Below are 57671 nucleotides of genomic sequence, written 5' to 3'. Positions count from 1 at the left end.
AGCGGTTGCGCATCAGAATTCAATGCTGTATATAAGTATGGCGACACTGATGTTAAGTACGAATTCGCCAAAGAGTGTTTCGCCCGCGGCAAGTATCAGCAGGCTGTTACTCTGTTGGAGGAACTCGTCACCATCAAGAAGGGAAGCGACGAAGCTCAAGAGTGTCTCTATATGCTTGCTATGGCTCAGTATTGCAACTTTGACTACGAGGCTGCATCGGAAACGTTTAAGAAATCCTGTTCAAGCTATCCGCGTGGGGTCTATGCTGAGCCTGCTGCTTTCTATGTTGGCCAGTCACTCTATCAGAGTGCCCCAGAGCCACGTCTCGACCAGTCGCCCACCAATGGCGCTATCACGGCCTATCAGCAGTTTATCGACCTGTATCCCGACTCGAAGCTCAGGCCGCAGGCTCAGGATAGACTTTATGAACTGCACGACAAACTCATTCAGAAAGAATTACTCTCTGCAGAGCTCTATTATAATCTCGGTGGTTACTTCGGTAATATCAATTCCAACGAGGAAAGCAACTATACCGCTTGTATTGTTACAGCTCAGAATGCCCTTAAGAACTATCCCTATTGCACTGAGCGCGAGCAGTTTATGCTACTCATTATGAAGAGTAAGTTCCAATTGGCCGAGAACAGCTCAGAGGAGAAGCGTCTGGATCGTTATCGCGACGCTGAAGATGAGTGCTATGGATTCATCAATGAGTTCCCTGAGTCGAAGAATGTAGAGACAGCCGAGAAATATATCGTTAAATGCAAGAAAGTTATTAAAGATTAGAATATGGATTACAAGAAGTCAAAAGCACCGGTAAACACCGTTACACGTAACATCATGGATCTCTGTGACGATACAGACAATATCTATGAGAGCGTAGCCATTATTTCGAAGCGCGCTAACCAGATTAGTTTACAGATTAAGGAAGATCTGTCTAAGAAGTTGGCAGAGTTTGCTTCATATAGCGATTCTCTTGAGGAGGTATTTGAGAACCGTGAGCAGATAGAGATCTCACGTTACTACGAGAAGTTGCCAAAGCCAACACTCCTCGCTACTCAGGAATTTGTAGAGGACAAGGTCTACTGGCGTGATCCTGCCCGTGAGAATCAGGAGAACTAAACCGTTATGATTCAGCGTAAGCAAACCCTATATCTCTTGGCGGCCATTGTGATGACCGTCATTTGTCTTTGTATGCAGATTGGCTCTTTCAAGGCCGCAGGTCTTGAGGTGGCTCGTGTATATAATCTGTGGTTCACCGATCCCTTTGGCAAGTATCATTTCGATACGTGGCCTCTCTTGGCTGTCCTGTTGCCAACGGCAGTATTGGGAACCTATGCCATCTTCCTCTATCGTAATCGCAAGATACAGGCTGTGTTCTGCTTGTTCAATGCCTTACTTATCGCTGGATGGTATGTCTGCTATTTCGTGGTTGGTCAGACTGTTGGGGATAAGTCGTGGGGTATGGTGTCTTTCCGTCCCACATGGCCGGCTGTTCTCCCAGCCATTGCTCTCATCCTCTACATGATGGCTCATCGCGCCATCAAGGCCGATGAGAAGCTCGTCCGCTCAATGGATCGCATCAGATAGGATCATATAATATCCAAGCAATTCAACACCCCCACCCACAGCTAATGTGGGCGGGGGTGTCTTTTTAACTGGTCCTGGTCGTTGGCACCAGTAGTGCAGATCGTTTGCACTCCGAGGTTCAAACGTTGGCATTCGGAGTATACATAGGTGGTACCCGGAGTACCAGACATTGGAACAAAAACTGGAAATGTTTATTCAGCGCAGGATAGGTTGGATGAAAAAGAAGTGTGGGGAAAAAATAACTCCCCGCTAATTTGACGGGGAGTTAATTGATTTATTTATTTCTGAGTGCTGCGATGCTTTCTTTCAGAGCAGCAATCTTTTCTTCAGAGTCGCTCTGCTTTTTTCGTTCGAGAGCTACCACTTGTTCTGGGGCGTTGGCTACGAAACGCTCATTGCTGAGTTTCTTCTTCACCCCAGCCAGGAAACCTTCGAGGTGCTGGAGCTGAGCCTCCATCTTGGCAATCTCTGCCTCAACATCAATCATATCACCAACAGGAACAGCGAACTCGTCGGTGCCTACCATGAAGGCAGAAGCAGTGGCGTCCTTTTCGGTTACCACGTTGATGGCGTTCAGGTTGGCCATCTTGATGATGACGGCGTTGAAGGCCTCATAATCGTTCTTGCCAACAACCTGCAGATCGAGCTGCTCCTTAGGAGCAATGTTCTTCTGGTTACGAACCATACGAACACCAGATACAATCTGCTTTACATTCTCAATCTGGGCGGTCAGCTCGTCGTCGGCCTTGGTGGGCGTGTCGAGCTTCAGGCTTACTCGCATAATGCTCTCGCCTTCGTTGCGATCGTAGAGGTACTGCCACAGCTCCTCGGTGATGAATGGCATGAACGGGTGGAGCATTTTGAGCAGAATCTCGAAGAACTCGAGGGTCTTGTCGTAGGTCTGCTTGTCGATGGGCTGTGGTTCACCATTGATATAAGCGGGCTTCACCATCTCAAGGTACCAGCTTGAGAACTCGTCCCAGAAGAGCTTGTAGACAGCCATCAGGGCTTCAGAGATACGGTATTTCTTGAAGAGGTCGTTCACCTCGTCGTTGGTCTGACGGAGCTTGGCCTCAAACCATTTGGTTGCCACCTTGCCAGCCTCGGGCTGCTCGATGTCGGCCACCTTCCAACCCTTAACCAAACGGAAGGCGTTCCAAATCTTATTGTTGAAGTTACGTCCCTGTTCGCAGAGGGCCTCGTCGAAAAGAATATCGTTGCCTGCGGGGGCTGAGAGCATCATACCCATACGCACACCGTCGGCACCGAACTTCTCGATAAGCTCGATAGGATCGGGCGAGTTGCCAAGTGACTTTGACATCTTACGACCAAGCTTGTCACGAACGATACCAGTGAAGTATACATTCTTGAATGGCATATCACCGATATACTCATATCCAGCCATAATCATACGGGCAACCCAGAAGAAAATGATATCCGGACCTGTTACGAGATCTGAGGTGGGGTAGTAGTACTTAATCTCCTCGTTGCCGGGATTGTTTATACCGTCGAAGAGCGAGATAGGCCAAAGCCATGAAGAGAACCAAGTGTCGAGGGCGTCCTCGTCCTGACGCAGGTCGGTATCGGTCACCTTCGGATCTTTCTGCTGTGCCAGCTTCAGAGCCTCCTCACGAGTTTCGGCCACTACATAGTCGTCTTGACCGTTATAATAATAAGCGGGAATACGGTGCCCCCACCAGAGCTGACGTGAGATACACCAATCTTGGATGTTCTCGAGCCAGTTCTTATAGGTGTTCTTGTATTTGGCAGGATAGAACTTCAACTGATCGTTCATTACTGGTGGCAGAGCGATGTCGGCGAAGTGCTGCATAGAAAGGAACCACTGCATAGAGAGACGTGGCTCGATGGCGGTATCAGGATTGCGCTCTGAATAGCCCACCTTATTAGTATAGTCTTCGATGCGCTCCATCAGGCCAGCTTCCTGAAGGTCCTTGCTGATCTGCTTACGACAGTCGAAGCGATCCATGCCCACGTAGATGGGGCTCTGGTCTGAGATGGTACCATCGGCATTAAAGATATCGATGGTCTCCAGCTTGTGGCTCTTACCCAACATATAGTCGTTGGTGTCGTGGGCAGGTGTTACCTTCAAGCAACCTGTACCGAACTCGATGTCTACATAACGGTCTTCGATGACGGGGATGACACGGTTTACCAGAGGAACAATAACCTTGCGGCCCTTCAGCCACTGGTTCTTCGGATCCTTGGGGTTGATACACATAGCGGTGTCGCCCATGATGGTCTCAGGACGTGTGGTGGCTACGACTGCGTAGTAACCTTTCTCGTCTTTGTGGATGATGTTGCCTTCGGCCTTCAGGGCTTCCTCTTTGTCGAGGGCCTTCAAACCGTCTACATAATATTTAAGGTGGAACAGATGGCTCTGCTCCTCTTTATAGATGACTTCCTCGGTAGACAGAGCGGTGAGAGCCTTGGGGTCCCAGTTTACCATGCGCAGGCCACGATAGATGAGGCCTTTGTTGTAGAGGTCGACGAACACTTTGATGACACTCTCAGAACGCTTCTCGTCCATAGTGAAGGCTGTGCGGTCCCAGTCGCAGCTGGCACCTAGTCGGCGGAGCTGCTTCAGAATGATGCCACCATGCTCGTGGGTCCAATCCCAAGCATGCTCGAGGAACTGCTCGCGAGTGAGGTCGTGCTTCTTGATACCCTCGCCAGCCAGTTTCTTCACCACCTTGGCCTCGGTAGCGATAGAGGCATGATCGGTGCCTGGCACCCAACATGCATTTTTGCCCTCCATACGGGCACGGCGTACAAGAATATCCTGAATGGTGTTGTTGAGCATGTGGCCCATGTGGAGCACACCTGTTACGTTGGGGGGCGGAATCACGATAGTGTAGGGTTCGCGTCCGTCGGGTTTACTGGCAAACAGCTTGTGGTCAAGCCAGTATTGATACCACTTCGATTCGACCTCTTTTGGGTCGTATTTACTTGCTAATTCCATATATATGTTTAATAATTTCCAAAAATCGCTGCAAAATTAGTAAAATTCCATCGAAAAGTCGTATCTTTGCCCCAATAATTTGAGTTTTATGCATACAAAAGAGGAAAAAATGCAGGCTTTTGGCCGTTTTCTTGACGTATTGGATGCGTTGAGAGCAAATTGTCCATGGGATAAGAAGCAGACGAATGAGAGCCTGAGACCCAATACAATAGAAGAAACTTACGAACTCTGCGACGCTCTGATCAAGAATGATATCCCAGATATCTGTAAGGAATTGGGGGATGTGTTACTGCATATCTGTTTCTATGCCAAGATTGCAGAAGAGAAAAGCCAGTTTGACATGGCTGACGTGTGCAACGCATTGACAAGGAAGATGATTACCCGTCATCCGCATGTTTACCACCCGTCGCAGGTTGACGCTGAGGACCCTAAGCCTCTGCCATATGTGCCTGACGACTCTTCTGCGGATGCTCCTAAGGTGTCGACTGTGACACAGGTGCTTGAGAATTGGGAACAGATTAAACTGAAGGAGAAAGATGGTAATAAGTCGGTGCTCTCGGGTGTGCCCGATGCTCTGCCAAGTCTGATTAAGTCCTATCGTATTCAGGACAAGGCCCGCAATGTGGGTTTTGACTGGGAAGACAAACAGGATGTATGGAAGAAAGTGCGTGAGGAACTTGACGAACTGGAAGTGGAACTGCGGAAGGAAGATAAGGAGAACTCAACGAAAGAATTGGGTGACTTCCTCTTTTCGGTCATCAACGCAGCCCGTCTATACAAACTGAATCCTGACAATGCGTTGGAGATGACCAACCGTAAGTTTATAAACCGCTTTAACTATATTGAGGCGCATAGCATCAAGATCGGTAAGCCTTTGAAGGACATGACATTGTCTGAAATGGATGCCCTTTGGGAAGAAGCGAAGCGAATGGAAAAAGAGAACAACTAAACCCCAAAACCATATGAAGAAAATAATCTTTTTCGTATTAATAATAGCTGTGGTGTTTATGCTGGGTTATTGTGGAGGCGGAAACTCACAGCAGCAGACGATGATGGAAGAGGATTCGGCTTCTGTTGAGAACATACTTCCTGTTGACCGCACAATCTATGGCTTGTGTGGCTCAGGAACAGCTATGAATACCTTGGAACTGATAACAGACAATGGTGATACGCTGAACCTGTCGCTAGTGAATGCCCAGGAGAATGAACGTGTGCTTGGCGGCCTGCAGGCGGGTGACAGACTGGCAGTGATGACTGATTCGAAGAAAACGGAAGCTACAGAGGTGATAAACCTTAACACGCTGTTGGGCGACTGGGTGATGCCCGATCCGATTGACGGTAGTGCCGAGGTGGGTATCCGCATTAAAGAGGGCGGAATCGCAGAAAGTATTGAAATGACAAATATCCTCTATCGTACATGGAAAATCGTGAATGGAAAGCTAGAGATACTCTCCGTACGTGAAGGGGGCGGTGATCAGGAAGAGCTTAATCTGTATGAGATCCTGACGCTGGGACCCGACACCTTGTCGTATAAGACGATTGACAAGGCGAGCGATGAGGAGGAGACATTTGAATATACCCGTTATAAGGATAATAAAAAGACTGACCTGCGTGGTCTTCAGCTAGAAGATACACAAGACGAGTTTAATAAGATTTGATGGCAGAACCGTTTAAAGTACATATATTGGGGTGTGGCAGTGCGCTTCCAACCCTTCGTCACCATGCCTCTTCACAGGTTGTTGAGGTGCGTGAGAAAGTGTTGATGCTCGACTGCTCGGAAGGCACCCAGATGCAACTTCGCAAGTGTAGGGTACGTTTTACTAAACTGAGTCATGTGTTTATCACTCATCTTCATGGCGACCATTGTTTCGGCCTGATAGGTATGATATCAACCTTTGGACTTCTAGGGCGAACGGCTAAACTTCATGTCCATGGTCCGAAGGCTTTGGGGGCAGAGCTCGAACGTCAGATAAAGTTCTTCACCCATGACTTGGGGTTTGAAGTCGTGTTCTATCCTGTGGATACTACACAACGACAAGTGGTCTACGAGGATCGCAGTATTACGGTGGAGAGCATCCCGTTGGAGCACCGTGTGCCTACCTGTGGCTATCTGATCAGGGAGAAACAGTCGTTGCCCCATATTCGTAGAGACATGATGGACTGTTACCAGATTCCTGCCAGTCAGGTTGGTAATATTAAGAATGGCGCAGATTGGATAACGGCAGATGGTGAGGTTATTCCTAATGCCAGACTCGTGAAACCTGCTGATCCTGCCCGTTGCTATGCTTATATCTCAGACACCCGTTATATGCCCCAGTTGCATGAACAACTGAGAGGGGTGACAACACTCTATCATGAGAGTACGTATGGTGAGGATAATATGCAGAATGCAGAGAAATACCATCACTCAACAGCCCGCCAGGCCGCTTTGGTGGCACGTGACGCCGGGGTGGATAAACTGTTGCTGGGTCATTACAGTTCGCGATATGAGGATGAGACAGTGCTGCTTGAAGAAGCAAAAAGTGTGTTTGAAAACACCTTTTTAACGAACGAAATGGCTGTTTTTAATGTCTGAACGTTTATAAACCCGCCTTTTTTGCATAAAAATTTTGCTATTTCAAAAGATTGTTCTATCTTTGCACGGACGATAATAGAATTGCTTATGAGGAAAAGTGTACTCTCGCTATTGTTTTTTACCATGCTGTCGATGCCAGTTCTGTCGGTTCCTGTGATGATGGAATTGATGGCTGTGGATCAGATGGATGGCGAGGTGACAATTGCCGCAGAGGGACGTACTATTATCGTGAGCGGCGCCGAGGGGCAAAAACTTGAGGTGATATCCCTGACGGGCCGCAAGGTTGCCGAATATCAGATAAATAGTCCTGCCCAGCGTATTGAGTTGGATTTGAATAAGGGCTGTTATGTTATTAAGGTAGGCAAGGTCGTGCGTAAGGTTTCTTTACACTGATGTACGATGATTGAAGATCAGCAGATTTTTCAGTTGCTTTCTGATGCCTCTACTCAGCGTAGGGGCTTTGAATTGCTGGTCAGAAAATACAGCGAACAGCTTTATTGGCAGATACGTCGTATCGTCTTGACCCATGACGATGCGAACGATGTGCTTCAGAATACCTTTCTGAAAGCTTGGAACGGCTTGGAAAACTTTCAGGGCGATGCAAAAATAGTTACTTGGCTATCACGTATCGCTATCAACGAGAGTCTGGATCAGTTGCGTCGTAATAAACATATGGTCTCAGGTGCTGATGAGGATCTTTCGGTAGCGAATATGCTTATGGCCGATTCTTATTTCGATGGCTCTGAGGCTGAAGCCCTGCTTCAGGAAGCAATCGCATCTTTGCCTGATGTGCAGCGTACGGTTTTTCAGTTGCGCTACTTCGAGGATATGAAATATAGTGAGATGAGTCTAAGGCTTAATACCTCTGAGGGGGCCTTAAAAGCTTCGTATCACATAGCCGTCAAGAAAATCTCAGATTTTTTTAAGGCGCGTGATTAAACCTTTTGAATATAGATACGTCATATATACGATGAAAGAAGAAAAGTACATAGAAGACATGGTTGGGAAGCGAAATGCGTTTCGCGTTCCTGATGGTTATTTTGACAACTTTACAGCTCAGATGATGCAGCAGCTTCCAGAAAAGCCTGTTGCTGCAATGAAGGAGTTGAAGCCTCGCGCAAAGTCTATCTGGTTACGCCCAATATTCTATGCGGCAGCCAGTGTGTGCGCAATTGTTATCAGTGCTACGATTTGGTTTGCCATGCCATCGGAGCAGTCTGCTACTACTCAGGTTCAGGCGCAGAAGGTCTTGCAGCAGGATGAGGCAGATACCTATATTGATGAAGCTGCTGACTACATGATGCTTGATAATCATGATATTTATGCCTACTTATCAGAGAACTAAACGCTAGAATGAAATGAGAAGATTTTTTTTAAGTGTCGTCGTAGTGTTGCTGTCAATAGTGGCAGCTTTTGCGCATGATCCTCAGAAGTTCTCACCTGAGAAGTTCCAAGCCGATTTGGAACAGTTTATCACCAAGGAGGCTTCTCTGACTCCTGAAGAGGCAGCTAAGTTCTTCCCCTTGTACAGAGAGATGCAGCACAAACAACGGGTGGTATGGCAGAAAATGAAGGATTTGGGTAGAAACAAACCCGCAGAAGAAGCAGCATGTAAGTTAGCTGTACAGAAGCGTGACGAACTGGAGTTGGAACAGAAGGTAATCCTACAGACTTACCATAATAAGTTCTTTAAAGTTATTCCTGCCTCGAAGGTCTATGATGTAATTATCGCGGAGAATCGTTTCCACCGCTTTGCCATCAGGAACTGGGGACAGAAAGACAGGGCTCAGCCCAAGAAATAATCTTTTTGTGAAAAAAATCAGTAAAAAACAAGAAGTTTTTGGATAATAATGACTACCTTTGCAACTCAAAGGTCAATCCATGTTACGTTATCTGATTAAGAACTTATATCGAAAATATCGTAATCTCATTCTTTATGGGATTATTGGAAGTTGTTCTTCTGGACTGGACTTCCTTCTTTATACATTGTTCGTCAATGTATTTAATTGGCATTATCTGTTTTCAAATTGTGTAAGTGTGCTTGCAGGTATCACTACCAGTTTTACTTTAAACCGGACATACAATTTCAAGGTGAAAGATCAGACTATTAAACGAATGCTGATATTCTTCACAGTGGGTTTGTGTGGTATGTTGATGAGTAATCTGATTCTGTATGTCTGTATTGATTGTTTGGAGATGAATAAGATTGTTTCTAAGCTGCTGTCAATAGGATTGGTGGTTATCGCACAATTTGTTATTAATAAGTATATAACTTTTAGACCTACTTCGGCATGATTAATAATTTGTATATTGTGATGCCTGCGTATAATGAGGCGGAGAACATTGAAACGACTATTAAGGAATGGTATCCTGTGGTAGAGCGTTTGAATAGTAATGACTGCAAATGCCATCTTGTCATTGCGAATGATGGTAGCAAAGACAATACATATCATAAGATGTTGGGCCTACGGGAGTTGTATCCTATGCTGATACCCTTGGATAAACCAAACTCTGGACATGGTGCCACCGTGCTTTATCTATATCGTTATGCTATTGAACAGGGAGCCGATTTCGTTTTTCAAACCGATAGTGACGGACAGACCAATCCCAATGAGATATGGCAAATGATTGAACATGCGGAGGATTATGATTTCCAAATTGGAAATCGTAATAATCGTCAGGATGGAATGTCACGTGTGTTTGTGACTAAAGTGCTGAAGATGGTTGTATGGCTGATGTTCCATGTGTGGGTAACCGATGCTAATACGCCTTTCCGCCTGATGAACGTTGAGCGTCTGAAACGTATCATGGCTGTGATACCAGAGGACTACTTCCTTTGTAATGTGGCCATCTCTGCTATTGCGGTGAAATGGCATGAGCGATGCAAGTGGTATCCTATTACTTTCAAACCTCGTCAGGGAGGGGTGAACTCTATCAATATGAAGCGCATCGTAAAGATTGGTCGCAAGGCGCTGAACGACTTCTATACAATCAATAAGAATCTGAGACATGTTGACTAAGAGAATCCTAACGATGATGACCTTGATAGTCTGTGTGGCTGTCATTGCTGTGTTTTCATATAATGCTCTTCGTAATCCCTGGCTGTGGTTCGACGAGTCGGGACAGTTCTGGATATCGAAAGGACTGAATCATTATTCAGAGGTATATGCTGCATCTGGAGGTTTGAGCGATGTGATAGAGAATAATCGTCATTACAATCTCGATCCAGGAGGCTTTTCTGTACTTCTGTATTTTTGGTTACTGATTAATGATAGCAGTACGCTTTTCCTACGTTTGCTTCCTTATCTGTTTTTCCTTGGTTTTGCGAGTGTTGTGTTTCTCTATACCTATAAGTCGAGTAAGAACATTTTGGAAGCAGCTTTCCTGACAACACTCTTGTTTTTATGGGAAGTAACAGCTAATGAGATGGGCGAGGTACGTGGTTATACTATGGAGATGTGTGGCGTTGTGGGAGCCGTCTATCTGATAAGGTTTCATTCGGTTCTCTTGACAAAGCGTTTCCTGCTAGTTTTGGGGATTTGGTTGTCAGTATTCAGTCTCTCACGTTACGATTTCGTTGTTTTTGTCATTGGCGTATCTTTGTGGATCTTTTTGGGCTTGTTGCATGAGAGATTATCGTTTGGTAAGCTGGTAGCCAGATTGGCATATTATGCGGTTCCTTTGATAGTAGTCTTACTGGTTGTGCTGGTTGTGATGTTGATGCATCAGAACCCTGCAGGTTCTGCTGAATCTTATCTCTACTTAGGGTCAAGTGCTCATGCATGGTTAACACCATTGTTCTTATTTGGAGCACTGAATGCCTTATTGGTGATATATGATTATAAGAAAGGTGTGGTGGTGCTTCCCAGTCAATCACTCTTTTTAGTGGTATTTTTGGTATATTGTCTTCTTTCTCTGCTGAGGATATTCCCTTTGGACGTTCGCGGTTCTATGGCATTGACGGTGGTGCTGACTATCGCTCTCGTAGAGCGTTTCTTCCTAATTATTCCAGTCCATTCGTATATTAAAGTGTTTGTGCTGTTCTGTTTGATGCAGGTTTGCCGCACGACGCCGTTGTCAGAACTTGGTTCGACCAATATTGACACGAAGACTTTTCTGGAATTTACCGAATTGAAACAGAACAGTTCTTACGATAAGTTGTTCGTGGATTATTGGATGAATCCAGACTTCCGTTACCTGTATGAATATGGTGCATTAAGGAATGAGGCACAGAAAGACGGCTATCCCAATCGTTTTGTATTACAAATAGATGATGACGACCCATCGAAGGTTGTGATGCCTGGAGAGGTAGATTGTGATTATTATATTATCACCCGATTCTCGAAGTTCACGAAACAATACGACATGTCGCCCTTCCGTCCTCTTAATGATGAGTCACAGGACATCTATCAGAGAAATTGATTATCCTAATTTAGAGCCCTCAATGAGTTTAGGACAGATATCTTCAAGGCCACACTTTTCACAGTGTGGCTTTCTTGATGTACATACATATCGCCCATGGAGCAATAGCCAGTGATGGGCATCGGGGATATCCTTCTCAGGAATGTACTTGATAAGTTTCTGTTCAACCTTATAAGGGGTATTGTCGTATTTATCGACCAACCCTAAACGATGGGCTACACGATAGACATGTGTGTCGACAGCGAGTGCCGACTTTCCGAACGCCACGCTCTGAATCACGTTAGCGGTCTTTCTGCCTACGCCAGGCAGGTCGAGTAAAGCATTCATGTCAGAAGGAACTTCGCCATTGTGTTTCTCTACAAGAGTCCTGGCCATTTCCACCAAATGACTTGCTTTTGCGTTAGGATAGGACACGCTGCGGATATAATCTAAGATGTCTTCGGGCTCAGCCATAGCCATGCTTCTGGCATCGGGATAATGTCTGAATAACTCGGGTGTGACTTGATTAATGCGCTTGTCTGTACATTGCGCACTCAGTACAACTGCTACTAACAACTGGAAAATACTACCAAACTCCAGTTCGGTATTCACGTTTGGCATTTGTTCACGGAAGTATGCCAATATCCTATCGTATCTTTCTTCTTTTCTCATCTTATTGCAAAAGTACGTAAATAATTGCAGATTCCCAAATATTTTTTGTACTTTTGCATCCAAAACCAGCGCTATGGATAGTAAAAGAATCATTAGTTTTCTTCGTCAGCTGATGGCGAATAATAACCGACCTTGGTTTCAGGAGCATAAAGCAGAGTATGAATCGGTCAGGGCAGAGTTTGAACGGGGTATTAGTCAAGCGATAGAACGTATAGTGACTTTTGACCCTGAGATTGCGCACCTTACGGTGAAAGATTGTACATACAGATTCTATCGTGATACTCGTTTCTCTGCTGATAAATCACCCTATAAGAATCACTTAGGTGCCTATATTGATGCAAAGGGCAAGAAGGCATTGCGAGGCGGTTACTATATCCATCTGGAACCCGATCACTGTGTGTTGGCAGTAGGGAACTATTGGTTGCCTACTAATATTCTCACTTCGTGTAGGAATGAAATTATGGGTAATACCGAGGCTTGGCTGAAGTGTGTGGAAAACGAAGAGTTTAAAAGGTATTTCAATGATGAGGGACAGGATAATTCCATTGCTTACTGGGACCAGCCACAAGGTTTTGGTTTGGAAAAGCTGAAGACGTGCCCATCAGGTTTCCCCAAAGACTGGGAATATGTGAAATATCTGCGTTTAAAGAACTATTGTGCCTGGCATGCTGTGCCTGAAGATTTCTTCGAGGGCGATGGCTGGCTCGACGAGATGGAACATATCTTTCGTGTTGCCAAGCCAATGATGGATTTTATGAATGCCGTAATCGACGACTACGAATAATAATTAAAACAAAAAGAAAAATGAAAAAACTATTTCTATCAATGGCCTGTCTGGCTGCTTTGGCTGTAAATGCCCAGAAGTTACCCGTATGGCAGGATCCTAATGCAAATCAGCAGAATCGTGAAATGCGTCATGCTCATTTCTTTGCTTATGAGAGCATTGACAAGGCTAAAGGTGACAAAGCGCAGTCTAACCGTTTTCTCTCTATGGAGGGAACATGGAAATTCCATTTCGTTAAGAACCATCAGGATGCGCCGAAGAACTTCTTTAGTGTGAAGTACGATGATGCCAAGTGGGTAGATTTCCCAGTGCCTGGCCTCTTTGAATTGAATGGCTATGGCGACAAGACCTACAGAAACATGGGCTATGCGTGGAGTACGACTTTCAAGAGTAACCCGCCTTATATTGGTGAGACCAATAACTATACGGGTTCCTATCGCCGTACGTTCGAACTGCCTGTCAGCTGGAAAGGTCAGGAGGTGTTCTTCCATGTAGGATCTGCCACGAGTAACCTTTCTGTATGGGTAAATGGAAAATATGTGGGCTACTCTGAAGACTCCAAGGTTGCTGCAGAGTTTAATATCACGAAGTATCTGAAGCCTGGCAAGAATCTGATTGCCATGCAAGTGATGCGTTGGTGTGATGGCTCTTATCTCGAAGATCAGGATTTCTGGCGCTTCACAGGTATCGCCCGTGAAGTGTATCTCTATGCAACCCCAAAGGTTCATGTTCAGGATATCTTCGTGAAGCAGGATTATGTTGACGGAAAAGGACTCCTTGATGTTGACGTGAAGCTTGCTGGTGGCAAAGCCGACGTTGAAGCACAACTCTTTGACGCTGATGGAAAGTTGGTGGCCGAAGGTCTGAATACGACTGTTGCTGATGCTAAAGCCTGGACAGCCGAGACGCCTAACCTCTATACCTTATATATATCATTAAAGAAAGGTCAGGATGTCCAGGAAGTTATCAAACAGAAGATAGGCTTCCGTCATATCGAGATAAAAGGAGGGCAGTTGCTGGTTAACGGACAGCCTATCCTGATTAAGGGAGCAGACCGTCATGAGCTTGATCCTGATGGTGGCTATATCGTCTCTGTTGAGCGTATGATTCAGGATATTAAGATTATGAAACAGCTGAATATCAATGCTGTACGTACTTGTCACTATCCTGATGATCCCCGTTGGTATGACCTCTGCGACGAATACGGAATCTATCTTACGGCAGAGTCGAATCTCGAAAGTCACGGTATGGGTTATCGCGAGCAGACGCTCGCCAAGAACGAGGCGTTTGCCAAGGCGCATATTGAGCGTCAGGAGGGTAATGTCATGACTTATAAGAACCATCCGTCAATCATCGTCTGGTCTCTTGGTAATGAGGCTGGTTACGGTCCTAACTTCGAGAAAGCCTACGATTGGGTGAAAGCCTACGACAATTCACGTCCCTGCCAGTTCGAACAGGCTCGTCAAGACGGAAAGACAGATATCTTCTGTCCGATGTATCTGGGCTATGAAGACTGTGAGAAGTATGCCAAGGGTGATAATCCCCGTCCGCTCATCCAGTGCGAGTATGCTCATGCCATGGGTAACTCAATGGGTGGTTTTAAGGAGTATTGGGACCTCATCCGTAAGTATCCAAAGTATCAGGGTGGCTATATCTGGGATTTTGTTGACCAGGGATTGCGCGACAAGAGCCCTGTCACAGGAAAGGAGATCTTTACCTATGGCGGTGACTACGGACGCTATCCTGCTTCTGACTATAACTTCAACTGCAATGGTATCATTGCTCCCGATCGCCGTCTGAATCCCCATGCTCATGAGGTGGGCTATTACTATCAGAATGTATGGATTACCGATAAGGGACTGAAGGATGGTAAGTTAGAGGTGTATAACGAAAACTTCTTCAAGTCAATCGATGATTTAGAACTAGTGTGGAAGGTTAAGAAGCACAGTGGTACTATCGACGTCAGCGGTATTGCTCCACAACAGCGTAAGACCATTGTCGACGAAGGATTGGCAAAGATGCTGACGAAGGTGCTTGCTCACCATGCAGATGAGGAGATACTTGTTAACTTCGAGTTCCGTAGCCGTGAAGCTCAGCCGCTCATAGAGAAAGGTCAGGTACTGGCTCGTCAGCAGTTCATTGTCCAGCCCTACAAGTTCCCTGAGATCAAGGCAGAGACAGCTACGGTAGCGAAAGAGGAGACAGAAAGCTATGTGAAGTTTGATGTGGCTGGTACTTCTTTGACCATCGGTAAATGGAGCGGATGGATTGACTATCTTGATGTAGATGGTGAACCGATGTTGCTCGATCGCTGCTCTATCGTGCCTGAGTTCTGGCGTGCTCCAACTGATAATGACTATGGCGCACAACTTCAGAACAGACTAGGCGTTTGGAAGAATCCTCAGATGAAACTCGCTGATTGTCAGGTAAAAGGCAATTCTGTGGTAGCTGTTTTCGAGATGCCTGACGTGAAGGCTAAACTGACGATGACTTATACGTTGTCAGCTGAAGGTGAAGTGATTGTTCGCGAGCAGTTTGAACCATCGTCTTCTGACATCGTTCCTATGTTCCGTTATGGTATGACGCTTCAGATGCCGAAGCAGTATAATACTGTCAAGTACTATGGTCGTGGCCCTGTTGAGAACTATATCGATCGCAACTCATCAGAGTTCATTGGCGTATATGGCAATAAGGTGGCTGATGAATATTTCTCGTATGTCCGTCCACAGGAGTCTGGAAATCATACAGATATACGCTGGTTCCGTGTACTCAATGAACAGGGCAAGGGACTTGAGTTCTATTCAAATGCACCGATGGAGGCCAGTGCATTGAACTACCTGATTGAAGACCTTGACGACGGACCTGTGAAAGATAAGGTCTGGGGACATCACTCTGGCGACCTCGTAGAGCGCCCTCTCACGCAGGTTCACATCCAGCAGCGACAGATGGGACTCGGTTGTGTTAACTCATGGGGAGCATGGCCTCGAAAGGAGTATATGGTGCCCTGCAAGGCTTACGATTTCACCTTCGTTATCAAGCCTATCAATTAATTTGCACTCTGAATAGCTCATTCTGTGAGCAAAATGATACCACTTATGGCTTGACTTTTGTCAAAAAGTCGGCCATAAGTGGATATTTTATGAATTTTTTGCCAAAAAGAGTTGGTGTATACCTTATAAATTAGTACCTTTGCAGCGGAAAAAGAGATGATTTGAAATGAAAATGAAAAAGCAGATTACGATTTTGATGCTCGCTTTACTGGCGGGTGCTACTATGACTTATGCAGAGGAGACGAATGTCACCAACGATTGTGACACCACCTATATTAAGCTCGACGAGAATCTCGAGCCTATTAACTATGTGAATTGGTCAAAAGAGGACCTTGAGAATGAGGTGGGTGAGCTAGAGACTATTCTCGAGACTGACGCTTTCCAGCTTTATGCTGCTGGTGAATATACATACAAGATCGAGAACGGCTATGTTACTTCTATGGCTATTCAGATTGAGGACGAGAAGAACGATAAGGTTGTATACAACCAGATTCTCAACACATTGGCCAAGAGTAACTCTATTAAGGATACTCACAATACTGGTGGTAACTACTATCAGTATGAGAATTTCCAGGTTCAGTTCGACGACTTCGAGGGTTACGAGAAGCTTACATTCTCGGTCATTCCTTTCGATTTGGCACAGTAGTTGACCAGGGATAAAGGGAAGACTCCTTTGCAGGATTGTAAAGAATAGATACATAAAAAAGCGCCTTCTGATTTGCTCAATCTAGAGCAGCGGGAGGCGCTTTTAATGTTTATTACCGACAAGAAACGGGTTTGTCGTAAGCAAACTTAGGGTTTCATTACGGCAAACTATGGGTTTCCTTATGGCAAACTTAGGGTCTTTTCAGGTAAAACAATTTGTTTTACTTTTGTAGAGATAGCCTCCAAAGGTGAAAGAGATAGTCTTTTCGAGTACAAAACAACTTGTTTTGTTGTGAAAGAAACTATCTTAACGGGAATTGGAAATTGCCTTTTTCCGTAACAGGCACGTTATCAGCGACTTATAAAAACGCTCCAAAACTCGCGTATTTGCGGTCTGTGGATGGCTTGGTGACAAAGACGCGATTCTCACGAGGCGCTTTGTCAATAATAATCATGGGCTCTTGAAAAGGCTTGGAACGCAAGGACTCAGCGGAGCGACAGAAAGTAACCAAGGCGATAGAGTTTGAAGATAAGCAGAGACGGGTGGGGGCCACAGAGGTTTCGCCTTTCTATTCTGTGAAAGAGACGATGTCCCAATCGGATGATTGACAGGATGAGGGGGATATGGATGCCAGAGACCAGTGTCAGCAGTCGCGAGTAGCCTTTCAGCTCAGACTGGAAGGTGTATAGGGTGCGAAGGCCTTCTTCCGTCTTGCTCACGAAGTCGGCATTGGTCTCGAATGTGCAAAATCCCAACGGATTATCTATATGAGTGATTGGTATACGATGCTGTCGGAGAGCCTTTCCAAGCAGCACGTCCTCGTAGCCATAATGGCGGAACCGCTCATCGAAAGGATGCTGAAGCATCACTTCGCGGCGAATGAGCAGGTTGGCTGTGTGCAGATGCTGATAAGGAGAAGCCTGTCGCTGGCTCGCGATGTGCTTGTTCTCTTCGGCCTTCTCGTAGAGGTAGCGCAGGTTCTTGCCTTGCAAACGGCTGGAAACCGAACGGTCCTTCAGGCATTCTTCGTCGCCGTGAATGCTCACGCCCCCGCAGATAACGCCCAGGCAGGGACATTTCAGGTAGCGTGTGATGAACTGGTTGTTGAGCACCGTCATGTCGCTATCGATAAACAATAGGAAGCTATATTGGGCTTTCTGGGCCAGGAAGTTGCGGATGGCCGCACGCCCGACGTTCTGCTCACGCAGGATGTATTGGCAGTTGCTGAGCGAGGAGATGGGGAGGTTAGAGGCAATTGTCTCTTTGTTGTCGGAGCCGTCGTCGCCTACAAGGATCTCGTAGGGAATGAAAGTCGCCTGCAGAAGAGCCTGCAACTGCTGTACTAACGGCAGACAAACCGTGTTGTAGTTCGGAATCAGTATTGATAATTCTGTGATTTTGCTCATTTCGCTGGCAAAGATACTAAATATTTTCATAATTACTTGTTTATTTGTTATTTTATTCGTACCTTTGCACCCGCTTTTACGAGTTAAGAGCATGAAATTCAAATTTAACAATTAAAAAATTAAGCATTTATGGCAACAAAGATCAGATTGCAGCGCGGTGGTCGCAAAGGTTATGCTTTCTACAGCATCGTTATCGCCGACGCTCGTGCACCACGAGATGGTAGATTTACTGAGAAGATTGGTACTTACAATCCTAACACCAATCCTGCCACAGTAGACTTGAATTTCGACCGTGCGCTTTATTGGGTTGAGACTGGTGCCCAGCCCACAGACACAGTACGTAACATTCTGAGCCGTGAGGGCGTTTACCTGATGAAGCACCTGCGTGGTGGCGTGAAGAAGGGCGCTTTCGACGAGGCTGCCGCACAGAAGAAGTTCGATGCCTGGAAGGCTGACAAGCAGAAGGGTCTCGACAAGGTTCGTGAGGATGAGCTGAAGGCTAAGAAGGAAGCTGCTGCCAACGCACTGAAGGCAGAGAAGGCCGTTAACGAGGCTATTGCCAAGAAGGTAGCTGACAAGAAGGCTGCCGAGGCTGCTGCTAAGGCTGAGGAAGAGGCTGCAAAGGCTGCTGAGGCCGCTGCTGCTGAGGCTCCCGCTGAGGCTGCTGCTGAAGAGGCTGCTCCTGCTGAGGCATAAGCTGACGTTGAAAGAACAACAACTAAGAATTAAGATGAAGGCTGCATGTAAAAGTGCAGCCTTTATTTTTTGCTCCAAGTGTCAATATACTGCTGCGCTACTCTCTTGAAATCGTGATGACGGCAGACGTATTCCAGACTTTGGCGTTTCAGGTCGGGAATGCGCTCGGGATGCAGTATAAGTTTCTCTATTTCGTGATATACGCTCTCATAATTGGGCTGCACATTGATAACGGGGCGCAGCTCAGTCTCGCCGAGAATGTCGTAGCTTTCACTCTCGCCTCCGCCTATGCAGATGATTCCCTTCGACATGGCCAGCAGAGAATTCATAGAGGGGGTATAGCTGTAGAGTTGGTCGAGCAGGATGTCGGCCTCGTCCATCATTTTCTGATACTGGGCGAAGGGGACTGACTCTGCTTTAATGAGTTCGAACCGCTCAGGATAATTGTGGCTGATGTCAAGGGCGGCCTGCAACATGATGTCGGTACCTTTATATGCCGAACGTTCACGATTGATGCCAATGAAAGCCCTGATTCTATCGCTTGTGTCACTATTTACCGTGACGCCGCTCTGCTGCCTGATGGGGAAAGGAATATATGTCGTCTTTTGGGGGAAGTGGAAGCGGTAGCACACATCGTATTCATATAGTCCTGTAATAATGCCGTCGCAGTCCTCTGCAATATGACGGTTCAGACGCTCCTTGGTTGTGCCGAGCCACTCCTGCTGGTATTTTATAGCCTCATTGTCAGTACGTAGTTCCTCACCGATGTTGAAATCGCTGTAACGTAAAAGCTTCTTGTACGTACAGGTATAAACCCAATACCAATCCATACCGAAGCCGCCAAGAAACACCTTCTTGTTATGGCGGCGCAGATAATTATAAAACCAGAACAAACGCTCGGCTTTCAGTTCAAAGAACATTGGGTTGATGAGTTGCACGATATCGTAACCTCTTAGTTTCGGCAATAGTCCGTATAGCTTTGCCATCAGGCAGATACCTCCCCATTTGCCTGGCTTTCGAGCCACATCGATATCTCTGGGGTAGTTCTTCCAGAAATCACCGTTGGATACAACGGTCACCTCGTGTCCTAATGAGCGGAGCCCTTCGGCAAGCGTGGCGTGTACATTGCTATATTCGCCAACAAGTAATACTTTCATCGTTCTTTGCTGAGCAGTGGTATGAGATGTGTTAGGACAGAACGTCCTGCCTGAGTATTAATCAATCTGCGGAACCATACGTACTTCGACGTATAGTCCTGATTAGGAAGAGGGTAGAGCCCTGCCTGTCGTAGCTCCTCGATTTTGCGCTCGATATAATGGCTCGGACTTTTCAGCCGGATAATCTGGTAGAGATAGTCCATCGTGAGTTGGGCCACACGGCGTTGCAGAGCTGACCGATCGTCTATTGGAAGTCTGTCGGCTTGAACACTAAGACGCATAATGATGCTCTTCACGTCTTCCAAGCGTCCCAGCCGCTGACGTATATGATTTCCTGTGCTGATAGAGCCTTGGCGCTGCTGATACAGATAAGCCTGGGCATCGGTCCAGATAACTTTCTCTGCCCGTAATAATAGCAAGGGGGTAAATTCTTCGTCCTCGTGACAGATACCAGGGGTGAATCTCAGATTGCCCAAAATGGAACGGGCAAAGAGATAACCGCATGCCGTTCCGCGAATGTTCTGATGGCGCATGAGCCTGCTGCCTTTCTGCGGTTCGCTGTCTGTGTAGTTTGGGTTGTCCGATGGCTTGTGGGTAAAGTCGAACATCACCATCTCTGGTGCGTTGAAGCGAATCAAATCGATACAGTGTTCATAGGCAGGTCGTATCAGCTTATCGTCACTGTCTACAAATTGCAGATAGGTGCCTGTAGCCATCTGTATGCCTGTGTTTCTTGCTACACTTAGTCCTTTATGAGCCTGTCTGATGTAGATGATGTCCTCACCATATTTCGTGAGCTCGCCCATTGGAGCATTTGCCGAACCGTCGTCTATTACGATGATCTCTCTCTCGAATGCACGAAGCGATAGGGCAAGTATACTGTCGATACACTCGCAAAGCATCCTGGCAGGTAGTTCATAGTAGGCAATGATAAAGCTGATTAGTGGTTTCTCCATACGTTATGAAAGAGTCTGGTGAGTTTACATAATGATTTGATACCCAATATGTTTAATGCGATAGATTTGAGCTTTTGAATACCGTTGAAATATTTGGGATTCATATGTATATCGGGTAGTATTGGTACTTCGCCAGTCATTTCAAAAACATCTATCTGTATGTTGATTACTTGCATGTAATAGGCTTGAAAGTCCTTGTCACGTCGTTGTGTATCCATGATGATACTCACATGATGATGGAGTAGCATGCGCATGGCCGAATTGTCGGCAGTAGCCGTAATGCCTTTGGGATTATAGCAATAGTAGTAACATCCCGAGTTGATAGTTGCCACGATGCTGGCTTTCTTGAGAAGACAATATAGTGTATAGATGTCTTCGAAAACAACACCCGTAGGGAACCTGACCTCGTCAAAGAGTTCCTTCTTGTATATCTTGTTCCAAGCATAGGTATGCTGGTAAGCACGTCCTTGAAACCAGTATGCCTCCATATTGTTATATACCGTTTCTTCAGGAAAAGCCAGCTCATGATGGTTCGGCGAGCCGTAGAACAGTTGTGCGGGATATTCTAAGATGTCTACTTCTGGATTTCTGGCTATATAATCCATTACAGGTGCAAATGTGTGTTCGCCGATATAGTCGTCGGAATCGATGAAGGTTATGTATTTACCTCTGGCTACGTCAATACCTGCGTTGCGGGCGTCACTCAAACCACCGTTTTTCTTATGTATTACGGAAATCTTTTCGCTCTTAAGTGCCCATCTGTCGCATATCTGGGGACAACGGTCTGGTGATCCGTCGTCGACAAGAATCAGTTCATAGTTACTGAAATCCTGATTGACAACACTCTCTATACATTTATTGAGTGTGGCCTCTACGTTATAGACAGGGATGATTATACTTAGTTTCACGGGGCAAAGTTACGAATAAGTGAGCAAAATGCAAAAGAAAAATGTTTTTTTCTTTTCATTTGAAATAATTTGCGTACTTTTGCGTTTGGTTTATTATATGGCTAAAGAATCTAACGAAAGTTATCGGCATATACTGAAATATACGGGTATTTTCGGTGGCGTGCAAGGGCTGAGTATTGTTTTAGGACTTGTACGTACAAAACTTGTTGCATTAATACTCGGTCCATCGGGCATGGGCCTGGCCTCATTGTTTAATACCACAGTAGGTTTTGTTTCTCAGGCTACTAATCTTGGCATCTCTTTCAGTGCAGTGCGACATATTTCAGCCCTGTATGATGGAGGCCAGAAAGAAGAGTTGGAACATTTTGTGAAAGTAATCAGAGGATGGTGCCTGCTTACGGCTTTGATAGGTATGCTGGTATGTGTGGCTATAGGGCCGTTGCTGAGTCAGACTACCTTTGCCTGGGGTAATCACAGCCTTCACTTCATGTTACTTTCGCCTGCTGTCGGTATGCTGGCTATTACCGGTGGCGAGACAGCTATACTTAAAGGCATGCGCAGCCTTGGATCATTGGCCGTGATTCAGGTGTTGACGGTTGTTGCTGCTCTTGTCATCTCTGTTCCTATCTATTATGTCTTCGGTGAGTCTGGCATCGTACCTGTCATCGTGCTGATGGCTTTAGCAACCATGTTGCTCACGGTGCGTCAATCCTTCCGCCTGATGCCGCTGATGCTTTGTGGTGCTCGTGGCATCTTGGGCGAGGGAATGGATATGGTGCGTCTTGGCGTAGCTTATACGTTGGCGGCTATCGTGGGTACTGCATCTGAGATGTTTATTCGTTCCTATCTGAACGTGACAGGCGACCTTGATGTACTCGGACTCTATAATGCAGGCTATATGCTAACTATTACCTATGCGGGTATGGTCTTTTCCGCTATGGAAGCCGACTATTATCCTCGTTTGTCAGGGGTTCAGCATGATATTGCAACTACGAACGATACCGTTAACCGTCAAATGGAGGTCTCATTGCTGCTGATATCGCCTATGTTGGCGGGATTAGTAGTTTTTCTGCCAATCCTTGTGCCATTATTATTCAGTCAGCAGTTCCTGCCTGTGGTGGGAATGGCTCAGGTTGCTGCCTTGGCCATGTATATGAAGGTACTGACTCTTCCTGTGGCATATATCACTCTTGCCAGAGGTTATTCGCTTTCCTATCTGTTTCTTGAGACCTCCTATTATGTAGTATTTGTTCTCCTTGTTATTTTCGGTTATCGTCAGTGGGGGCTTCTCGGTACGGGAATTGCCGTTACTTTGGCTCATCTTTTTGAGTATCTGTTAGTCAATGCCTATGCATATAAAAAATACGGTTACCGTAGTTCGGTAACCGTATATAGATATGCTGTCGTTCAGATCGCACTTGGTCTTTTGGCTTATATGCTGACACTCACCGCCGAAGGCGTTCTTTATTGGGCGGCAAGTGCTTTAGTCATATTGCTTAGTATGGGTTTGTCGCTCCAAGTTCTGCGTAGTAAAACTCATCTGTGGCAAGCACTCACCAAGCGCTTCCTGCGTTAAAAGCGGAAGTCTAATTCTATATCTACGAAGTTGTGATTCTTGTGAGCAGCGCGCTCGTTTACAAGTGCATACTCTGCATTGAGCTGCAAGTTCTTCGTAAAGAAGTAGTTCAGACCGATCTCGTACATGGTCTTAGCACGATTCCATTCCTTGTTGTCGCGATAGGTCTGGTAACGGGCCTTAGCGTGGAGCTTGCTCTTTACTACAGGCACGATGCCGAAAGCATACCAACCATCGGCCTTGTCGCCTAGCTCAAGATTTGCACCATAACCTTGGCTATGCAGATACTCAGCACGGAAGGTGTACTCATTCTTGTCGTACTCGGCGGAAAGGGCGTAGCGGTTCTTGCGAGCGCTCTTGATTGTTGTGTTCATGGTAGTTGGATATGGGACATATGCTCCATCTTGGCTGTATACATAACCTGTATAGGTCGCAGCCATCTCACCACGAGTACCAGTCCATCCGAAGGCACCGATGCGAAGTCCCTGAATAGGCATTACCCAGAAACCTCCGATGATATCTTTCTTGTTGTCTTTATCCTTCTGGTTAATACCCTCACCATTGTATACACCTATCTGGTAGTGGAATGTACGACGACCGTTAGCGTTGGGGAACAGGTCTCCCGAGAACTGAAGACCAATATCACGACCGCCTGATGACTTTTCGCCAGTGCGATCGCCGAAACCAGAGAGATTATTGATAACCATGGCGTACGAATACCAACCCTGAGTGATGGGGTGGGTGGGGTTCTCAAATGTGAACGCACGCTTGAACTGACCTGCACGGATCTTAAACTCTGGGTATTTACGCCATTCGGCATAGAGGTCTACCAACTGTACGGTAGGTTCGCCTGGTCCTTTTACGTTGGTACCCTGAATCTGTGCACGCCAATCGAAGTCGCCGATTTTACCGTCGAGGATGAAACGGGCCAGACGCAGGTTGAAAGTGTTGGTATGTGCACCTTCTTTATCTTCGCCCTGATATTGGAGCATGCCATAACCACTAAACTTAATGTTCTTAACCCACTGCGGAACCTCTACAACAGTTTTCTTTTCCTGTTGTACTTCCTGAGCATTTTGTACTTCTGCATTAAGTACCTCTGGTTCTTCTGCATTCATGGTGCCAACGAAACCTGTCATCAGCACGATGAGTAAAAATGTTTTCTTTAACATGATTTTTTTTGTTTTAGGTTATATGGGGGCAAAGATAGGGAAAAAAGTTCAATATTCCAAATATAATCCCCCATATTTCCTGATTATACTATTTTTAACGTTGTTCTAATAATACCACGTTCTCCACATGTGGTGTGTGGGGAAACATATCTACAGGTTGTACGGCAACCACTTTATATGCCTCGTCGAAGTCTTGTAGGTCACGGGCCTGAGTGGCAGGGTTACAACTTACGTAAACGATGCGCTTGGGTGCAGCACGGAGGATGGTCTTTACTACGTCGGGGTGCATTCCTGCACGTGGCGGGTCGGTGATAATCACATCAGGACGTCCGTGTTTGGCAATGAAATCATCGGTTAGAATGTCCTTCATGTCGCCAGCATAGAAGAGCGTGTTGTCGATATGATTTATTTCCGAATTAATTTTTGCATCTTCAATGGCCTCGGGCACATATTCTATTCCAATTACCTTGCGAGCCTTTTTAGCTACAAAGTTGGCTATGGTTCCTGTGCCGGTATAGAGGTCGTATACCAGCTCTTCACCTTTCAAATCGGCCAATTCGCGAGCAACACTGTATAGATGGTATGCCTGCTCGGTGTTGGTCTGGTAGAAACTCTTTGGCCCCACCTTGAACTTCAGATCTTCCATGGTCTCAAATATGTGGTCATTACCTTTGAATACCAATATGTCCTGATCACCGATAGTATCGTTGCACTTCTGATTGTCAAGATATAGTAACGAGCTGATCTCTGGGAATTTGTCGGATATATGTTTCAGTAATCCAAGAGCCTCATCTTTACCTCCTGTCTCGTCATAATGGAACTGAATTATTACCATCCATTCACCTGTGTTGGAATTTCGAATGATAACGTCGCGTAGCAGACCTTTTTGCTGGCGGAGGTCGAAGAACGTGATGCTGTTCTCTATGGCATAGTCGCGAATTTCGTTGCGAATTTTATTATGCAGATCATCCATCAACCAACATTTCTCTACGGGTAGAATTTTGTCGAATGCACCTGTGATGTGAAATCCTATGGCGGGTATGTCTTTTAGGCTTTGACTCTCGTCATTAGGTAGGGTTGCAATCTCCTGTTTTGTTAGATAACGTTTGTTGGCACAACCATAGTCCAGCTTATTGCGGTACTCTTGTGTCTTTACACTCCCTAGAATAGGACGGAATTCTGGTAAATCGACCTTGCCGATGCGTGTTAATTGGTCTTTCACCTGTTGCTGTTTGAACTTTATCTGTTCTTCGTAGGGAAGGTTCTGCCATTTACAGCCACCGCATACACCAAAGTGCTGACAGAAAGGAATCGCGCGTACATTACTATATTTAATAAAGCGTACAACTTCACCTTCAGCAAATGAGTGTTTCTTACGGCGAATCTGCACGTCGCATACATCACCAGGCACACAGAAAGGTACAAAAACCACCATGTCGTTCCAGTGGAACAGGCACTTTCCTTCTGCTGCAACAGCCTCTATTGTTACACTCTCTAAGAGTGGTAAAGGTTTCTTGTTTCTTGCCATCTTTTTCTCTAATTTGGCTGCAAAGGTACAAAATTATCCCTAAAATTCTTCTAAATCTACGTAATCTGTGGCTAAAAAAGTGAAAATGTAAGGTCGACATTACAATTTTTCATTGTTTTTTTTGGATAATACATCAAATTGTGGTATCTTTGCGGAATTAAAAGCAAAAAAACAATTTATCAATTAATAGTTTAACTGACTTATGAGTACAAAAAGAGTTTACCTCTTCGGTAATGGTAAGGCCGAAGGTAATGCAAAAATGCGTGAGGAACTTGGCGGTAAAGGCGCTAACCTTGCTGAGATGAACCACATCGGCGTTCCTGTTCCTCCTGGTTTCACAATTACTACAGATTGCTGTAACGAATATTATCAGGTTGGTCAGCAGAAGATTATGGAACTGCTGAACGATGACGTAATGGCTGCCGTGAAGCATATAGAGAACTTGATGAACTGCAAGTTTGGCGATGCCCAGAATCCTCTGTTGGTATCTGTTCGTTCTGGTGCCCGTGCCTCAATGCCTGGTATGATGGACACCATCCTGAACCTTGGTTTGAACGACGAGGTTGCAGAGGGTATGGCCAAGAAGACAAATAATCCTCACTTCGTGTACGACTCTTATCGTCGTTTCGTACAGATGTACGGCGATGTTGTACTCGAGATGAAACCCGTAAATAAAACTGATATCGACCCATTCGAGGAGATTATCGAGAAGGTTAAGAAGGAGAGCGGTGTTGTTCTGGATAAGGACCTCTCAGTTGAGGACTTGAAGAAGCTGGTTAAGCTGTTCAAGGCTGCCATCAAGGAGCGCACAGGTAAGGACTTCCCCAACGATCCTATCGAGCAGCTCTGGGGTGCTATCTGCGCTGTGTTCCGTTCTTGGATGAACGAGCGCGCTATCCTGTATCGTAAGATGGAGGGAATCCCCGACGAGTGGGGTACAGCTGTATCAGTAATGGCAATGGTATTCGGTAACATGGGCGATACATCAGCTACTGGTGTATGCTTCAGCCGCGATGCTGCTAACGGTGAAAACCTGTTTAACGGTGAGTATCTGGTTAACGCTCAGGGTGAGGACGTTGTTGCTGGTATTCGCACACCACAGCAGATTACAAAGATCGGTTCTCAGCGCTGGGCTGAGCGTGCTGGTATCTCTGAGGAGGAGCGCGTAGCCAAGTATCCTTCGATGGAGGAGGCCATGCCTGAGATTTATGCCGAATTGAATGGTATCCAGGACAAGCTGGAGCACCACTATCACGATATGCAGGATATGGAGTTCACCGTACAGGAGGGCAAGCTCTGGTTCCTCCAGACACGTAACGGTAAGCGTACTGGTGCTGCTATGGTTAAGATTGCTATCGACCTGCTCCACGAGGGTATGATCGACGAGAAGACTGCCATCCAGCGCTGCGAGCCTCAGAAGCTCGACGAGTTGCTCCACCCAGTATTCGATAAGAAGGCTCTCTCTGCTGCTAAGGTTATTGCACAGGGTCTGCCTGCATCTCCAGGTGCTGCTTGCGGTCAGATTGTATTCCACGCTGACGACGCTAAGGAGTGGCATGAGAATGGACATAAGGTAGTACTCGTACGTATCGAGACCTCACCTGAGGACCTCGCTGGTATGGCTGCTGCCGAGGGTATCCTCACCGCTCGTGGTGGTATGACCTCACACGCTGCCGTTGTGGCTCGTGGTATGGGTAAGTGCTGCGTATCAGGTGTAGGTGCTCTGAATGTTAGCTATAAGGACAAGACCGTTGAGATCGACGGCGTAACATATAAGGAGGGTGACTTCATCTCTCTGAATGGTACAACTGGTCAGGTATATGCTGGCGAGGTTCCAACAAAGGCTGCTGAGCTTTCAGGCGACTTCAAGGAGCTGATGGACCTCTGCGACAAGTACACCAAGCTGCAGGTTCGTACCAATGCTGATACTCCACACGATGCACAGGTAGCTCGCGCTTTCGGTGCCAAGGGTATCGGTCTTACACGTACCGAGCACATGTTCTTCGAGGATCAGAAGATTGTTGCTATGCGTGAGATGATTCTGGCTGATAGCGTTGCCGGACGTGAGAAGGCACTTGCCAAGCTGCTGCCTTACCAGAAGGCTGACTTCAAGGGTATCCTCGAGGCTATGGATGGTCTGCCCGTTAATATCCGTCTGCTCGATCCTCCTCTCCACGAGTTCGTTCCCCACGATCTGGCTGGTCAGCAGACCATGGCTAAGGAGATGGGCGTAAGCTTGGAGGAAATCCAGCGCCGTGTTGACTCACTCGCTGAGAACAACCCAATGCTGGGTCACCGTGGTTGCCGTCTGGGTATCACATTCCCTGAGATTACCGCTATGCAGACCAAGGCTATCCTTTCTGCAGCTTGCGAGTTGAAGAAGGAGGGTAAGAACCCAATGCCAGAGATCATGGTTCCTCTGATTGGTACTATCAACGAGCTCAAGCAGCAGAAGGAGGTTATCCAGTATGCCGCTAAGGAGGTATTCGCTGAGTATGGTATCGAGGTTGAGTTCGAGATTGGTACAATGATCGAGATTCCACGTGCTGCCCTGACTGCCGACCTGATTGCTTCTGAGGCTCAGTACTTCTCATTCGGTACTAACGACCTTACTCAGATGACCTTCGGTTACAGCCGCGACGATATCGCTTCGTTCCTGCCTGTTTACCTCGACAAGAAGATCCTGAAGGTTGACCCATTCCAGGTACTCGACCAGAAGGGTGTAGGTCGTCTCATCAAGTTCGCCGTTAAGGAGGGGCGTGAGGTTCGTCCTGAGCTTCGTTGCGGTATCTGTGGTGAGCATGGTGGTGAGCCCAGCTCAGTTAAGTTCTGCGCTAAGATTGGCATGAACTACGCTAGCTGCTCTCCATTCCGTGTGCCCATCGCCCGCCTTGCCGCCGCACAGGCAGCTGTTGAGGAGTAGAATACTCATATATAACTGCAAAGGGACCTGTTTTCGCTTGGCAGGTCCCTTTTTTATTTTTATGCCTATACGAGCATATAGATAATAGCATAATAAACAGATAAATCGTAATTTATAAAAGAAAGGAATATTAAATGAGACAGTATGTTGTAGATGCTTTCACAGACTCTGTGTTTCACGGCAATCAAGCAGCCGTTTGTGTTATGGAGAAGTGGCCAAGCGAGGAAATGATGATGAACATCACTCGTGAGAACAATTTCTCTGAGACCGCATTTACGGTCAAAGAGGGTGAAAAGTGGCATTTGCGTTGGTTCACACCTGGGGGTGAGATTGATCTTTGTGGACATGCCACATTGGGAACAGCTTTCGTCTTGCTCAATTATTATGAAAAGGATGCAGATCAGGTTGTATTTACCACTTTAAGCGGCGAATTAATCGTGACACGCAAGGGTAACTTATATGAGATGGAGTTTCCTGCCTATGAATTGAGGCCGACAACCGTAACGACTGCCATGGAGGATGCTTTGGGAGTTTCTGTCAGAGAGGCTTATATTGCCCGTGACTTGCTATGTGTACTGGATGATGAGCAGGCTGTTTTGAGTCTGAATCCTGATTTGGAGAAAGTTAAACAGATAGATGGGCTATTGGTTCATGTTACGGCCAAAGGAGAGAAAGAAGATTGCGTTTCACGTAGTTTTGGTCCGAAGCTTAACATTCCTGAAGACCCTGTTTGCGGTTCCGGCCACTGCCACATCATCCCCTATTGGGTAGACACGTTAGGAAAAGAGGAGTTGGTGGCCTTCCAGGCATCAAAACGTGGTGGAATACTTTATTGCAGGAAAGAAGGCAACAAGATATTTCTTGCAGGCAATGCTGTTTTATATTCTGTTGATGAATTGTATGTAGATGAGGATTAATTGAGTAAAAACGCGCAGAATGTGTCGGATCTCAGGTTTTATGTGATGACTCCATCACGAGAGACGAGGAGAGATCATTTCCTCTATCTCATCGCGATGTTCGAAAAGTGTGCAGCCGCCTGTATGCTCCCATCCGAGTGCACGTGCTGCACGAATCTTCCGGAAGAGTGGCGATTGTAGGGCTTGTCGTACGCCCATCTCGGCCACATTACTATCACTGAAAGGAGAGAACGGACATGGCTCTGCGCTACCATCTGGCCCGATATGGAAGAAACCGCGACCTGAGGCCAGACAGCCTCCAAGAGCTTTTTCGTCGCCAGGGAACGATAGGAAGATGATGTCTTCGTACTCCTCACGGCGGGCTTCAAGCACCTGTTCCATCTCAGCCACATGTTCATCGCTGAATGCCAGATGCTCAGTTCCAGCTTCGGTTGGTACGTATTCAATGTAGAACACGATCTTGCAGCCGTATGAGCGTAGCTGGTCGATAAACTCGGACGAGGTTACCATCTTATAGTTCTCTGTGGTTACCGTGATGCTTGTGCCAAAGAACAGATCTTCCTGTTTCAGCTGTTCCATCGACTGCATGGCACGTTTAAACACACCCTGTCCGCGTCGTTCGTCGGTTCCCATAGCTGTTCCCTCAATACTGATGATGGGCACCATGTTCAGATGCTTGCTAAGGAATTCAATATATGAGGGGCCTATGAGGGTGCCATTGGTGAAAATAGGGAAGATCATATCCTTCACCTTGGCCACAGCCTCCAGAATATCCTTACGCATCATAGGTTCACCACCCGCCAATAGCGAGAAGTTGATGCCCATATCGGCAGCTTCGGTGAAAATTTGCTGCCATTGTTGGGGTGTCATTGTTGCCTTGCGTTCGGTCTCTTGGTCGTTAGCTATACCATTACTGCGGGCATAACAGCCTTTGCAATGCAGATTGCAGGTTGTTGAGATACTGCTAATGAGGAAAGGGGGGACATCTATGCCCTCCTTTTCCTGTACTTTCTTGCGTCTTTTTTCCGATTTGGCAAACAACTGTTGCATGCGGAATGCAAACTTTGCCTCGCGCGGATTCGACAAAACGTTCTTATAGGCCTTTGCCATGATGCGGCTGATGCTGCCGTTCATGTAGGTCGCCAAGTCAATTTTTACTTGTTCCATTCTAATGATTTGTGTCTTCCCTTTTGAATTTCATCCAATTTCTCACCCGATTATATCCTTCGACTCCAAGAATGGTTAGTCCCCCATATTGGCATGTCTTCGCCATTCCAAAAAGAACTGTCCAAAGGATGCCTTTTGCTGCAGCACTGATAGGAAGCAGCATCTGGGCGAAGGACAGGATATAGAAGGGGATGCAGCACAATAGGACGATGACGCCTGTCTTGAACGAAAGGGATTGCAGCCACTGTTTTATTCTCTTCATGCCCACTCGAAATTCTCTTTACCTGCGCCCACTTCGAAATGATACTTTACGATACCCAGATCCAGCTGAGCATAGCCTATCATTGAGAATCCTTTCTTGGCAATCACCTGAGGGCGACCGTTCTTTCTTCCTGCTAATTCAAAGGAGAATTTCTGCTGGTTCACAGCAGTTGGCGCGAGCAGGGCGGCTTCTATGCCCTTCTTGAACCATGATGGAGTCACATCGCTGGCGTTGCTCACTTGCTCAACGGTCTTCACCTTATGGCCTTCACCCTGCGTCTCTCCATAGCCGAGCGCGATATAGCAGGCAATCTTTTCTCCATCTTCGAGTACGTAGGTTCCAGGCACTTTTGAGTAGCTGAGTCCTACCCAGCAGGTGTTCAATCCTAATGTCTGGGCCAGCAGCACCAGTTGCTCGCCGTAGTAACCTACACGTTCGTTCAAGTCGTTCGACTTTTTTCCTGCCATAACAAAGTAATTGCACACTCCGCTAAACTTACCATATTTAGCCAGTTTCCCTTGGAATGCCTTGGGTTCGTTCAGGATTAGCTGTATATGCAAGTTGCCCAGTTTGTTGAGTTCTGCAATCTTCTCTCTCAGCACTTTGACTACTCCTTCTGTTAGTGGCTGTTCCTTGTAAGCCCTTACACTGTGACGGGCTTCGATAGCTTCTTGTATTGTCATAGTTATTTATTTTTTACAATCGTTATACATTTCTTGCAGTATTTCCAGCCACCTGTCGACCACAGGGCGAGGAATATTAGTACGGGCTGGAAGAAGAGTCGGATGAAACGAGCCTGATCGGTGTCGAGTCCGAAGGCATCGATGTGATTCACATACTGGTTGATGTTGCCAGGGAAGATGAGCACATAGAAGAGTGCGAGCAGCGCACCGACGAGTGCTTTCTTTTTCCAGAGGAATAACATACCCAGTCCGAGGCATATCTCTACTACGCCTGATGCGAGTACAACGAAATCGGTGAACCCATCGCTGAACTGTAGCCATGTGGGTACCTGAGCTACAAACTCCTGACGCGCGATGGTCAAATGGCTGAAACCTGCATAGGTCATAAAGAGACCTAATAGCAAGCGGAAACATAATTTTATATACTTCATTTCGTGTTGGTTTTATTTCTTTAATGTGTTAATAATCGAGTCGAGTTGCAGAGCCAGGTTTTGATAGTCATCGAGTTTCAGCGGACAGGCAGAGAGTTGTTCACCCATGCCGGCTGGAATCTTCGCATAAGCCTGTTCTTCCATCTCTTTGCCTTTCTTTGTCAGGCTGACAATCTGCTGGCGCTTGTCCTGTTCCCCTTTCTTGCGGCTGACGATTCCCTGTTTCTCCATACGCTGAAGCAACGGAGTGACAGTATTCGTTTCTAACAACAGCCGATGGGCGATGTCGTTTACAGGTTGATTATCCTTCTCCCAAAGCACCATCAGCACTAGATACTGCGGATAGGTGATACCCAGTTCCATCAGCATTGGTGTGTAGGCCTGCGTAATCAGTCGCGCTGCCGTATAGAGACGGAAGCAAATCTGATTGTCAAGTTGTAATTCTGCGTGCATAACTTTAAACTTTTAACTCTCAACTAAGCCAGCATGGCCTCTACGTCCTTCTCAAAGTCCTTTGGATCGGTAGTAGGAGCATAGCGGTTGATGGTCTCACCATCACGAGAGATAAGGAACTTTGTGAAATTCCAAAGGATATCGCTATCCTTCTCCACACTCTTGCTAAGTTGTTTGAGCAAAGTATGTGTAGCCTTGGCCTTCAAACCATTATACTCTTCTGTAGGAGCCTGAGCCTTCAGATACTCGAAAATGGGTTCTGCTGCAGGACCATTCACGTCACCTTTCTTCATGATTTGGAACGTTACACCGTAGTTCAATTGGCAGAATTCTTCAATCTGTTCATCGTTGCCTGGATCCTGCTCTTTGAATTGGTTGCAGGGGAAGCCGATAATCACCAGACCTTTATCCTTATATTTCTGGTTCAACTCCTCCAGTCCTGCGAACTGGGGGGTAAAACCGCACTTGCTGGCTGTGTTCACAATCAGTAGCACCTTACCCTCGAACTGTGCAAAATCCAGTTCCTTACCTTTGCTCGTCTGAGCCTTATAATCATAAATCTTTGCCATACCTTACCTTTTATTAAATTATATTATTTATATCGTTTGCGATGCAAAGGTACGACTTTTGTTTTATATCGCAAGCGATTTATGTTTATCTTTAAGCTTATTTAACAGTAAGTCGCGCGCGATACAATTGGTCTTGAATGTAAAGAAGATCAAGGTTCTCGTTAATTTAAAGTTCGAATGTAAAAGGCACCAGCCGCCATCATGGCAGTTGGATGCTCTTTGTTAGCGTCAGACCGTGAAACTTGAATCCTACAGTTCACTGGTTCATGATCCATGCAACTCGTGACTTCCAGTTGAAAGGAAAATGAAATGAGAAGGGATTAAATAGTTTTATCTTCAGTGAAAAGAGAAATCTTAGCGGGGGGATTTGTAGGAGAAGGGCAATAGTAGGAAGGAAGTTACGAGTTTTGGGATATAGTTTTTCACAACGATAGACTGGATGATATGTATGATGAGATGGATGGAGAAAGCCATGAAGATTGCCAACCATATCTCTGTGGCATACGCCATATTTCCAACTACATATAACGTTTCTCTAAGTAATCTAATAGTTCAAAGGTTCCTGCATCCTCCTCGACATTGAGGTTTGGTACTTTCTCCACCATTCTTATTGTGCCACTTGTCTTATTGACATAGAAATGCACAAAGGAACCAGTATAGCTGCGGAATACAACTTGATATGTAGAGTCCGTCTCTTCGCCCATTTGTACATACATGATATCGGGGTTGTCTTTTGCTACACTCCAGTCATATTCTTTATGACAATAGTTGTTTACGCCCTCGTAAGCCATTTTTTCTGTAATGGTTCTTAGCGTATCTTCTGTTCGTACGTCGGAGGACTGTGTGTCATTCACCTTGTTACTATTGCATGAACATAAAAACAAGGCTATGAATATGAATGTAAAGGCATAATACTTCATCTTATATCACAAAACTTATTTATTTCATCGCAAAGATACACAAATCTCCATGTTTATTTGTATTTTTGTACCCAAGATTAGAATACTTTAAGAAAAATGAAGCATTTCGAGTTGAACCTGCGAGATCTTGGTGGAATACCTTTACAAGATGGTAAGGGCAAAACTCCTCATGGCTTGTATATACGTTGCGGCAAGTTAAGTGTGCTTACTCCAAAAGAATGTGAAGTTCTGTGTCAGAAGTATCACATCGAATATGTCATTGACCTTCGTACACCTATTGAGGCCCAGGAATTCCCTGATCCGCTGCCTGACACTGTTGAATACGAACTGATTTCCCTGCTGAAAGATCCATCCATTGGAATCACTCATGAGATAGGTTCGGATCCTATGGCCATCATCCGAAGTCTGCGTAAACAGCCTGAGAAGCTGAAGCAGATGGTGCCAGATTTTACATCTCTATATGAGCAGATTGTTACTGACGAGTTCAGCCGTAGGCAACTTGACTTGGTGGTGGAACATCTTAGAAAGAATGCAGCAGATGGGAAATGTACGTTGTTTCATTGTACGGCTGGTAAGGACAGAACTGGTCTCGTAAGTATGGCTTTGTTGAAGTCGTATGGTGTAAGCGACAAAGAGATAATCCGCGACTATATGCGAACCAACCGAAATGCTTTCTGGCCGACAATTAAGAAGTGCATAGTTGTTGCTATTCTTACTAAAAACTGCGATTTGGTTAAAACAGCCTACAATTCCTTTTTGGCCGACCACAAGTTGATAAAAACAGCAATAAAACACTATATGTAAAAATGGTACAGCAAATTGAAATAACTCTGAATCCTAAGCGTCGTGGATTTCATTTGGTTACGAGCGAGATAGTGAGCCAGTTACCGAAGCTGCCGAAGACAGGCATTGTGAACATTTTCACAAAGCATACAAGTTGCGGACTAAGCATTAACGAGAATTGTGATCCTGATGTTCGTGTAGATATGGAAACAATATTCAATCGCTTGGTCCCTGAAAATCGTCCTGAGTACGAGCATACTCTAGAGGGTGCCGATGATATGCCCGCTCACGCCAAATCAACGCTGAGCGGTGTAAGTATTACTATCCCTATCACCGATAGCCGGCTGAATCTTGGCATATGGCAAGGCATATACTTATGTGAGTACAGAAACTTTGGAGGTTCCAGAGAGTTGGTTGTAACAATTATGGGAGAGTAATATGACTTTACGTGAACTTATTCTTTTTGTTGACCTTATGTCCAAAACTCTTTCTCGCCTGTCTGTTCCATCTTGCCTTGACATTTTGGGCAGGTGTGTTTATCCCATATCTTGATATTATCACTGCCACATTGCAAACACAGACGGCCTACCTCGCTTCTGTAGGAAGGTGCCACGTCGGCAATGATTCCACCCACCACAATATTCTGGATAGTTTGACAGTCTGGGCACAACACGGCTGTAATTTCCTGACGAAAGAGACCACGCCCCTCGTACACATCGGCTTCGTAGCCACATTGCTTACAGCGATATTTCAGTTTCCAAGCCATTAGTTATTGTTCGTTCCCCATTTGACTTCGTCTTCGTCCTTTACGACTCGGCCATTCATGCAAGCATGATGGCTCTCGCTGCTCTGTCCAGTCATCTCCTCACCTTGTTTGTCATACTGCTTACGCTTGCCGACAGGAGGCTCTATCAAGGTGATGCGTACTACGGTAGTCCGGTCAAGACTGCGGGCAATGGCATCATTGAAAGCATCCATATGGTGAGGAAGAAAACGCTGGCAGATGGCTCGCATACCAGCAATCTTTTCTTTGCGGTCTGTCACAATCTCTGCCTTTCCAACGGCTGTTGCTGATTTATATTGTAACGTAAAACTCCCATCTTTAGGGCCAACTGTAGGCATACATTTGGTAACAGCCGACAGGAATACCATTGGATGATGTGCTATGCAATCCAATTTATCCCCCTCCGAAGCACAATGGAAATAGAACGTTCTCTCATCAGTACGTGCCAATGATAGGGGTAACCCGTATGGAGTCCCGTCTGCTCTAGTCATGCTGATTGTCACATATGGAGCCTTATCCAAAACCTCCAACGCGAAGGCCGCATCCATCTCTCTGCTTGCTTTTCTCATAATTAACTTATTATTGTGGTTCCACATCTGAAAGACTGTAGTTGTTCATTCATTACGTTTTTCATCATCTCAAATACTATGTCACCAGTGCAATGGCTGGTGTAGAATAGTGTATTAGGGTAATTGACTTTTAGCTTTTGACCCAAAGCTTTTATTTCTTCCTCCGTCTCTTGTCCGTCAAGCAAGTGGAAACCACCGACAACGGTACTTACTGGCCAAGGGCAAGCAGCCAGAATGTTCTCCAATCCACTATGAGCACAGCCAGTAAATAGCAGACCATCGATATACAGAACTAACTCATGACGGAAATCGTCGTGGATATAATTTCCGTCGGTATCCTGCACATAGAGATTCTGATTTCCTTTGGGCATCGGATGAATTTGAGGAATATGGGCAATCACGCAGATGCCAGCTTCTACCTCACAGGTATGCTCTATTGAGATAAGTCTTTTATCATCAATCTCAGGCCATTCCGTCGTAATATTATGAAAGTTCCCTCGTTTAGATAAGAACTTACCATTCATTGCATCAGGTGAGACAATAACCTTAGCCTGTCGATTACATTCAAGCAAATATCGTAAACCTCCTGCATGGTCACAATGTCCGTGAGAAATGAAAACATAGTCCACATCGTTAAGATCTACGCCCAACAGCTCTGTGTTTCGGATAAACACGTTGCTTGCTCCAGTATCAAGCAGGATATTATGTTGCTCCGTTTGAAGAAAGATGGATAACCCATGCTCTGTAAAGAGAGAGTTATCATTACTTCTATTATCTGATAATACAGTCCATCTCATATTGTTATTTCTATTTGGATTCCCTCTGGTCCAAGGATACAACTCTCGTAATAACCGTCCCCAGTGGTACGTGGACCGCTTATTACCTGATAACCAGCGTCGCGTAGCTCGATGGTCTTTGCATCTACAGTTTCCTTATTGCCTAAAGCAAACGAGATATGGATGAATCCGATGTTGGGCTTCGATGGGTCTGCATTGATAGTGTTTGGTTGCTGCATCAGTTCCAGTCGTGCACCACCATTAGGAAACGTGAGAATGTACGTCCGTAGTCCAGTGCGAGGATTATGATACTGCTCGTTACTCACTGCTTTGAAGTAGTCGAGGAAGAATTGTCGCATCTGTTCAAGATTTTTACAGAATAACGCTATGTGCTCGATTCTCATACCTCACTTTATATCTAAATATTCATTCTTCCACCTCGCAATGCAGGAATCCCATTTCCTTAGCCTTTTCTTCGTTCATTAGGAAGTAAATGGCTTCGCCCTCGTTGCAGAGTTCACCCTTCGAATTGGTTATCTCCGCACTGATATGGGCAAGGTTCCGTACTAGTTTCGTGACTTTGGCTCTGATTGTCAGCTCTGGCTCCGTTGTAGGAACAGCCTTGCGGAACTTCACGTTCAGTTGAACGGTATAGCCACTGGTCTGTAGCTTGCGGGTAACCACCCAGCCACACACTTCATCAATCAGCGTACTCAGTATGCCGCCGTGCATTGTATTCACCCAGCCCTGATAGTGGGTACTGGGATGCCAGGTGCTTATGATATAATCGCCATCCTCGTAGAACTCCATGTGCAGTCCTATTGGGTTCTCTGGGCAACAGCCAAAACAGTCATATTCAGGATGATTGCGCCAAGGGTTAATGAGTTTTTTCATACGTTATCTATTACTTGATTTAATTCTTCTATACTATCAATGATATAGTCGGCTCCAGCCTCTTGAAGTTCTTTTCTGCTACCATTGCCCCATGTTACGCCACAGGTCTTGGTGCCGGCATTGGCTCCCATCAGAATGTCTACTGCCATGTCACCCACAACAATTGCCTCAATGGTGTCAAAATGCAAGTCTGCTAACGTTTTTAGTACGGGCTCAGGTTTTGGTTTTGCTTCTTTCACATCATCTGCGCCAATTAGATAAGAGATGTAGTCAGCAATACCCATGTCACGAGTGAGTTCTGTAAGAGAATTGTGCGAACGTGATGATGCTATTGTGAGCGTATATCCCTTATGATGTAGGGTTGATAAGGTTTCAACTACACTTGGGAAGGCCGTAGGCTTGATTCGTTTCAGATTGTCATTGAAAATCCGCCTATAAGTCTCTTCAAAACGAGGGACGAGTTCTTCTTGAATATCGGGGAATAAGGTTCTGATGCATTCTGCCAATGGTAATCCTATGGTAGATGCACATTCAGCCTCACTACGTCCTGGCAATCCAATCTCCTTGATGGTCATGCGCATGGTCGTTGTGATATTCCGACGTGTATCACCCAGCGTCCCGTCAAAGTCGAATATTATCAGTTTTATGCTCATTATCACAATTTTATTTGCAAAGGTACGTATTTTTATTTGTTCTTTAAATCTTATTAAAATGGACTGCAAAGATACATGATTCTAATCTAATTTTACTATTTTTGCACCATAGATTAACAATAGTTTTGGAAAATGATAGAAGTTGGATTGAAACATACAAGTGAACTGATGGTAACAGATGCTGTTACCGCTATTCATATGGGGTCAGGCGATATGCCTGTACTGGCTACTCCTGCTATGGCGGCATTGATGGAAAATGCAGCAATGCTAGCTGTGGCCAATGATTTGCCTGAGGGTTGTACTACTGTTGGTGGATATATCGCATCGTCGCATCTGAAACCCTCGAAGGTAGGTGATAGAGTTACGGCTACAGCTGAAGTTGTGAAGGTTGACGGTAAGAAGATTGAGTATAAAGTGTCAGCGTATTCTGGTGACGTCTTGATAGGAGAGGGGAGTCACTTGAGATTTATTGTAGATAGAGATCGTTTTATTTCAAAACTTGGCTAGGTAATCATAAAATGAGTAGTACAGATAATAATTTAAAATGGGTGGCCTGTTGGGGAAATGCCACTTCAATAACAAACCGCCAAGAGGCTGTATATGCTAAGAATATAACATTGCGTTATCCCATTAGGATGTGTTTTAGTGGCAGCGCATTGCGTTTCCGTTTCTCTAATCTTACAGGTACCGAATCTGTAACATTGGCTAAGGTGTTTATTGGTCATACTCCAATTACTTTTGGTGGCGAGACTCGCGTGACTCTTTTGCCTGGTAAGGAAACAGAGAGCGATGCCATCGACTATGCAGTTAACCGTGGTGATACGATAGACGTAAGTTTCTATCTTGATGATTATGCACAGATGAACAGTGGAACGCTTGTTACTGGTCCGTTATCCAAGGGCTTCTATGCTTATGGTGATTATGCTGAAGCTGATGAGTTGCCCCTCGACCTGACACGTCATACTAATTGGTTCTACTTCTTGAATACTATTGATGTGCTGACATCGGCAGAGAATCATGCTGTAGTTTGCTATGGCGATTCTATCACGGCTCAGTCGTGGCCCGACTACATGGCACAGCTTGCATTTGGTTCCAATGTCTCAATTATCCGCCGTGCCGTTAGTGGAACACGTATCCTCCGGCAGTACGACTGTATTACCTATCAGGCCTATGGATTGAAGGGGGCCACGCGTTTCCCAATTGAAATGAATGTGGCAGGAGCAACCGATGTCATTATCCAGCATGGCATTAACGATATTATTCACCCTGTGGGCGAAGATGTAAACCCTTTCCGTCCGTGGAGTGACCTGCCAACAGTTGAGGAGATGGAACGTGGTGTAGAAGATATCTATGTAAAACCCGCAAAAGCGATGGGACTGAAGGTATGGAGTGGTACCTTACTGCCTATCTATGGATGGCGTACATATAATGAAAAGCGTGACGCTATGCGACACGCTTTCAATGAGTGGCTACGAACGTCTCCAATCTTCGACGGCTGTATTGATTTTGATGCTGCCGTTCGCTGCACAACCAATCCAAAGGCCTTTGCCGATGGCTTTGATAGTGGTGATCATCTACATCCTAGCGAACGTGCTTATGAGGCTATGGCACAGGTCGCAGCCCACAAACTGATTCGACACATCCCATCAAGATACGATCACGAAGAGTTGTATTAATATTGACGGAGAGCGGCTATAAGTTCGCTGTTTTCGGTCTTTGTTCCGATAGTGACACGGAGGCAGTTCTGACAGAGTTGCACACGATGGCGATTGCGAACAATGATACCCTTGTCTACCAGATAGTTGTATATCTTTGTCGCATCAGTCATCCTAGCTAAGAAGAAATTGGCTTCGGTGGGATATACTTTTTCGCAGATGGGTAGCAGCGCAAAAGCATCCATCATGCGGGTGCGTTCTTGCAGCAAGATCTTTACCCAGTTATCGACCTCGTAGGGATCTTTCAGTGCTTCGAGAGCCTGCTGCTGAGTAAGCTGATTGACGTTATAAGGGTACTTTACCTTATTAAATATAGAGATGATCTCTTTAGATGCGAACGCCATTCCCAAACGGATTGCAGCACATCCCCATGCTTTCGACATGGTGTTGAGCACGATGAGGTTGGGATATTTGCCTAACTCAGAACGTAAGGGCTTTTGGGTAGAGAAATCGCTGTAGGCCTCGTCAACGATGACAATGCCTTCGAAACCTTCAATGACCTTGATAACCTCATCGCGATTCAAACAATTACCTGTGGGGTTGTTGGGTGTGCAGAGCCAGATAATTTTAGTGTTCGCATCGGTAGCAGCCAGTAAGGCATTGGCTGTGGTCTGGTAATGTTCATCGAGCATTACAGTACGATATTCTGTGTCGTTGATGTCGGCACAGACCTTATACATACCATAGGTGGGCTCGATAGCTACAACGTTGTCTATCCCAGGCTGACAGAAACAGCGGTAGGGTAGGTCGATAGCCTCGTCGCTACCATTGCCGAGAAAGATGTTCTCAGCAGGAACACCCTTAACCTTAGAGAGCGCAGCTTTTAGTTCAAGCTGCAACGGGTCGGGGTAACGGTTGAATGGCTGATTATATGGATTCTCATTTGCATCAAGAAACACACGTGCCTCGCGGCCTGCGTACTCGTTGCGAGCAGAGCTATATGGAGCCAAAGACCATATGTTCTTTCGAGTAAGTTCTTCTAACGGTTTCATTTTAAACTGTTTATTCTAACTGTCATGGCATTCTTGTGGGCATCGAGTTGTTCGGCTTCCGCCATCAATTCTACAGCGTGGCCGATGCTGTGTATGCCATCAGCAGTAAGATGCTGAAATGTTACTTTTCGGCAGTAGCTGTCGAGATTGACACCACTATAGGTCGTTGCATAACCATGAGTCGGCAATGTGTGATTAGTGCCACTAGCATAGTCACCTGCGCTTTCGCAGGCGTATTCACCGAGAAATACGCTACCGGCATTGATGACCTTGCGCGCCAACTTGTCGTAATCCTTAGTCTGAATGATAAGGTGCTCAGGTGCATAGGCATTAGAAAGGTCGATGGCCTCTTGTTTATTGTGAACAAGCACCAAGCGACTGTTCTCAAGAGCTTTCTGAGCAATCTCCTTGCGAGGCAGTAAATCGAGTTGGCGATTCACCTCGGCCTGAACATCAAGGATGACCTGTTCTGAAGTCGTAATCAGGAAAACCTGTGAGTCAATACCATGCTCAGCTTGTGACAGCAGATCAGCAGCTATGAATTCGATGTTAGCATGCTCGTCGGCAATGACACAGACTTCGGAAGGACCTGCGGGCATGTCGATAGCCACATCGTGGAGGCTCACCTGCTGCTTGGCAGCCATGACATATTGGTTGCCTGGACCGAAGATTTTATAAACCTTAGGTACACTCTCTGTACCATAGGCCATGGCGCCGATAGCCTGAACACCACCTGCTTTGAATATCTTGCTGACGCCAGCGATACGAGCAGCTACAAGAATAGCAGGATTGACCCTACCATCGCGTCCTGGCGGAGTGCACAGCACAATCTCCTGACAACCTGCAATTTTGGCAGGGGTAGCAAGCATTAGCACGGTAGAGAAGAGAGGAGCAGTACCTCCTGGGATGTAGAGACCTACCTTTTCGATGGCGATGCTCTTCTGCCAACAAGTGACGCCAGGCTGAGTCTCAACCTTCTTGCCTTTGAACTGTTGTGACTCGTGGAAAGCGTGGATGTTGTAGTGAGCTACCTGGATAGCGGCTTTCAGTTCGGCACCTACCAGCTTCTCAGCCTCGTCCATCTCTTCGGGTGTTACCTCAAGCGATGCAAGATCTACGTGGTCGAATTTCAGCTCATAGCCTTTTACTGCATCGTCACCACGCTTTTTGACATCGGCCAGTACTGAGGCCACAGTCTCGTTGAGTTGTGAAACGTCCAGATGGGGACGCTCCACAAGTGTGCTCCACTCACTTCTTTCAGGATACCGGATAATATTCATCTTATACCTTATTTATATTAAAGGATCATTTTCTCGATTGGTGTAACGAGGATGCCTTGAGCTCCCATCTCCTTGAGCTTTCCGATAATGTCCCAGAATTGCTTCTGGTTGAGCACGGTGTGAACAGAGCACCACTCTTCGTCAGCCAGAGGAATAATGGTTGGACTCTTCAAACCAGGTAGCACGTCGATGATCTCCTGCAGGCGAGCCTTGGGAGCATTCATACGCACATATTTCTTATCTTCAGCATCTTTTACTGCCTTGAAGCGGAAAAGCATCTGTTCAAGAATGAGACGTTTCTCCTCTGAGAGCTGTTTGTTGCCGATGAGCAGTGCCTCACTCCACATCACCACCTCAACCTCGCGGAGGTTATTGCTGACGAGGGTAGAGCCGCTGCTGACGATATCGAAGATACCATCGGCCAAGCCTATACCAGGGCTGATCTCTACAGAACCTGTGATGACATGAATCTCGGCTTTAATACCTTTCTCATCAAGGAACTTCTTTAGAATGCCAGGATAGGAGGTGGCAATCTTCTTACCATTAAACCACTCGACACCCTTGTAGTCAATCTCCTTGGGAATGGCCAAAGACAAACGGCACTTAGAGAAACCGAGACGGGAGATGATATCGGCATCTTCACCGCGCTCTACGAACTCGTTCTCACCAACCACACCGATGTCAGCCACGCCGCTGGCTACACTCTGGGGGATATCATCATCGCGAAGGTAAAGAACCTCCAGCGGGAAATTGGACGACTGGACCAACAGGGTACGCTTCGATGCACTGACCTTGATATCAGCCTCGGCTAACAGATTCATCGTGTCATCGAAAAGACGTCCTTTAGATTGTACTGCAATTCTTAACATATACTCACGTTAAAGTCTATAATTCGGGTGCAAAATTACAAAAAAATCTCTAATCAGCGCAATCTGTGGGCTTAAATTCGTATCTTTGCACTCGATTTTGATTTAGATATCAAGAAATTGAGCCAAGATTGGTATAAATATTCAGTATTTGTAGTGGCTTTGCTATTACTTGTCTCGTGTTTTGAGAAAAAGCAAGAGCCGATTATTGCGCCATGGGGAGCCGTGACGGATACTACGGCTGTAGATGATGACTTCGATCTGCACGATATTCAGACTAGTGGTGAACTGATTATGGCTACCGTCAGTGGACCAGAGACTTACTATGATTATCATGGGCGTCAACTCGGCACTCAGTATCTGTTGTGTCAGCGTTTTGCTGACTCGTTGGGGGTACATCTTAGGGTGGATGTGTGTCGAGATAGTTTGGAGCTGGTTCAAAAACTTGACTCTAGTGAGGTCGATCTCGTGGCGTGGCCTACACCTGGAAACATTGTGGCCGACAGGGAAAAACCTGATTTGGTGGCTGAGTTACAAGCGTGGTATCGCCCAGAACTGATAGATATGGTAAAGAAGGAGGAGGCAGCACTGTTGACTGTTAAGAAGGTACGTCGCCGCATATTCTCACCGATGCTTGACGCCAAAGGAGGTATCATCTCGCATTATGATCAGTATTTCATGACCTATAGTCGCGATATACGTTGGGATTGGCGCTTGATGGCGGCACAATGTTATCAGGAATCGACATTCGACCCCAAGGCTGTATCGTTTGTGGGGGCAAAAGGATTAATGCAGATTATGCCTGGTACGGCCGACCATCTGGGAGTTCCTCGTAGCAAGCTATACGAGCCTGAGGCTAATATTGCCGCAGCGGCTAAATACATTAAGCAGTTACAAAATACATTTGCCGATATTCACGACCATTACGAGCGTACCAATTTCGTGCTTGCCAGTTATAATGGTGGAGCGCACCACATACGCGATGCTATGAACTTAGCCAAGCGTGACGGTAAGAATCCACACCGCTGGAGCGATGTGTCGCCATATGTATTGAAATTGGCAATACCGCAGTACTACAACGATCCTATTGTTAAGTATGGATATATGCGCGGATCAGAAACTGTTGACTATGTTCAGCGCATACGTCAGCGCCATGCAGGCTATCAGGGTGTGAAAACTCCTCACTTGGGTTTCCATGGTGTTGGCAAACCCCGCAAAGCCGAGCGGCGAAAAAGCAAATACGATATAAAGGATTGAATTAGGCACGGATCAACACGGCTTAAAAAGATTAAAGACACGGCTTTCTTTTCGTAAAGAGCCGTGTCCTTATAATAATAAGGCTGTGTTAATCCGTGCCTAAGATAATTACTTCTGTACGGGGATTTTATCCACGCGCTTCTGATGGCGACCACCTTCAAAACTTGCGGTGAAGAATTCGTCCATAATTTTGCGAGCCATGTTATTGTCAATAAAACGACCAGGCATGACAAGCACGTTAGCATCGTTATGCTGGCGGATGAGGTGTGCAATCTCTGGAATCCAGCACAAACCAGCGCGTACTTGCTGGTGCTTATTCAGTGTGATCGAGATTCCCTCGCCACTGCCACAGATGGCAATACCAGGATAAACCTCACCACTCTCAATGCCCTCGGCCAAAGCATGACCGAAGTCAGGATAGTCAACACTGGCGTCGCTCCATGTACCATAGTCCTTAACGGGGTAACCCTTCTCCTCCAGGTACTGGAGTACAAATTGCTTTAAAGCGAAGCCTGCGTGATCGCAAGCTACTCCAACTGTTTTAACTTCCATAGTAGTAAAATTTTAAAAGGCACGGACCTTAATCCGTGCCTTGATTATTATGCTAACAGGGCTTTAACCTGCTTGTAAACATTCTCTCCGGTGAAGCCGAGCTTCTCGTCGAGCACCTTGTAAGGAGCAGAGAAACCGAAGCTCTCGAGACCCCATACAGTACCGTCGGCACCTACCAGACCCTCGAGGTTAACGGGCAGACCAGCGGTGAGACCGAACTTCTTAACACCAGCGGGCAGTACGCTCTGCTGATACTCCTTGCTCTGGCTGCGGAACAATCCCTCAGAAGGAACGCTAACCACGCGAACCTTAACGCCATCCTCGCGGAGCAGCTTAGCACCAGCCTCGAGGGTAGAAACCTCAGAACCTGAAGCCAGCAGAATCACGTCGAAGTTCTCGTCTGATCCAGCTACAACGTAAGCACCCTTGGTAGCTTGGTTGTAGTCGTTGCCCTCGGGCAGCATGTCGATATTCTGACGAGAGAAGATCAGCGCTGTTGGGGTATCAACATTCTCCATAGCCATGCGCCAGCAAACGGTGGTCTCCTCGGCATCGGCAGGACGAACTACCAATACAGAGTTCTTGCCGTGGTGGTTCTTCAGCTTCTCCATCAGACGGATCTGCGCCTCCTGCTCAACAGGCTCGTGGGTAGGACCATCCTCACCTACACGGAAGGCATCGTGAGTCCAGATGAACTTAACAGGCAGTTCCATCAGGGCAGCCATACGTACGGCAGGCTTCATGTAGTCAGAGAATACGAAGAAGGTACCGCAAGCGGGGATAACACCACCGTGCAGAGCCATACCGATACAGCAGCAAGCCATAGTGAGCTCGGCTACACCAGCCTCGAAGAAGGCGCCGCTGAAGTCGCCACGAACCATGTCCTTGGTCTTCTTCAGGAAGCCGTCGGTCTTATCTGAGTTGCTCAGGTCGGCAGAAGCACAAATCATGTTGGGAACCTGCTCGGCGAGGGCAGAGAGTACAGTCGCACTTGCACCACGTGTAGCGGCACCAGCCTTCTGCTCAACCTTGCTCCAGTCGATAACAGGAGCCTTACCGCTGAACCACTCCTCCAGCTGCTTGGCCTGCTCGGGGTGACCCTTAGCCCACTCAGCCTTCTCGGCATAGCGCTCAGCTACAATCTTCTTCAGCTCCTCGGCACGCTTAGCGTACATCTCCTGAACCTCGGGGAAGATTTGGAATGGGTTCTCGGGATCGGCACCCAGGTTCTTCATGGTGTTGATGTAAGCATCGCCACCAAGAGGAGCACCGTGAGTAGCGCAGTTGCTCTCGTATGAGCTGTTGTCAGCCTTACGAGCACCCTTACCCATAACGCAGTGACCGATGATGAGTGATGGGCGATCCTTCTCGGCCTGAGCCTTCTTGATGGCCTCGCGAATCTGGTCAACATCGTTACCGTTAATCTTCTGAACAAACCAGCCCCATGCTTCGTACTTCTTGGCGGTATCCTCGCAGGTAACCACCTCGGTCTTGGTAGAGAGCTGAATATCGTTAGCATCGTAGAACATGATCAGGTTGTCGAGTCCCAGGTTACCAGCAATACGGCCAGCACCCTGTGAAATCTCCTCCTGTACACCACCGTCAGAGATGTAGGCGTAGATAGTCTGGTTCATCACGTTGCCCAGACGAGCCTTCAGGAATTTAGCGGCGATGGCAGCACCTACTGCGAAACAGTGACCCTGACCAAGAGGACCAGAGGTGTTCTCAATGCCACGTGCAATCTCACGCTCGGGGTGACCAGGAGTTACAGAACCCCACTGGCGAAGATTCTTCAGGTCCTCGAGGGTGAACTTGCCGATAAGAGCGAGCTGGCTGTAGAGCATTGGAGCCATGTGACCAGGGTCGAGGAAGAAACGATCGCGACCTTCCCACTCGGGATGCTCGGGATCGTAAACCAGGAACTCACTGTACAGGGTGTTAATGAAATCTGCGCCACCCATGGCACCACCGGGGTGACCAGACTTCGCTTTCTCAACCATTGAAGCAGCGAGAATACGGATATTGTCGGCTGCCATGTTCATTACTTTGTTGTCGTTCATAATAAGCTGTTTATTTATTGTTTAAAATGCTATTTTGCGAAATAATGGCGCAAAGTTACAAAAATATTCCGAAACAATCGACTGTTTCGGAATATTTCTTTCTTTCTGTCCTAAATAAAGGAAGATTGGTCAATCCGTTATTCGGATATCTGTATGCTTACTGCAGTATCCTCTGGTGTTGCAGGCAGTTTGCAACTAACGGTGCGACTCTCACCAGGAGCCAGTGTCAGATAATTGTCCGACCAGTAGGTGGGGCATACGAGCTCGCCTTTCTCGTCCTTGGCTGTCAGCCGAATCATAAATGCCACTTTGTCTGTTGGATTGCTGACTGTTACTTCGTACTTAGCTCCATCCTTCTTAATAGAAAGTTTGCATGACTTAGAACACATTTCGTCGAGCATGGCATAAGAGGCGTACTTCGTGATGGGAGTGTTCACCCAAGAAGTCTTCTCCCAGTTGTAGGTGTCGTTTTCGGTTACTATGAAATACTCATTGGTAGCAATCTCGTCTCCGTTGTTATCTGTCAGCTTCAGGAACAGGAAAGCGGCAGCTGCATCAGTGGTATCGATATCGAAAGCCTTGACTACTGTACCTGGGGCTACCTCTATCTCTTTGCTGTCCTCGGTAGTCTGACCTCCCTTCAGCAGTTTCATCTGGGCCTTTGCCTTAGCCATCTCCAGTGTCTCGTTTACGGCATATACCGTCTTGGTATAGTAATCGTAGATCAACTGAACAGGGGCGTTGGCTTTCTTTACGCCGTAGTAGGCTGCATTGGGCTGTTTGTAGTAGTCGTACAATTGCCAGTAGATGCCGGGACGGGAACCGTTGAGCATCCATTGGATGATACCTGTGGTATGAGGCCAGCGGGCGCGGAATCCCTCAAACATGGCTTTGGTACTCTCATAATTCAGCATGTCGGCACGGCGCAGATATTCATCAATATCCTTCGCATCACCAAAACGGTAGTGGATAACCTCATTCAGTTGCCTGAGCGAATTCATGTCAGCTCCTGAAGCGGTACAGAATATGTTCCAGCGGTCGTCGATAGGGAATAGCTGTTGGCCCAGCATTTTCTGTAGCGACTCCTTTACAGGAAGCTGAGCGCCAATGCCTGTCTCGGTGTTAAAACCGAACGCGCCACCTGGTGCTTCTGGCAGATACCAGTATTTGGGGTCTACATACTCATAGGGACCCGCCATCTTTGTACCCGAAGGTCCTGATATCTCACTGGTCTGATCCTTGGCCGATATCAGATAGTCGCGGTCATCTTCCTGACTGAGGAATTGCTGATAGCATTTTTCAAGTTCGGGTTTGGGCAACATGTCACTTCCGACAAACCAACCGATAATTGACGGATGATAGCGTAGCCACATGACCTGATCCTCAAACGATTTAGCAATAAGATCGATGTTCTCTTTGCTGAGAATACCGCCATATAGTTCATCGCATGGCGAGCCAAGGTAGTCGGCCCATTCCCAATGGCAGCTCCATCCTACGAGAATCAGAAGTCCCATTTCGTCGCAGAGGTCGTAGAGGTTCTGAGAGGTACCCCAGAAGCCCTCTAATCGGACGGTGTTCATGTTCATGTCGCGAACGTATTCCAGTTGCAGACGGTTGCTCTCAGGCGTGTCTCGCAGATAGATGTCGTCGGTCCAACCGGCACCGCGAATGAGAATCTTTTTCCCGTTCAGTATGAATCCCCGATAGCCCTCATCGGTCAAGTAGCTTTTTATTTCGCGAATACCAAATCGCACATCTTCGAAATCCGAAATTTTGTGGTCTTCTGCAAACTCAATGTGCAGATCGCACAGTTCGGGCTTGCCCATGTTGTGGCACCACCACAGTTTAGGGTTGCTGATATGTATTTCGGCAGGGCTCGTAAAGCGTTTCTTCTCGCCAGGAGCCAGTTTTACAGGGTAGCTGAACGACTGCCCGTCGGCGGTGCCTTGCACGCAGCCTTCGATAGGCTTGTCTGATAAGTTACGCAGTTCGGTAGCGATGGTCAGCCAGGCCTCGTTAAGCGTCTTGGTGTTTATGCGCGATCGCACAGCCGAATGTGACAGGGCCACGTTGCCGCAGGTTTTTACCCGCACCTCGCGGTAGATGCCCATGTTCTCATCAGCCGGACGCGGATTCCAGTCGGCAAATCCTATGTTAGGCTCGCCTGGCTGTGCACGAAACACCTCTACCTCCAGTTTGTTATCTGTTGCAATCTGTTGTGTTACATCAAACTCAAACTGGCGGAATGCGCCGTACATCTGTTCTTTGTTGGCTATCTGATTGCCGTTAAGCCATACGTTGGCTCGGTAACTGATGCCATCAAAGTTGAGCACCGCATGTTCACCCTCGTTCAGTGAGGGCAACTGGAACGTGGTGCGATACTTCCAGCTTTTCTCAAACTGTGTCTTGTTAATTCTAGCATAGTCGTTGGCAGTCAGCGCTTCGGGCTCTATGCCGTTGGCTGTCAGTGTACCCATCAGGGTGCCAGGCACTTTGGCGGGTATCCATCCGTCGGGTGTTTCTACCTCCCAGTTCATATCCAGTGTCTTATGTTCGGTACATGCCATCAGTAGGAGTGAAAAGAGGCATGTGAGAATCGAAAAGTATTGGTGATGATATGTTTTCATCATTTTAATGTTTAATGTTAATCTTTAATGTTTAAAGTAACAGCGACGCTCCTAGCATTGCTGCGTTCGCTAAGGTTGATGGCTCTATGCGTGTGGCTGCCACGTTCTCTGGATAGGGGAATGTGCTCAGCAGCTGACGCATGGCCTTCTCGTAGAGAGAAAATGCGTTGGCTATACCGCCACCGATGATAATGGCTTCGGGGGCGTAGGTGAAAAGAACGGCTTTGATCAGTTCGCCAATATTCGCTCCAAACTCCTCCCACACGGCGATGGCTTGCGGATCGCCAGCCTGAGCACGCTTGCCGAAGTTGGCTCCCGTGTCGCCATGTAGCTGGCTGAAGAACCGGCTGCTGCAGTAAAACTCATAGTCGGCGTCTCTGAATGGAAGTGAGCCGATTTCGCCAGCACCGGTATTTACGCCGTTATACAGTTTTCCGCCGATGATGATACCCGAGCCGATACCTGTGCCTATTGTCAGTCCGACCATGTCGTTGGTGCCTTGGCCTTCGCCATAGCGCCATGCGCCCAGGGCAAAACAGTTGGCATCGTTGTTCACGGCTACAGGTACGCCAAATTCTTTCTCAAGGATTTCCTTCAGATGTACCTCTTTCCAAGCGGGTATGTTTGCTACGTTGTATACGATACCCTGTTGGCAGTCAACCACCGATGGCACACCCACGCCGATGCCTGTCACTTCTGGTGTCATGAGTTGTGCTATCTGGCGCTTTAGTTGACTGAGCACCACGTCTTCTGCCTCCTTGGCGGGACAGGGCTCTATCACGGTATTGACAACCGTTGCCCCGTCGGTGAGACCAACACGCATGTTGGTTCCTCCTAAATCAATCGCTATCTTCCTCGTCTTCATATTCATCTTGGGTTTTATATCTCATGTTAGCTTCTTTCAGTATGTTACGGTAATAAGCACTCACGTCCTTCCAGTGATAGAAGGGGTAGCAGTCGGTCTTGATGGGGATGGAGGTCTCGTTCTCATTCATGAGGAACTTCACGAGAATATCGTCTGACCCCTGCTTACGGAAAAAGATGATCTGTACGTTGCCTGCCATCGGAATCAGACGGATGATGGAGAACGTATTGTGCAGATTGTCCATGTTCTGAGTGCCGTGGATGGCCTCGTTGACGCCAAGGATGAATGAGAAGGGCAGCACAACGCTGTCGTGACCGAAGCGCAGGCGTACCTGCTTCTCGCCCGAGGCGATTATCAAGTCGGCCTCGTCGAGGAAATTCTTCAGCAGCGGATAGATGGCATAGTAGTTGGGGCGCGAGCCTGGCATAAGTCCCTCCCACAGGCACCAGCTGGCGTTGTAGACGAAGAAGCCGTCTATGAGTTCGTCGTCCGTAAAGAGATCGTTGAACTTCAGCCCGAGTTCTGGCAGACATTCCATATCTGATACAATGTTCCACAGGGCGTCGCAGAACTTATAGCCGTCGATCCAGCCTTCTACGGCCTTCGGGTCCTTGAACAGCAGGGCTATCTGGCGGCGACCGTTCAGTTTCTCATGGCGGAAACTGTCGAGTTTCTCATAGAGCGCGTTGTCGCAGCCCTTTCCCGGGATGAAGATGCTGTCGTTGGGAATGAGATAATACATGTCGTGCTCGCTGGCATCCATCGTGACGTTGAGCTGTGGATTAAGGGCTTTCAGTTCCTGACAGAAGTTGGCCATTGAGAGCATACAGCGGCGGACGGTCGATGAGTTTGCCTTCACCGTGATGGGTTGCATCAGCAGTTCGGGATAGTTCTGACTCAGTCGGCGGGCGATGCCCTGATGCTGGCGTGCACCGAGTCGTGTCAGGTCACCGTCTCGATGCCAGGCGTCAGCGGCAGCCACCTTCACACGGGCCAGAATCTCCTCGCCTTTCTCGGTCAGCCATCCTTTTGTCTGGGCAGAATCCATCTTCCCAATGACATACTTGAAATGTTTCGATCCCGTCATGTAACGTGCGCCGTGACGACCGTAATGGCTCACGTAGAACGGTTCATAACCATCGGGGGCAGGCGTAATCTGTTTCGTTGGCAGTGGATAGTTGCAATAATTGCCACTTGCCAACTCCATGTGTGCCATCAGTTCTGCCTTTGAAGTTTGTGACTTAGCAGGCGTTGCAAACCATATGCCTGCCGTTAAACTCATAATTGTTAGAGTAATAAATCGCATAATGGATAGTAGTTTATGTTGAAAATACGGCTGCAAAGATACAAATAATTCTGTAATAAATGAATAAATCTGCAAGTTTTTTATCATTATAATCCTGCCCGTCCCATGTCGGAGAATATTTGTTTTTGTGTATCATAACGTCGTCTTGTTTGTCAAAGAACGGCCGCTTTATTGACAGAGACTATTCCTTTAATTGCAATTTAGACTAAATTGCAGACCAATTTAGTTTATTTTGCTCTGCAATTTAGTCTAAATTGGTTGGCAGGATGTTATGTGTTACAGTCAATCGTAATAACTATGTCATAGTTATAGCCTATATCCGTCAGTAAAAACTTTACCCCCGAAAACACTTTTTTCCCGAAAAAACACGTATAATTCGAAAACTTTTCGTATATTTGCCATCGAGATAAAACTATTAAGCATCGATATATACAATCTAAAGAACCAATTAACAATGAAAAAAGCTACAACATTTATGATGATGATGGCCCTGCCAATAGCGCTGGGCCTGGTATCGTGCAAGGATGATGACAACAATTCAGTCCTTGGCAATGACGGAGTAGAAGAGACGCTGAACCTCACGGAACCTGCTGAGGACCAGATGAGCGTCACAGTGACCGCCAACCTGTCGACCGCCGTGCCTGTGACCTTCGAAGAGAGCAGTACAGGCGCAGCCCTCGTGAAACGACTGCCGAGAGTGACAGCCGCCATCGAGCCCGACACGAAGATGGTACTGCTGCCAGGTAGCGTGTTCGACGCCAACGGAATCAATATCGGCCCGGAAACCATGGCGGCCGTGTTCCGCACTTTCTTCAATGGCGGCTATCTCGCCATCGAGCGGCCTACCAATATGCAGATAGCGAACTTTGTGATCATTATGTTGGCCGAGCTCATAGAAATGGAAGAACTCACCTACGAGGAATTGTATAGTCTGACCCACGAGGAGGCACGAGCCGCAGCAGCCGCTTCGCCCCGCATTGACCGCATGAAGGCCCGAATGGAGAACATGCGCCGCTATGCTACTCGTGCTGACGGCGGTGACGGCCTCGACGACCTGTTTGCCGAAATGGTGATCATGGGCCCCGACGACTACTTCATGCAGGAACCACTCGACAAGCTGACCACCTATATGTACTCTGAAGATAGCGAGGGCAACACGACAACCGCCCAGACCGTCACCTCGACGCCGAAACGCACACAGGCCGTCAGCGGCACTCTGGCCGATGCTGCCGCCGATTGGCTCAACACAGTGGAGAAGGAGAACGAGGAGAAGCTGTACGTTATTGCTGACACCCGTCGCCTCAGTATGACACGCGCGGGCAGTGGACCTATCAACGATCTGATAGACGCCAGCGAGACGTTTACCTACAATGGCAGCATCTGTTGGAAGGACGACGACACGACAGTGCACAACTACTCGAACCGAGTGAACATACGTGTCAGTTCGTGGGGCGTCCACAACATCGAGGCCAACAAGGACTATTACTACCTTAAGCAGAACGTGACACTGAGGATGGGTAATGATAACGGCTGGAAGATATTCTACCCGACAAGCAGTGAGAATAGCTGGTACAAGGCCACCAATTATGGCAACTATAACCGCTGGTACGGCTCATTCCTCTCGCAGTACGAGACGTCGATGAACCTCACGGGTAGCGGCACTATCCATCTGGAGGCAGCGGCGCCCAACACCGACAACAACTCGTCATCTACCAGCGTAACAGTCGGCTCGTCCTCCTCGAGGTCTGAGACCGTGGGCCTCTCGTGGAGTGCAGGCGCCAACATGTCGGGCCCGATGGCATCCGTCGGTGGCAGTTACAGCGTTGGAACTACGCAGGGCACATCCTTCTCGATGGGCATGTCACAGACCAACAAGGAACTGGGCGTGAAGAAGAATACCTCGGGCTCGAAGGTGACGTGGACCTATAAGGGGGCGCTGCCACAGTACTATGAGAACGTGGGCTCTACCATCTACTATTGTCACCAGACGGCGGCCAACATTCTGGTCAACGACGCCGACGTAGCCAACGAGATATGTTGGTCTGTCAGCAACCCCTCGGGACAGTACACAGCCGAAATCACCTCGGTGCCGCAAACAGCCTCCTTGCTCTACGAATATAAAAAAAAGGATGGCTACAAGAATGCGCCGCACATGTATGAATACTGCACGGCCGAGACAGCTACCTACACCCACACGCTCCTGGAGCCCAGTCGTGCTATGCAGACGTGGCGCATGAACATCACCATCGACCAGTGGGATGGCACGCCAGTCGTCGGAGCGCTAGGCGATCTGGAATCGAATATTCGCAATGCCTTCCCCGACCTTTATGCCAATGTTTTCAAGGTGGCCGACAAGACGCCGACCAGCCTGACGGGCATCACCGCTGTTGTGAACTACACGAAGAGTGTGATGGGCAACCGCCTTGACATCCTGCAGAGCTATGCCCGCTCGTGGGGCATCAAGCAGTTCACCATTCACTGGAGCTGCGACGACCTGAACGTCAAGACTCGGGAGGGCTTCGTCGTGAATATAGACTGAAAAAAGAATCCCGCCAGATAGTCTGGCGGGATTGATGGATATTGGTAAGTTGTAAAGGGCTTACTTAATGTTCAATACAACGAGCGACTTGGCGGGCACTTTGACTGTGAGAGTGCCCTTCTTCAGTTTAGCATCCTTGTACTCCTTGGGAGATACAACGTCGGGATGCTGGAAGTCGTTGTAATCAGCCACGTTCTTTGAGGTTAGGATACGGCCAGAGACTGTCTTAGCATTGAAGCCGGCAAAGTTGAAGTCGATGGTCTGATCCTTGTCGAGGCTCACGTTGGTAATGGCCAGTACTACAGAGCCGTCCTTCGTCTTGGCTGCCGAAGCGGAGAGCACGGGGCAGGGGCGGGTAGTGTTGTCGGCTGTCTTGGCCTTTTCCTTGAAGTATTCCTTGCTGCACTGGATGGTCTCGCTCTCAAGGTCGACGGGCAGATAGGTAGCCTCCTGGAATGGTGTGTACATCTCGAACACGTGGTAGGTCGGGGTAAGCACCATGTGGCCTGTGCCTTCCTGGTCGGTGAGAATCATCGATTGGAGCACGTTCACCACCTGAGCGATATTGGCCATCTTTACGCGGTCGGTGTATTTGTGGAACACGTTGAGGCTCAGAGAGGCTACGAAGGCATCGCGGAGTGCGTTCTGCTGATACAGGTGACCGGGGATGGTGCCGGGCTCCTCGTCCCACCAGGTGCCCCACTCATCAACGAGCAGACCGATGGTGTTCTTCGGGTCTTTCTCGTCCATGATGGCCTTGTGCTTCTTGATGACCTCCTCAATCTCCAGACACTTGCCCAAAGCCCAGTAGTACTGGTCGGTGTCGAAGTTGGTGGCAGAGCCCTTGGGGCCGTTCCAACCTGTGCAAGTATAATAATGTAAGGAGATACCCTGCATCTGGTGGCCGATGTTATCCATCAGCACGGTAGTCCAGTTGTAGTCGTAGTCGCTGGCACCGGAGGCAATGCGATAGAGGCGGTTCTTGCCCTGGTCGCGGAGGTATGTGTTGAACTTGCGATACTCGTTAGAGTAATACTCAGGGCGCATGTTACCGCCACAGCCCCATGCTTCGTTGCCTATACCGAAGTATTTCACATGCCAAGCCTTGTCACGGCCGTTCTGACGGCGCAGGCGTGCCATTGGGGTGTCACCGTCGCTGGTCATATACTCCACCCACTGAGCCATCTCCTTTACGGTACCAGAACCTACGTTGCCGCTGATGTAGGGCTCACAGTCGAGCATCTCACAGAGGTTCAGGAACTCATGGGTACCGAAAGAGTTGTCTTCGATGGTTCCGCCCCAGTTGTTGTTGCGCAGCGAAGGACGCTGATCCTTAGGACCGATACCGTCCATCCAGTGATAATCGTCGGCGAAACAGCCGCCAGGCCAGCGGAGTACGGGAATCTTTAGGGCTTTCAGAGCCTCGAACACATCTTTGCGGTAACCGTTGATGTTAGGAATCTGTGAGCCTTCGCCCACCCAGAGGCCGCCGTAGATGCAGCTGCCCAGGTGCTCGGAGAACTGACCATAGATCTCACGGTTTATCTTGGCTCCTGCCTGATCGGCGTGAACCGTTGCCTTCACGTTCTTCGCTTGCGAAGCGTCTCCTGACGTCGCCGAGCGGTTTGCGGCCATTGCTCCTGTGGCAACGGCCAGCGCGATAGTCGCGGTAAATAGTATTCTTTTCATACTTATTTGTTGGTGATTAAATTATATATTATATTAAAGATTTATTTGCTTGTAGTTCCTATTTTGGTTCTACGTGTACGGCGACATGTGTATCCTCGCCGTAACGTTCTCTCAGTACGTCTTCAACCTCTGAGGCCTTGTCGTGAGCTTCGTTCAGGGTAATATCTCCATCCATCAGGATGTGCAGCTCGATGGCGTAATGATTGCCTATCCTACGGGTTCGCAGATCATGAGGATCAGCCACACCAGGTATTGATGCTGCCAATTGCAGAATCTCGTCTTCCACACAATCGGGTAGCGACTGTTCCATCAGGTCGCCAATGCCATTGCGTAGCAGGTCGGCGGCCACCTTTATGATAAAGACGCCTACGATGACTGAAGCTACTGGGTCGAGTACTGTCCATTGTTGCCCTAAGAAGATAGCACCACCAATGCCAACAGAGGTGCCGACAGATGATAATGCATCGCTGCGATGATGCCATGCATTAGCTTCTACGGCTGGTGAGTTAAGTTTGCGGGCCTTAATCATGGAGTAATGGTAAACGGCTTCTTTTAATACGATTGATATGAGAGCAGCCCAGAGGGCTAAAATGCCTGGAGCTTCAAGTTTTGAACCGTTGGTCCATGCAATGATCTTCATCGTGCCGTGGTAGAGAATGCCTATGGCTACAGCCAGAAGGGCGACGCCTATCATGGTCATGGCAAGTGTCTCGTACTTTCCGTGTCCGTAGTCGTGCGACTTATCCTTTGGCTTGCCACTGATGTGCACAAACACCAGTACGATGATATCGGTGACAAAATCGGATAGTGAGTGAACAGCATCTGCCACCATAGCGGCACTATGGCCTAGGATACCGGCCACGAACTTAAACAGCAGCAGTATGACATTGACTGCTCCTCCAACCAGCGTTACCTTATAGATTTCTTTATTTCTTTCCATGACATTTAAGAACCGCCTCTTCATAGTAAAGGGGCGGTTCTTTTTTGCACAATCACTTACTTGTTGTCTACAGCTGCCTGTTCGATGGGGAGACAGCGCTTGTAG

General features: G+C 47.2%; 59 protein-coding genes (2 of these 59 running past the window's edge). 26 read left to right on the top strand and 33 right to left on the bottom strand.

The window, feature by feature from the left end; genetic code table 11:
• The 3 genes in view from BMX82_RS02575 to BMX82_RS02565 are tightly spaced (at most 6 nt apart) and all read left to right on the top strand, a layout consistent with a single transcriptional unit that may run on beyond the window.
• Positions 1–783, top strand: partial view of an outer membrane protein assembly factor BamD gene (locus BMX82_RS02575; protein WP_091765781.1) — the 3' portion only. It extends 45 nt beyond the left edge of the window; 783 of the gene's 828 nt are visible here — the last part of the coding sequence; its start codon lies off the left edge, out of view; its stop codon occupies positions 781–783.
• 3 nt (positions 784–786) lie between these two features.
• Positions 787–1119, top strand: a complete 333-nt coding sequence (locus BMX82_RS02570) for a DNA-directed RNA polymerase subunit omega (protein ID WP_036912925.1) — start codon at positions 787–789, stop codon at positions 1117–1119.
• A 6-nt stretch (positions 1120–1125) separates the two neighbouring features.
• The gene (locus tag BMX82_RS02565; protein WP_091765778.1) at positions 1126–1587 is read left to right on the top strand and encodes a DUF4293 domain-containing protein; all 462 of its coding nucleotides are present in this window, start codon (positions 1126–1128) and stop codon (positions 1585–1587) included.
• Between the two features lie 274 nt (positions 1588–1861).
• Here BMX82_RS02565 and BMX82_RS02560 read toward each other — a convergent pair whose 3' ends face one another.
• Entirely contained in the window at positions 1862–4567 is a 2706-nt protein-coding gene (locus BMX82_RS02560; RefSeq protein ID WP_091765776.1) for a valine--tRNA ligase, read from the bottom strand.
• A gap of 88 nt (positions 4568–4655) precedes the next feature.
• Between BMX82_RS02560 and mazG the strand changes: the two genes are divergently transcribed.
• The 10 genes from mazG (at position 4656) to BMX82_RS02510 (ending at position 11564) form a co-directional block, all read left to right on the top strand.
• Positions 4656–5516 carry a nucleoside triphosphate pyrophosphohydrolase gene (gene mazG, locus BMX82_RS02555; protein ID WP_091765772.1) on the top strand — a complete coding sequence of 287 codons (861 nt, stop codon included), beginning with the start codon at positions 4656–4658 and terminating at the stop codon, positions 5514–5516.
• 13 nt (positions 5517–5529) lie between these two features.
• Positions 5530–6225 carry a lipocalin family protein gene (locus tag BMX82_RS02550; protein WP_177171993.1) on the top strand — a complete coding sequence of 232 codons (696 nt, stop codon included), beginning with the start codon at positions 5530–5532 and terminating at the stop codon, positions 6223–6225.
• The gene (locus BMX82_RS02545; RefSeq protein ID WP_091765766.1) at positions 6225–7142 is read left to right on the top strand and encodes a ribonuclease Z; all 918 of its coding nucleotides are present in this window, start codon (positions 6225–6227) and stop codon (positions 7140–7142) included. Before BMX82_RS02550 ends, BMX82_RS02545 begins: the two co-directional genes overlap by 1 nt.
• Before the next feature lie 87 nt (positions 7143–7229).
• On the top strand, positions 7230–7535 hold the full coding sequence (locus tag BMX82_RS02540) for a T9SS type A sorting domain-containing protein (protein ID WP_091765763.1): 306 nt from the start codon (positions 7230–7232) through the stop codon (positions 7533–7535).
• Between the two features lie 6 nt (positions 7536–7541).
• The gene (locus BMX82_RS02535; protein ID WP_036912907.1) at positions 7542–8081 is read left to right on the top strand and encodes an RNA polymerase sigma factor; all 540 of its coding nucleotides are present in this window, start codon (positions 7542–7544) and stop codon (positions 8079–8081) included.
• A gap of 58 nt (positions 8082–8139) precedes the next feature.
• A complete protein-coding gene (locus BMX82_RS02530; protein WP_143058299.1) occupies positions 8140–8487 on the top strand; it encodes a hypothetical protein in 348 nt (115 codons plus the stop codon).
• Between the two features lie 13 nt (positions 8488–8500).
• Entirely contained in the window at positions 8501–8944 is a 444-nt protein-coding gene (locus BMX82_RS02525) for a hypothetical protein (RefSeq protein WP_091765760.1), read from the top strand.
• A 79-nt stretch (positions 8945–9023) separates the two neighbouring features.
• On the top strand, positions 9024–9437 hold the full coding sequence (locus tag BMX82_RS02520; RefSeq protein ID WP_036912900.1) for a GtrA family protein: 414 nt from the start codon (positions 9024–9026) through the stop codon (positions 9435–9437).
• The gene (locus BMX82_RS02515; protein ID WP_091765757.1) at positions 9434–10162 is read left to right on the top strand and encodes a glycosyltransferase family 2 protein; all 729 of its coding nucleotides are present in this window, start codon (positions 9434–9436) and stop codon (positions 10160–10162) included. The genes BMX82_RS02520 and BMX82_RS02515 overlap by 4 nt, the downstream gene beginning before the upstream one ends.
• The gene (locus BMX82_RS02510; RefSeq protein ID WP_143058298.1) at positions 10152–11564 is read left to right on the top strand and encodes a hypothetical protein; all 1413 of its coding nucleotides are present in this window, start codon (positions 10152–10154) and stop codon (positions 11562–11564) included. Before BMX82_RS02515 ends, BMX82_RS02510 begins: the two co-directional genes overlap by 11 nt.
• Here the strand turns inward: BMX82_RS02510 and nth are convergent, their stop codons facing one another.
• Entirely contained in the window at positions 11565–12215 is a 651-nt protein-coding gene (nth, locus tag BMX82_RS02505; RefSeq protein ID WP_091765751.1) for an endonuclease III, read from the bottom strand.
• Between the two features lie 73 nt (positions 12216–12288).
• Between nth and BMX82_RS02500 the strand changes: the two genes are divergently transcribed.
• The 3 genes from BMX82_RS02500 (at position 12289) to BMX82_RS02490 (ending at position 16695) form a co-directional block, all read left to right on the top strand.
• Positions 12289–12999: a DUF2461 domain-containing protein gene (locus BMX82_RS02500; RefSeq protein ID WP_091765747.1), complete on the top strand. Its 711-nt coding sequence runs from the start codon at positions 12289–12291 to the stop codon at positions 12997–12999.
• A 20-nt stretch (positions 13000–13019) separates the two neighbouring features.
• A complete protein-coding gene (locus BMX82_RS02495; protein ID WP_091765744.1) occupies positions 13020–16049 on the top strand; it encodes a glycoside hydrolase family 2 TIM barrel-domain containing protein in 3030 nt (1009 codons plus the stop codon).
• A 172-nt stretch (positions 16050–16221) separates the two neighbouring features.
• Positions 16222–16695 carry a hypothetical protein gene (locus BMX82_RS02490; protein WP_177171992.1) on the top strand — a complete coding sequence of 158 codons (474 nt, stop codon included), beginning with the start codon at positions 16222–16224 and terminating at the stop codon, positions 16693–16695.
• 485 nt (positions 16696–17180) lie between these two features.
• Here the strand turns inward: BMX82_RS02490 and BMX82_RS02485 are convergent, their stop codons facing one another.
• The gene (locus BMX82_RS02485) at positions 17181–18131 is read right to left on the bottom strand and encodes a glycosyltransferase family 2 protein (RefSeq protein ID WP_255396533.1); all 951 of its coding nucleotides are present in this window, start codon (positions 18129–18131) and stop codon (positions 17181–17183) included.
• A 99-nt stretch (positions 18132–18230) separates the two neighbouring features.
• Here BMX82_RS02485 and BMX82_RS02480 point away from each other — a divergent pair, with 99 nt between their 5' ends.
• Complete coding sequence (locus tag BMX82_RS02480) at positions 18231–18797, top strand: 30S ribosomal protein S16 (protein ID WP_036912878.1); 567 nt, start codon at positions 18231–18233, stop codon at positions 18795–18797.
• 62 nt (positions 18798–18859) lie between these two features.
• Here BMX82_RS02480 and BMX82_RS02475 read toward each other — a convergent pair whose 3' ends face one another.
• From BMX82_RS02475 to BMX82_RS02465, 3 genes are read right to left on the bottom strand one after another with little or no spacing between them, the layout of a single operon-like run.
• On the bottom strand, positions 18860–19954 hold the full coding sequence (locus tag BMX82_RS02475) for a glycosyltransferase family protein (RefSeq protein WP_091765735.1): 1095 nt from the start codon (positions 19952–19954) through the stop codon (positions 18860–18862).
• Positions 19951–20910 (bottom strand): glycosyltransferase family 2 protein, encoded by a 960-nt coding sequence (locus BMX82_RS02470; RefSeq protein WP_091765732.1) that lies wholly within the window; start codon positions 20908–20910, stop codon positions 19951–19953. Before BMX82_RS02470 ends, BMX82_RS02475 begins: the two co-directional genes overlap by 4 nt.
• Entirely contained in the window at positions 20895–21818 is a 924-nt protein-coding gene (locus BMX82_RS02465) for a glycosyltransferase family 2 protein (protein WP_091765730.1), read from the bottom strand. Before BMX82_RS02465 ends, BMX82_RS02470 begins: the two co-directional genes overlap by 16 nt.
• 97 nt (positions 21819–21915) lie before the next feature.
• On the opposite strand from BMX82_RS02465, the gene BMX82_RS02460 reads away from it, so the two are divergent.
• Positions 21916–23394: an oligosaccharide flippase family protein gene (locus BMX82_RS02460; protein ID WP_036912867.1), complete on the top strand. Its 1479-nt coding sequence runs from the start codon at positions 21916–21918 to the stop codon at positions 23392–23394.
• On the opposite strand, the gene BMX82_RS02455 is transcribed toward BMX82_RS02460, so the two are convergent.
• Complete coding sequence (locus BMX82_RS02455) at positions 23391–24566, bottom strand: porin (RefSeq protein ID WP_051949829.1); 1176 nt, start codon at positions 24564–24566, stop codon at positions 23391–23393. The genes BMX82_RS02460 and BMX82_RS02455 overlap by 4 nt on opposite strands.
• A gap of 94 nt (positions 24567–24660) precedes the next feature.
• Entirely contained in the window at positions 24661–26094 is a 1434-nt protein-coding gene (gene rlmD / locus BMX82_RS02450; protein WP_036912864.1) for a 23S rRNA (uracil(1939)-C(5))-methyltransferase RlmD, read from the bottom strand.
• A gap of 202 nt (positions 26095–26296) precedes the next feature.
• Between rlmD and ppdK the strand changes: the two genes are divergently transcribed.
• Entirely contained in the window at positions 26297–29017 is a 2721-nt protein-coding gene (gene ppdK / locus BMX82_RS02445) for a pyruvate, phosphate dikinase (RefSeq protein ID WP_091765727.1), read from the top strand.
• Positions 29018–29151: 134 nt separating this feature from the next.
• Entirely contained in the window at positions 29152–29934 is a 783-nt protein-coding gene (locus BMX82_RS02440; protein WP_091765724.1) for a PhzF family phenazine biosynthesis protein, read from the top strand.
• Positions 29935–29988: 54 nt separating this feature from the next.
• On the opposite strand, the gene BMX82_RS02435 is transcribed toward BMX82_RS02440, so the two are convergent.
• The 8 genes from BMX82_RS02435 to BMX82_RS02400 all read right to left on the bottom strand — a co-directional run bounded on the left by BMX82_RS02435 (position 29989) and on the right by BMX82_RS02400 (position 34353).
• The gene (locus BMX82_RS02435; protein WP_091765721.1) at positions 29989–31101 is read right to left on the bottom strand and encodes a radical SAM/SPASM domain-containing protein; all 1113 of its coding nucleotides are present in this window, start codon (positions 31099–31101) and stop codon (positions 29989–29991) included.
• Position 31102: 1 nt separating this feature from the next.
• Positions 31103–31363 carry a hypothetical protein gene (locus BMX82_RS02430; protein ID WP_036912853.1) on the bottom strand — a complete coding sequence of 87 codons (261 nt, stop codon included), beginning with the start codon at positions 31361–31363 and terminating at the stop codon, positions 31103–31105.
• Positions 31360–32046, bottom strand: coding sequence for a nitroreductase family protein (locus BMX82_RS02425; protein ID WP_036912851.1), 687 nt, complete (start codon positions 32044–32046; stop codon positions 31360–31362). The genes BMX82_RS02430 and BMX82_RS02425 overlap by 4 nt, the downstream gene beginning before the upstream one ends.
• A gap of 2 nt (positions 32047–32048) precedes the next feature.
• Positions 32049–32477, bottom strand: a complete 429-nt coding sequence (locus BMX82_RS02420) for a DoxX family protein (RefSeq protein ID WP_036912848.1) — start codon at positions 32475–32477, stop codon at positions 32049–32051.
• A 12-nt stretch (positions 32478–32489) separates the two neighbouring features.
• Positions 32490–32930, bottom strand: coding sequence for a MarR family winged helix-turn-helix transcriptional regulator (locus tag BMX82_RS02415; RefSeq protein ID WP_036912846.1), 441 nt, complete (start codon positions 32928–32930; stop codon positions 32490–32492).
• Positions 32931–32953: 23 nt separating this feature from the next.
• Complete coding sequence (locus tag BMX82_RS02410) at positions 32954–33499, bottom strand: glutathione peroxidase (protein WP_036912843.1); 546 nt, start codon at positions 33497–33499, stop codon at positions 32954–32956.
• Positions 33500–33853: 354 nt separating this feature from the next.
• Entirely contained in the window at positions 33854–34009 is a 156-nt protein-coding gene (locus tag BMX82_RS02405) for an HXXEE domain-containing protein (protein WP_081911134.1), read from the bottom strand.
• A gap of 8 nt (positions 34010–34017) precedes the next feature.
• Entirely contained in the window at positions 34018–34353 is a 336-nt protein-coding gene (locus BMX82_RS02400) for a hypothetical protein (protein ID WP_143058297.1), read from the bottom strand.
• Positions 34354–34515: 162 nt separating this feature from the next.
• Here BMX82_RS02400 and BMX82_RS02395 point away from each other — a divergent pair, with 162 nt between their 5' ends.
• On the top strand, positions 34516–35223 hold the full coding sequence (locus BMX82_RS02395) for a tyrosine-protein phosphatase (protein WP_036912838.1): 708 nt from the start codon (positions 34516–34518) through the stop codon (positions 35221–35223).
• Between the two features lie 2 nt (positions 35224–35225).
• A complete protein-coding gene (locus tag BMX82_RS02390; RefSeq protein ID WP_036912835.1) occupies positions 35226–35639 on the top strand; it encodes a secondary thiamine-phosphate synthase enzyme YjbQ in 414 nt (137 codons plus the stop codon).
• 35 nt (positions 35640–35674) lie between these two features.
• Here BMX82_RS02390 and BMX82_RS02385 read toward each other — a convergent pair whose 3' ends face one another.
• Genes BMX82_RS02385 through BMX82_RS02360 form a run of 6 tightly spaced genes read right to left on the bottom strand, consistent with a single transcriptional unit; the run spans position 35675 to position 38878 of the window.
• Positions 35675–35968, bottom strand: coding sequence for a hypothetical protein (locus tag BMX82_RS02385; RefSeq protein WP_036912832.1), 294 nt, complete (start codon positions 35966–35968; stop codon positions 35675–35677).
• Complete coding sequence (locus BMX82_RS02380; protein ID WP_091765719.1) at positions 35968–36555, bottom strand: pyridoxamine 5'-phosphate oxidase family protein; 588 nt, start codon at positions 36553–36555, stop codon at positions 35968–35970. The genes BMX82_RS02385 and BMX82_RS02380 overlap by 1 nt, the downstream gene beginning before the upstream one ends.
• Before the next feature lie 2 nt (positions 36556–36557).
• Positions 36558–37352, bottom strand: a complete 795-nt coding sequence (locus BMX82_RS02375) for an MBL fold metallo-hydrolase (protein WP_091765716.1) — start codon at positions 37350–37352, stop codon at positions 36558–36560.
• A complete protein-coding gene (locus BMX82_RS02370; protein ID WP_091765713.1) occupies positions 37349–37735 on the bottom strand; it encodes a VOC family protein in 387 nt (128 codons plus the stop codon). The genes BMX82_RS02375 and BMX82_RS02370 overlap by 4 nt, the downstream gene beginning before the upstream one ends.
• A gap of 22 nt (positions 37736–37757) precedes the next feature.
• Positions 37758–38225, bottom strand: coding sequence for a PaaI family thioesterase (locus tag BMX82_RS02365; protein WP_091765710.1), 468 nt, complete (start codon positions 38223–38225; stop codon positions 37758–37760).
• The gene (locus BMX82_RS02360) at positions 38222–38878 is read right to left on the bottom strand and encodes an HAD family hydrolase (protein WP_036912822.1); all 657 of its coding nucleotides are present in this window, start codon (positions 38876–38878) and stop codon (positions 38222–38224) included. The genes BMX82_RS02365 and BMX82_RS02360 overlap by 4 nt, the downstream gene beginning before the upstream one ends.
• 132 nt (positions 38879–39010) lie before the next feature.
• Between BMX82_RS02360 and BMX82_RS02355 the strand changes: the two genes are divergently transcribed.
• Both BMX82_RS02355 and BMX82_RS02350 read left to right on the top strand, forming a co-directional pair.
• The gene (locus BMX82_RS02355; RefSeq protein WP_091765708.1) at positions 39011–39385 is read left to right on the top strand and encodes a thioesterase family protein; all 375 of its coding nucleotides are present in this window, start codon (positions 39011–39013) and stop codon (positions 39383–39385) included.
• A gap of 11 nt (positions 39386–39396) precedes the next feature.
• Positions 39397–40554 (top strand): GDSL-type esterase/lipase family protein, encoded by a 1158-nt coding sequence (locus BMX82_RS02350; RefSeq protein ID WP_036912816.1) that lies wholly within the window; start codon positions 39397–39399, stop codon positions 40552–40554.
• Here the strand turns inward: BMX82_RS02350 and hisC are convergent.
• Genes hisC through hisG form a run of 3 tightly spaced genes read right to left on the bottom strand, consistent with a single transcriptional unit; the run spans position 40551 to position 43734 of the window.
• The gene (gene hisC, locus BMX82_RS02345; protein WP_091765705.1) at positions 40551–41585 is read right to left on the bottom strand and encodes a histidinol-phosphate transaminase; all 1035 of its coding nucleotides are present in this window, start codon (positions 41583–41585) and stop codon (positions 40551–40553) included. The two genes, BMX82_RS02350 and hisC, sit on opposite strands and share 4 nt — an antisense overlap.
• Positions 41582–42865, bottom strand: coding sequence for a histidinol dehydrogenase (hisD, locus tag BMX82_RS02340; RefSeq protein ID WP_036912809.1), 1284 nt, complete (start codon positions 42863–42865; stop codon positions 41582–41584). The genes hisC and hisD overlap by 4 nt, the downstream gene beginning before the upstream one ends.
• 17 nt (positions 42866–42882) lie before the next feature.
• On the bottom strand, positions 42883–43734 hold the full coding sequence (gene hisG, locus BMX82_RS02335; RefSeq protein ID WP_036912807.1) for an ATP phosphoribosyltransferase: 852 nt from the start codon (positions 43732–43734) through the stop codon (positions 42883–42885).
• Positions 43735–43887: 153 nt separating this feature from the next.
• Between hisG and BMX82_RS02330 the strand changes: the two genes are divergently transcribed.
• Positions 43888–44988, top strand: coding sequence for an MltF family protein (locus BMX82_RS02330; protein ID WP_231622219.1), 1101 nt, complete (start codon positions 43888–43890; stop codon positions 44986–44988).
• 108 nt (positions 44989–45096) lie between these two features.
• On the opposite strand, the gene rpiB is transcribed toward BMX82_RS02330, so the two are convergent.
• From rpiB to BMX82_RS02305, 5 genes are all read right to left on the bottom strand, one after another.
• Positions 45097–45540 carry a ribose 5-phosphate isomerase B gene (gene rpiB, locus BMX82_RS02325; RefSeq protein ID WP_028907954.1) on the bottom strand — a complete coding sequence of 148 codons (444 nt, stop codon included), beginning with the start codon at positions 45538–45540 and terminating at the stop codon, positions 45097–45099.
• A gap of 47 nt (positions 45541–45587) precedes the next feature.
• On the bottom strand, positions 45588–47600 hold the full coding sequence (locus tag BMX82_RS02320) for a transketolase family protein (protein WP_091765702.1): 2013 nt from the start codon (positions 47598–47600) through the stop codon (positions 45588–45590).
• A 137-nt stretch (positions 47601–47737) separates the two neighbouring features.
• Positions 47738–50230 carry a glycoside hydrolase family 2 protein gene (locus tag BMX82_RS02315; protein WP_255396532.1) on the bottom strand — a complete coding sequence of 831 codons (2493 nt, stop codon included), beginning with the start codon at positions 50228–50230 and terminating at the stop codon, positions 47738–47740.
• Between the two features lie 28 nt (positions 50231–50258).
• On the bottom strand, positions 50259–51092 hold the full coding sequence (locus tag BMX82_RS02310; RefSeq protein WP_036913666.1) for an ROK family protein: 834 nt from the start codon (positions 51090–51092) through the stop codon (positions 50259–50261).
• The gene (locus BMX82_RS02305) at positions 51067–52374 is read right to left on the bottom strand and encodes a histidine-type phosphatase (protein WP_091765696.1); all 1308 of its coding nucleotides are present in this window, start codon (positions 52372–52374) and stop codon (positions 51067–51069) included. The genes BMX82_RS02310 and BMX82_RS02305 overlap by 26 nt, the downstream gene beginning before the upstream one ends.
• A 478-nt stretch (positions 52375–52852) precedes the next feature.
• Here BMX82_RS02305 and BMX82_RS02300 point away from each other — a divergent pair, with 478 nt between their 5' ends.
• Positions 52853–54937 (top strand): hypothetical protein, encoded by a 2085-nt coding sequence (locus tag BMX82_RS02300; RefSeq protein ID WP_091765693.1) that lies wholly within the window; start codon positions 52853–52855, stop codon positions 54935–54937.
• Between the two features lie 60 nt (positions 54938–54997).
• On the opposite strand, the gene BMX82_RS02295 is transcribed toward BMX82_RS02300, so the two are convergent.
• The 3 genes in view from BMX82_RS02295 to BMX82_RS02285 are tightly spaced (at most 58 nt apart) and all read right to left on the bottom strand, a layout consistent with a single transcriptional unit that may run on beyond the window.
• A complete protein-coding gene (locus tag BMX82_RS02295; protein WP_036912793.1) occupies positions 54998–56626 on the bottom strand; it encodes an alpha-N-arabinofuranosidase in 1629 nt (542 codons plus the stop codon).
• A gap of 58 nt (positions 56627–56684) precedes the next feature.
• Positions 56685–57566: a cation diffusion facilitator family transporter gene (locus tag BMX82_RS02290; protein ID WP_091765690.1), complete on the bottom strand. Its 882-nt coding sequence runs from the start codon at positions 57564–57566 to the stop codon at positions 56685–56687.
• Between the two features lie 56 nt (positions 57567–57622).
• Positions 57623–57671, bottom strand: partial view of a xylulokinase gene (locus BMX82_RS02285; RefSeq protein WP_410524399.1) — the end only. The gene runs 1541 nt beyond the window's last position; only the last 49 of its 1590 coding nucleotides appear in the window; the start codon falls outside the window, past its right edge; the stop codon is at positions 57623–57625.

This window comes from Prevotella sp. khp7 (assembly GCF_900109055.1).
Lineage (GTDB): Bacteria > Bacteroidota > Bacteroidia > Bacteroidales > Bacteroidaceae > Prevotella.
This window is presented reverse-complemented; position numbering and strand designations above follow the sequence as displayed.

Bases quoted from the DNA above. Each gene is read 5' to 3' on its own strand.
- BMX82_RS02350 (WP_036912816.1), top strand. From the start codon at position 39,397: ATGAGTAGTACAGATAATAATTTAAAATGGGTGGCCTGTTGGGGAAAT.
- BMX82_RS02570 (WP_036912925.1), top strand. From the start codon at position 787: ATGGATTACAAGAAGTCAAAAGCACCGGTAAACACCGTTACACGTAAC.
- BMX82_RS02415 (WP_036912846.1), bottom strand. From the start codon at position 32,930: ATGCACGCAGAATTACAACTTGACAATCAGATTTGCTTCCGTCTCTAT.
- BMX82_RS02395 (WP_036912838.1), top strand. From the start codon at position 34,516: ATGAAGCATTTCGAGTTGAACCTGCGAGATCTTGGTGGAATACCTTTA.
- BMX82_RS02420 (WP_036912848.1), bottom strand. From the start codon at position 32,477: ATGAAGTATATAAAATTATGTTTCCGCTTGCTATTAGGTCTCTTTATG.
- BMX82_RS02470 (WP_091765732.1), bottom strand. From the start codon at position 20,910: ATGGAGAAACCACTAATCAGCTTTATCATTGCCTACTATGAACTACCT.
- BMX82_RS02510 (WP_143058298.1), top strand. From the start codon at position 10,152: ATGTTGACTAAGAGAATCCTAACGATGATGACCTTGATAGTCTGTGTG.
- mazG (WP_091765772.1), top strand. From the start codon at position 4,656: ATGCATACAAAAGAGGAAAAAATGCAGGCTTTTGGCCGTTTTCTTGAC.
- BMX82_RS02390 (WP_036912835.1), top strand. From the start codon at position 35,226: ATGGTACAGCAAATTGAAATAACTCTGAATCCTAAGCGTCGTGGATTT.
- BMX82_RS02370 (WP_091765713.1), bottom strand. From the start codon at position 37,735: ATGAGAATCGAGCACATAGCGTTATTCTGTAAAAATCTTGAACAGATG.
- BMX82_RS02455 (WP_051949829.1), bottom strand. From the start codon at position 24,566: ATGTTAAAGAAAACATTTTTACTCATCGTGCTGATGACAGGTTTCGTT.
- BMX82_RS02550 (WP_177171993.1), top strand. From the start codon at position 5,530: ATGAAGAAAATAATCTTTTTCGTATTAATAATAGCTGTGGTGTTTATG.
- BMX82_RS02410 (WP_036912843.1), bottom strand. From the start codon at position 33,499: ATGGCAAAGATTTATGATTATAAGGCTCAGACGAGCAAAGGTAAGGAA.
- BMX82_RS02375 (WP_091765716.1), bottom strand. From the start codon at position 37,352: ATGAGATGGACTGTATTATCAGATAATAGAAGTAATGATAACTCTCTC.
- rpiB (WP_028907954.1), bottom strand. From the start codon at position 45,540: ATGGAAGTTAAAACAGTTGGAGTAGCTTGCGATCACGCAGGCTTCGCT.
- BMX82_RS02405 (WP_081911134.1), bottom strand. From the start codon at position 34,009: ATGGCGTATGCCACAGAGATATGGTTGGCAATCTTCATGGCTTTCTCC.
- hisC (WP_091765705.1), bottom strand. From the start codon at position 41,585: ATGAAACCGTTAGAAGAACTTACTCGAAAGAACATATGGTCTTTGGCT.
- BMX82_RS02300 (WP_091765693.1), top strand. From the start codon at position 52,853: ATGAAAAAAGCTACAACATTTATGATGATGATGGCCCTGCCAATAGCG.
- BMX82_RS02305 (WP_091765696.1), bottom strand. From the start codon at position 52,374: ATGAGTTTAACGGCAGGCATATGGTTTGCAACGCCTGCTAAGTCACAA.
- BMX82_RS02310 (WP_036913666.1), bottom strand. From the start codon at position 51,092: ATGAAGACGAGGAAGATAGCGATTGATTTAGGAGGAACCAACATGCGT.
- BMX82_RS02320 (WP_091765702.1), bottom strand. From the start codon at position 47,600: ATGAACGACAACAAAGTAATGAACATGGCAGCCGACAATATCCGTATT.
- BMX82_RS02430 (WP_036912853.1), bottom strand. From the start codon at position 31,363: ATGAAGAGAATAAAACAGTGGCTGCAATCCCTTTCGTTCAAGACAGGC.
- BMX82_RS02485 (WP_255396533.1), bottom strand. From the start codon at position 18,131: ATGAAAATATTTAGTATCTTTGCCAGCGAAATGAGCAAAATCACAGAA.
- BMX82_RS02540 (WP_091765763.1), top strand. From the start codon at position 7,230: ATGAGGAAAAGTGTACTCTCGCTATTGTTTTTTACCATGCTGTCGATG.
- BMX82_RS02480 (WP_036912878.1), top strand. From the start codon at position 18,231: ATGGCAACAAAGATCAGATTGCAGCGCGGTGGTCGCAAAGGTTATGCT.
- BMX82_RS02355 (WP_091765708.1), top strand. From the start codon at position 39,011: ATGATAGAAGTTGGATTGAAACATACAAGTGAACTGATGGTAACAGAT.
- BMX82_RS02425 (WP_036912851.1), bottom strand. From the start codon at position 32,046: ATGACAATACAAGAAGCTATCGAAGCCCGTCACAGTGTAAGGGCTTAC.
- hisG (WP_036912807.1), bottom strand. From the start codon at position 43,734: ATGTTAAGAATTGCAGTACAATCTAAAGGACGTCTTTTCGATGACACG.
- BMX82_RS02385 (WP_036912832.1), bottom strand. From the start codon at position 35,968: ATGGCTTGGAAACTGAAATATCGCTGTAAGCAATGTGGCTACGAAGCC.
- BMX82_RS02460 (WP_036912867.1), top strand. From the start codon at position 21,916: ATGGCTAAAGAATCTAACGAAAGTTATCGGCATATACTGAAATATACG.
- BMX82_RS02315 (WP_255396532.1), bottom strand. From the start codon at position 50,230: ATGATGAAAACATATCATCACCAATACTTTTCGATTCTCACATGCCTC.
- BMX82_RS02440 (WP_091765724.1), top strand. From the start codon at position 29,152: ATGAGACAGTATGTTGTAGATGCTTTCACAGACTCTGTGTTTCACGGC.
- BMX82_RS02380 (WP_091765719.1), bottom strand. From the start codon at position 36,555: ATGAGAAAAGCAAGCAGAGAGATGGATGCGGCCTTCGCGTTGGAGGTT.
- BMX82_RS02515 (WP_091765757.1), top strand. From the start codon at position 9,434: ATGATTAATAATTTGTATATTGTGATGCCTGCGTATAATGAGGCGGAG.
- nth (WP_091765751.1), bottom strand. From the start codon at position 12,215: ATGAGAAAAGAAGAAAGATACGATAGGATATTGGCATACTTCCGTGAA.
- hisD (WP_036912809.1), bottom strand. From the start codon at position 42,865: ATGAATATTATCCGGTATCCTGAAAGAAGTGAGTGGAGCACACTTGTG.
- BMX82_RS02560 (WP_091765776.1), bottom strand. From the start codon at position 4,567: ATGGAATTAGCAAGTAAATACGACCCAAAAGAGGTCGAATCGAAGTGG.
- BMX82_RS02565 (WP_091765778.1), top strand. From the start codon at position 1,126: ATGATTCAGCGTAAGCAAACCCTATATCTCTTGGCGGCCATTGTGATG.
- BMX82_RS02535 (WP_036912907.1), top strand. From the start codon at position 7,542: ATGATTGAAGATCAGCAGATTTTTCAGTTGCTTTCTGATGCCTCTACT.
- BMX82_RS02490 (WP_177171992.1), top strand. From the start codon at position 16,222: ATGAAAAAGCAGATTACGATTTTGATGCTCGCTTTACTGGCGGGTGCT.
- BMX82_RS02295 (WP_036912793.1), bottom strand. From the start codon at position 56,626: ATGAAAAGAATACTATTTACCGCGACTATCGCGCTGGCCGTTGCCACA.
- BMX82_RS02365 (WP_091765710.1), bottom strand. From the start codon at position 38,225: ATGAAAAAACTCATTAACCCTTGGCGCAATCATCCTGAATATGACTGT.
- BMX82_RS02360 (WP_036912822.1), bottom strand. From the start codon at position 38,878: ATGAGCATAAAACTGATAATATTCGACTTTGACGGGACGCTGGGTGAT.
- BMX82_RS02545 (WP_091765766.1), top strand. From the start codon at position 6,225: ATGGCAGAACCGTTTAAAGTACATATATTGGGGTGTGGCAGTGCGCTT.
- BMX82_RS02500 (WP_091765747.1), top strand. From the start codon at position 12,289: ATGGATAGTAAAAGAATCATTAGTTTTCTTCGTCAGCTGATGGCGAAT.
- rlmD (WP_036912864.1), bottom strand. From the start codon at position 26,094: ATGGCAAGAAACAAGAAACCTTTACCACTCTTAGAGAGTGTAACAATA.
- ppdK (WP_091765727.1), top strand. From the start codon at position 26,297: ATGAGTACAAAAAGAGTTTACCTCTTCGGTAATGGTAAGGCCGAAGGT.
- BMX82_RS02525 (WP_091765760.1), top strand. From the start codon at position 8,501: ATGAGAAGATTTTTTTTAAGTGTCGTCGTAGTGTTGCTGTCAATAGTG.
- BMX82_RS02495 (WP_091765744.1), top strand. From the start codon at position 13,020: ATGAAAAAACTATTTCTATCAATGGCCTGTCTGGCTGCTTTGGCTGTA.
- BMX82_RS02520 (WP_036912900.1), top strand. From the start codon at position 9,024: ATGTTACGTTATCTGATTAAGAACTTATATCGAAAATATCGTAATCTC.
- BMX82_RS02435 (WP_091765721.1), bottom strand. From the start codon at position 31,101: ATGGAACAAGTAAAAATTGACTTGGCGACCTACATGAACGGCAGCATC.
- BMX82_RS02530 (WP_143058299.1), top strand. From the start codon at position 8,140: ATGGTTGGGAAGCGAAATGCGTTTCGCGTTCCTGATGGTTATTTTGAC.
- BMX82_RS02290 (WP_091765690.1), bottom strand. From the start codon at position 57,566: ATGGAAAGAAATAAAGAAATCTATAAGGTAACGCTGGTTGGAGGAGCA.
- BMX82_RS02475 (WP_091765735.1), bottom strand. From the start codon at position 19,954: ATGAAAGTATTACTTGTTGGCGAATATAGCAATGTACACGCCACGCTT.